Raw genomic sequence first — 56,863 nt, forward strand, 5'->3', positions numbered from 1 at the left:
CCGCGGAGGAGCGCCGCGCCATCGCGGATGCCGTCCACGCCGCCCTCGTCGACAGCATCGGCATTCCGGCGGACGACCGGTTCCAGGTCGTCTCGAGCGGGTTCGACGACGTGATCTACGACCCGGCCTATCTCGGCATCTCCCGCACCGACGACCTAGTGATGGTCCAGGTCCATCTCTCGACCGGGCGAAGCGTCGCGCAGAAGAAGGCGCTGTTCGCCGCCATCGCGACGGATCTCGGCGCGCTGGGCATCCGGCCCGAGGACGTGCTCGTCACCCGGTCGAGATCGCCCGGGAGAACTGGTCGTTCGGTCACGGCCTCGCCACCTACGCCGACGTCCCGCCGCCGCACCTGGCGGGTGCGGCCTGACGGCTGGCCGGGCGGCCCCCGGCGCGGCATATCGTGTCCGCCGGAGGGCCGTTCGGGGCGAGGCGAAGCGCAGGTCTTCCCCCGGACAGCCCCGCCGGCGGCGAGAGACACGAGATGGCACGGCCAGGATCATCGAAGCGCGAGGCGATCGTCGCGGCGGCGAAGGCGCTGCTGTGGGAGCGGGGCTACGAGGCGACGAGCCCGCGCGACGTGCTCGACCGCAGCGGCGCCGGCCAGGGCAGCCTCTACCACCATTTTTCCGGCAAGCGGGAGGTGGCGGCGGCCGCGCTCGCCGAGATGTCCGAGGAGGAGATCGCGGTGATCGACGCTCTGTTCTCGCCCGATACCCCGCCCCTCGACCGCGTCGGGGCCTACCTGACCCGCGAGCGGCAGGCCCTGCGCGGCTGCCGGCTGGCGCGCCTCGCCAACGAGGCGGCGATGGAGGAACCGGCCCTGCGCGAGCCGGTCGCGGCCTATCTCGGCCATATCGAGGCGGCGTTGCGGGCGAGCCTGGAGGAGGCGAAGGCGGGGGCCGACCTCCTGCCCGGGATCGAGCCCGCCCCTGTGGCCGCCGCCCTGCTGGCGATCGTCGAGGGCGGCTACGTGCTCGCCCGCGTGCACTGGGATGCGGCGGCGATGCGCGCGGCCATCGACGGCGGCGTGCAGTTGCTCGCCGCCGTGAGCCGCCCTCAGGCGTGAGCCTGGGCCGCCGCCAGGATGCCGACGCCGACCGCGATGACGCCGATGCCGAGGATCATCAGCGGCGTCACCGGCTCGCCGAACAGGATCGCGCCGCCGAGCGCCGCGCCGACCATGCCGACGCCGGCCCAGATCGCGTAGACGATCCCGATCGGCAGCATGTCCATGCTGCTCGACATCAGCCAGAGCGCGGTGCCGTAGCCCAGCGCCACCAGGACGGTCGGCCCCGGACGGGTGAGCCCGTCGGCGGCCTTGAGGGCGAGGGTCGCGGTGATCTCGGCGCCGATCGCCACCGCGAGGATCAGGAACGGGTTCATGCGCTCGCCGTCAGCGGCAGGTCCGGGGACGGGGCCGGCGCGACGAACATCTCGAGGTCGTCGGCGAACTGCTCGGCGATCTCGGGAGCGTTCTCCAGGCAGACCTTGAGGTAGTCGGTGAAGGCCGGCGGCGGCGCTAGGCCCTCCGCGAGCAGCCGCTCGTTCGAGAAGGTCAGGTCGAGGGAGCAGAAGGCGTAGTAGGCCCGCACCGCCCGCAGCATCGCCTGCTTCATGGCACCGTCGAGGCCGAAGGTCTCGGCGAAGCGCCGGCGCAGCAGCGCCCGGTCGGCGGCGAGGTCGAAGCGGCTGAAGTCGTCGCGCGGGCCGCCCGCCGGATCGGCCGCCGCGAAGGCCTGCATCAGGTCGTCCCAGCGCGAGCGGGCGCCGGCCCCGGCCGAGATGTGGTAGAGGTTGTGGGCGAGCGTCGGCTTGCGCAGGAGCCCGACGAGGCTCTCGGCGACCCAGTCGACCGGGACGATGTCGACGGCGCTCTCGGCCGCGCAAGGCACCAGGCGCAGGCGGTCGGCGGCGCGGATCACCCACAGGATGCTGGAGCTCGGCGCGGCTCCCAGCGTCGAGTGGCCGACGACGATCGAGGGACGAGCCACGATGATCGGCAGGTCGGCGAAGCTGCCGGCGAGCGAGGTCTCGGCCGCGGCCTTCGAGACCGTGTAGGCGACGAGATGACGCGCGTCGCGGGACGGGTAGTCCGCCTCCTCGACCAGGGACGGGGCTTCCGCGCCGCAGATCATCGCGGTGCTGACGTGCAGGAAGCGCACGAGGCCCGGCATGCCCCGCGCCCGGCGGGCGAGCGCCAGGGTGCCGTCGTGGTTGGTGCGGCTGACCCGCTCCTCGCCCCACCACGAGGTGTCGGCGGCCAGGTGCAGGACGTGGGTGCAGGAATCGAGCCGCGGGTCGGCGTCGAGGTCGGCGCGGGTGAAGTCGCCCGGCACCACCTCGACCGCGCGGGCGAGGCGCTGGGCGGTGAACGGGTCGGTGAAGCGCGACAGCCGCGCGGCGATGCGCTGGCGGCCCTGCTCGGCGCTGGCGCAGCGCACGAGGCAGACCCACTCGGTGCCGTCGCGCCGGCTCAGGGCCTGGTGAAGAACGGCACCGCCCAGAAAGCCGGTTGCGCCCGTCAGTAATATCCGTGCCACGCTGGACCTCCCCGCATCCATGGAGAGGTGCCACATGCCAGCGGACAAATAACCCACTTCTGCGGCACCGAACTCGTGTTCATGCAGTATGTTGCCCGGGCGCAACCGTCTATTTCTCCTTGAGCTTAGACCATTCGCTGAAAAGCCGCTCCAGAAATGCAATAGATACAATAAGGCATAGTCCGTTCGGCCTATGAAGCGACATGCACCGCCGGCAATCGACTGCAAGCCGGCAGGGCCGGCCGCGACAGACATCTTTTGGAAACATTTTCGGGACGCGCGGGCGCGCGATTCAGGCGCGGCTGAGCAGATGAGCCAGCAGCGCACGCAGCTGGGCCGGCTTCAGCGGCTTGTGGACCAGCTCGCAGCGCGCCGCCCTGACCCGCGCCTCGACCTCGGCCGAGTGGTCGGCGGTGGTGATGACGGCCGGGATGTCGTGGCCGTGGACGGCGCGCAGCCAGGCCACGGTGTCGAGCCCGCAGGCGCCGCCGTCGAGGTGGAAGTCGGCGACGACGACGTCGGGGCTCCAGGTCGTGCCGAGGAGCCGCACCAGGCTCAGGTGGTCGCGGGCCGCGAAGGCGTTGGCGTCCCAGCCGTGGAAGAGCCGCGCGAGGGCCTCGAGCGCCGGCTTGTCGTTTTCGATCAGCGCGATGCGGGCGCCGGTGAGGCTCGTCGGCGGCACCAGCGAGGGGGCCGGCCGGGGCGGCTCGGCGGCGCAGGGGGTGAGGTGGAGGCTGAAGCGCGAGCCGTGCCCGACCCGCGATTCGAGGCTCAGGCCGTGGCCGAGCGCCTGGGCCGAGCGGCGCACGATCGACAGGCCGAGGCCCAGCGCGATCTCGCCGTCGACGCTCTCGCGCCCGCCGCGGTGGAATTCCTCGAAGATCAGTTCCTGGTCGCTCTCCGGGATGCCGGAGCCCGAATCGACCACGTCGATCCGCACCGTGTCGCCGCGCTTCCTCGCAGCCACCAGCACGCCGCCGGCCGCGGTGTAGCGGATCGCGTTCGAGGCCAGGTTCTGCAGGATGCGCTGGAGCAGCACGAGGTCGCTCTTCACCCAGGTCCGGCCGCCGCGCACCGAGAAGCGCAGGCCCTTGCGGGCGGCGAGCGGGCCGAAGCTCGCCTCCAGGCTCTCCAGCACGTCGGCGACCAGGACCGGGCGCACCACCGGCTGGATCAGGCCGGCATCGAGCTTGGAGATGTCGAGGAGCGTCTTGATCAGGTCCTCGATGGTCTGCAGACCGCGCTCGACCTGGCCGACGATGCCGCGGGCCTCCGGCCCCACCGGCATGTCGGCGAGCGCCGAGAGCGACAGCCGGGCGGCGTTGAGCGGCTGGAGCAGGTCGTGGCTCGCGGCGGTGAGGAAGCGGGTCTTCGAGCTGTTGGCGCGCTCGGCCTCCTCCTTGGCGGCGGTGAGCGCCTGGTTCGAGCGCTCGAGGCTGCGCATCAGCGCGGTCAGCTCCTCGGTGCGGGTGCGGACCTGGCCCTCGAGGGTGATGGCGGTCTGGAACAGCGAGTAGGCGCTGCCGCGCTGGTCCATCCGGCGCTCGACCTGGGACATCAGCGCGGCGTTGATGCGCTCGAGCTTGGCGACGCGGACGCGCAGGGCGGCGGCCTCCGCCTCCGCCTCGGCGGCCGGGCGCGGGGGGGCGTCGTCCCGGGTCACGGGCCCGCCGGCCGGCCGATGGCGATGCCCGTGAAGGTCTGATTCAGGTGCATCGAGCGGTACTGCTCGCCGTAGGTCTCGAAGCCGACGACGTTGTAGTGCCGGTAGAGCTCGGCGATGCTGTGGCGCGCCTGGTGGATCTCGGCGTCGAGGCGGCGCAGCACGCATTCGAAGCCGATCACCAGGTCGACGCCGCCGAGCCGCGCGTCGAGACGGGCCAGCTCCTCGCGGGTCGCCTCGACCAGGTCCTTCTGGCGCGCGAGCGTCAGCACCACGCCGCTCTCGATCGCGCAATGGAAGCTCAGCGACCGGTCGGGGTTGAGGTGGCGGATCGAGCGGCAGAAATAGTCGCCGCCGACCCGCACCACGAGGGGATGCGCGGCAAAGCTCGTCGGCGTCAGGGCGTCGGGGTCGAGGCCGAGCGCGTTGGCGTACTCGACCGCCGCCGGCTCGGCGTTGAGCTCGCGCACGGTGCGCTGCTCCTGGTCGGTCTCGGTGACCACGAACTTGACGCCGGTCGGCTCGAAATTGTCGTTCTTGAAGATCTCGACCGGGAAGTCGGTCTCGATCAGCAGCAGCACCGCGGCGCGGCGATGCACCTGGCCGTCGTGGATCAGCGCGGTCTCGGAGAAGGTCAGCTCGTCCCCGGCCGAGCCGCCGACCAGCGGCACCCCGTCGAGGCCGTAGCCGACCGCGGCGATCACCGATTCCTCGGCGTTGGCGAGCCCGTCGATGAGCGAGATGGCGAAGCGCTGCCCGCCGCGGGCGATCCGGTCGAGGTCGGCGCGCAGGGCGCGGATCGAGGCGGCGGCGCGCTCGGCGTCGAGGTTGTCGACCTTCTCCAGCACCGCGGAGGCGATGCGGAACCCCTCGTGCGGGAAGGCGATCACCACGAGGCCGCGGTCGAGCCCGGCCATCGGGCTGATCTCGCCCGAGGAGGTGCAGCCGGCGATCCGCACGCCCGGGAAGGCGCGGGCGAGCGCGGCGTTGAGCGCGGCCACGCCGTAGACCGGCGAGAAGAAGATCACCAGATGGGCGATGCGGCTGACGTCGAGGGAGGCGGCGATCGCCGCAACGGCAGCCTCGGCCCCGGCCGCGTCGGTCCAGGCGGTCTGGATGCCGCAGCGATGCGACCGGGTGCGCGTATCCTCGCCCGACACTGGCCGCGCAGAACTTCCCCGCGCCAAAAGCCCCCCTCCCGCTCTTGCCGGATCCGGCCCGGCTTGTTCGTTTTTAGAGTATGCGACCAGGGCGGACGGCTGGCAACGGCGGTCACCCGCGGCGTCGGGATTTAACCCTGACGGAAATCGCCTCTAGGGCCCCGCCCCGCGTGCCGCGCCGGGACGAAACCGGGTGCGCAGGCGCGGCCGGTGCGGCGGCCGCGCCTGCGCGTCGGGAGCGGAAGGGCGATCGCCCCCGCGATCGGCGGCCGCGCCGCCCCACGCGACGCTGCCGCCAGATGCCCCGCTCGCCCCCGCCCACTCCGCGGTGAGGATGTCCTTCGGCCGCCGAGGTTGCCGGAGGATAGGACCGGGCCGCCGTCAGCCACCATAGGACCAAGGTGCAGGGATCGCCTGCTGGGGACCGCCTTTTCGCCGAGGCTCCATACCAAAGCACGGTGGCTGCTCCGGTGGGTGGATGGTAACTCTTTCCTCGACTTGCGGATGCGGCGGAATTGCTGCACCGCATCTACGAGTGCGTGCGCCGTGCGGTGGTGCGCTTGCGAGAGGATGATCCGCTGCGATGGTGGGATTGACCGGCCGGGCCCCCGAGGTGTCTCTTCCGCGGCCGGACGGGGCACCGACGCCCGTCGCGGAAGGGTCGGACATGCACCTGATCATCGTGGACGACCACCCGCTGTTTCGCGACGCGCTGAGCAGCGCGGTCCGCCTCGCCTTCCCGGCCGCCGATGTCGAGGAGGCCGACGGCATCGAGAGCGCCTGCGCGGCCCTGTCCCGCGGCCGCTCGATCGACCTGACCCTGCTCGACCTCACCATGCAGGGGGTGAACGGGTTCGACGGGCTGATCGCGATCCGCACCCGCTTCCCGCGCATCCCGGTCCTCGTCGTCTCCGGCCTCGACGACCCCCGCATCGTGCGCGAGGCCCTGTCGCACGGCGCCGCCGGCTTCGTGCCCAAGGCCGCCGGCAAGCCGGTGCTGATCCGGGCCATCACCGACGTGCTCAACGGCGCGGTCTTCGTGCCCGAGGGCCTGTCCGGCCCCGCCGAGGCCCCCGGCCGCAAGGCTGGCAAACCGCCGATCGCCGAGCGCATCGCCGAGCTGACCCCGCAGCAGGTCCGCGTGCTGCTGATGATCCGCCAGGGCAAGCTCAACAAGCAGATCGCCCACGAGCTCGGCGTCGGCGATTCCACCGTCAAGGCCCACGTCTCCGAGATCCTGCGCAAGCTCGGCGTGATCAGCCGGACCCAGATCGTCATCGAGACCGCGAACCTCGACTACGACAACATCATGTCGACGCTGCCGTCGAACTGAGGAGCCGGCGGGCGGGATTTCGCCTGCGGGTCTCCATCCGTCCGGCGGCGCCCGGCCCTGCCGAAAAACCTACGACGAAAGTCTCATTCCGGCGCGGGCGGCCCGCTCCGCGGCCGCATTGGCAGTGCGTAAGGTTTCCTTTACCCGAAAGTCGAAGGACGCCGCCGACGCCCGTTTCAGCCCGGCGGCACAGCCGGGAGGAACACCCCATGACTGCCGTCCGGAAGCACGGACCCTGGGCCCTCGTGGGCGCGCTGGGGGCGGCCGCGCTCGCGGTCGTCGCCACGCAGCGCGGCGAGAGCATCAACGCCCTCTGGATCGTCGTGGCGGCGGTGTCGGTCTACCTGATCGCCTACCGCTACTACTCGCTCTACATCGCCGACCGCATCATGCGGCTCGACCCGACCCGCCAGACCCCGGCGGTCCGGCACAACGACGGGCTCGATTACGTCCCCACCGACAAGTACGTCCTGTTCGGCCACCATTTCGCGGCGATCGCGGGTGCCGGCCCGCTGGTCGGCCCGGTGCTGGCCGCCCAGATGGGCTACCTGCCGGGCCTGCTGTGGATCCTGTCCGGCGTGGTGCTGGCCGGAGCCGTGCAGGACTTCATGGTGCTGTTCGTCTCGATGCGCCGCGACGGCCGCTCGCTCGGCGAGCTGATCCGGGCCGAACTCGGCACGATCCCGGGTGTCGTCGCGCTGTTCGGCGCCTTCCTCATCATGGTCATCATCCTGGCGGTGCTGGCGCTGATCGTCGTCAAGGCGCTGGCCGAGAGCCCCTGGGGCACCTTCACGGTGATGGCGACGATCCCGATCGCGCTCCTGATGGGCGTCTATTCGCGCTGGATCCGCCCGGGCCGCATCGGCGAGGTCTCGATCCTCGGCTTCGTGCTGCTGATGGCCGCGATCATCTTCGGCCAGAACGTCGCCGAGGACCCGGCGCTCGCCGCGATGTTCACCTTCACCGGCACGCAGCTGTGCTGGATGCTGATCGGCTACGGTTTCGTCGCCTCGATCCTGCCGGTGTGGCTGCTGCTCGCCCCGCGCGACTACCTCTCGACCTTCCTCAAGATCGGCACCATCGTGGGCCTGGCGCTCGGCATCCTGGTGCTGGCGCCCCACCTGCAGATGCCCGCGGTGACGAAGTTCGTCGACGGCACCGGGCCGGTCTGGTCGGGCTCGCTGTTCCCGTTCCTGTTCATCACCATCGCCTGCGGCGCGGTCTCGGGCTTCCACAGCCTGATCTCGTCGGGCACCACCCCGAAGCTGATCGACAACGAGGTCAACGCCCGCTTCATCGGCTACGGCGGCATGCTGATGGAGTCGTTCGTCGCCGTGATGGCGCTCGTCGCCGCCACGGTGATCGATCCGGGCGTCTACTTCACCATGAACTCGCCGGCGGCGGTCGTCGGCACCACGCCGGAGAGCGCGTCGGCGGCGGTCACCGCCATGGGCTTCCCGATCTCGGCCGAGACCATCAAGCAGACGGCTTCCGACGTCGGCGAGCACACCGTGATCTCGCGGGCCGGCGGCGCGCCGACGCTCGCGGTCGGCATGGCCCACATCATCTCGAGCGTCGTCGGCGGCAAGGCGATGATGGCGTTCTGGTACCACTTCGCCATCCTGTTCGAGGCCCTGTTCATCCTCACCGCCGTCGACGCGGGCACCAGGGCCGGGCGCTTCATGCTCCAGGACCTGATCGGCGTCGCGGTGCCGGCCTTCAAGGACACCGCCTCCTGGGGTCCGAGCATCGTGGCGACGGGCCTGTGCGTCGCGGCCTGGGGCTTCTTCCTCTACCAGGGCGTGACCGACCCGCTCGGGGGCGTGAACACCCTGTGGCCGCTCTTCGGCATCTCCAACCAGATGCTGGCGGCGATCGCGCTGACGCTCTGCACCGTCGTCATCTTCAAGATGAAGCGGGAGCGCTACGCCCTCGTCACCATCGTGCCGACGCTCTGGCTCGTCGCCTGCACCCTGACGGCTGGCCTCCAGAAGGTTTTTTCCGCCGATCCGCGGGTGGGCTTCCTGGCCCATGCCGAGCGCTACGCGACCGCGCTGGCCGAGGGCAAGGTGCTGGCGCCGGCCAAGACCGCCGACCAGATGCGCCAGATCGTCCTCAACGACCGGATCGACGCCGTGCTGGCGCTGGTCTTCGTCGGGGTCGTGGTGGCGATCATCGCCTTCGGCGTCCAGGCCTGCCTGAAGGCCTACCGCACCGACCGCTGGACCGCCGTCGAGGCGGACCCGCGGGCGATGCCGGCGGCGGCGGAGTGAACCCGATGGGCGCCGAGACCTTACGGGATCGCTGGGCGACCCTGACGCGCTGCGTCTGCGACGGTGCGCGCCTGATGGTCGGACAGGGCAACTACGACACCTACGTCGCCCATATCCGCAAGACCCACCCCGACCAGCAGCCGATGACCGCGACGGAGTTCTTCCGCGAGCGGCAGAACGCCCGCTTCGGCGTCGGCGGCCGCGGCGGCTTCCGCTGCTGCTGACGCCTCTCGCCCGCGCGGGGCAGGTTAACCCTGCGCGGGCGAAACAACACGCAATTGCGGATCGGGTTCCGGCGAAGACGAAACCCGTTCATGTTTCTTTCAGGAGACACCCTTAGGCCTTGCGGCAGGATGATGGCGGCGACCTCGCAAGTCGCCGCCGCCGCGACACGATCGGGTAAAGCACGCCTTAACTAGGGCTGACCCGACAGCATGGCCGTAGCGCGCAATCGGCACGGCTTGGTTCGACGGGGCGGTGGTAATCAGAAGGTCCCTTCCCGACACCGCCGTACACGCCCGTGGCCACCCTCAGCCTTCCCGTCGCCGTCCCCTCCGCCCGCCCGGCCCTGCCGGCCCTGCTCGGCGACCAGCCGCTGCGCGGCATCGTGCTGGTGGTGCTCTCCACCGTCTTCCTGTCGAGCTCCGACGCCACGGCGAAGTACCTCACCGGACAGCTCTCCGGGATCGAGGTGGCGTGGCTGCGCTACGTCGGCTTCCTCGCCGTCATGCTGGCGGCGGCCGTGGTGCGGGCGCACCTCAAGCGCGGCGCCTCGCCGTTCCGCAGCGCCCGGCCGGGCCTGCAGGTGGTGCGCGGCGTCGCCCTCGTCGGCTCGTCGCTGCTGTTCCTCGCCGGCCTGCGCATCCTGCCGGTGGCCGAGACCACCGCCATCGCCTTCGTCTCGCCGATCTTCGTCACCGCCCTGTCGATCCCGGTGCTCGGCGAGAAGGTCGGCGCCCGGCGCTGGGCCGCCGCCTTCGTGGGGCTGCTCGGCGTGCTGATCATCGTGCGGCCGGGCACCAGCGCCTTCCAGGCCGCGGCCCTGCTCCCGATCGTCTCCGCCCTGTTCTGGGCCGCCGCCCTCGTCGTCACCCGCAAGATCAACGGCTACGACGCGCCCCAGACCACCATGACCTGGTCGGCGGTCGTCGGCTTCGTGATCCTGTCGGCGCTCGTGCCCTTCGTCTGGGAGACGCCGAACCTCAACCAGGTCGCGATCGGCGCCGCCATCGGCTTCATCTCGACCGCCGGGCACTGGATCGTCACCATCGCGTACCGCCACGCCCCGGCTTCGACCCTGGTGCCGTTCTCCTACAGCCAGATCATCTGGGCCGGCCTTCTCGGCTTCACGTTCTTCGGCACCGTCCCGACCGCCTGGATGGGCCTCGGCGTCCTGGTGATCTGCGGCAGCGGCCTCTACACCGCCCACCGCGAGCGGATGCGCCGCGTCCCGGCCCCGACCGGGGTGCTGCCGGCGGGCGGGGTGCGCTGACGCCACTCCGTCGAACTCGCTCCAACCTGGAATCCATCAGGCGGCCGATCGCATCGGCCGCCTGAATTTTACCGGGGCTTTCCATCGGCATGCCGCTCCGCTCTCCGATCGACGGGAGGGCAATGCAGCCGGACAATCGCCGGCGGAGAGCGGATCGGCTCTCCTCGGCGGAGGAGCGGCGTGAAGTACGTCATCGCCCTGCCTGCAATGTCCTTCACGTCCGTCGGCCTGTTCGAGACCTTCCGTGCGATGCTGTCCGGCAGTTTGGCTCCCGCCATCGTTCCCCTGGCGGCGGGACCGGCCGCATGGTCGTCGATGGTCATCCCGCTCGTCTTGCCGCCCGTCGAGACGCACGTCGCGGGCGGTCCGCGCTTCGGCTGGCTCGTCTGCGCGCAGGCGGGCCCGTCCCTGGCGATCCGTGACGGTCTCCCGTTCTTGCGCCTGCCGGGCGGCCACGGCGATCTCGTGCTCGTCGTCCTGCTGGCCATTCCGACGGTCGCCGTGACCCTGGTGACGGCCCGCTCCCTCTTTACGCGGGCGGAGATGGACGCCGCAATCAAGCGCGGCAGCCGGAACGGACAGGTCGCCCAGGCGCGAAGGGCTCCACCCGCCTGACCCCTCTCCCAGCCCTTCCCACTCGTCCCCAACCCCCGTAAGGACACGCCTCCCCGTCGCCCCGGAATCGCGGAGTCGCCATGTCCAGCATCACCCAGCGCATCGCCACCGAGCTCGGCGCGCAGGAATGGCAGGTCAAGGCGGCGGTGGAACTCCTGGACGGCGGCTCGACGGTGCCGTTCATCGCCCGCTACCGCAAGGAGGTGACGGGTACCCTCGACGACGCGCAGCTGCGCACCCTGGAGGAGCGCCTGCGCTACCTGCGCGAGCTGGAGGCCCGGCGTGCCGCGATCCTCGAGAGCGTCCAGTCCCAGGGCAAGCTCGACGACGCGCTGAAGGGCCAGCTCCTCGCCGCCGACACCAAGGCGCGGCTGGAGGACCTCTACCTGCCGTTCAAGCCCAAGCGCCGCACCAAGGCGCAGATCGCCCGCGAGGCGGGCCTCGGGCCGCTGGCCGAGGCGTTGCTCGCCCGCCCCGACCAGGTGCCGCTCGCCGCCGCCGCGCCGTTCGTCGACGAAGCGAAGGGCGTGGCGACGCCCGAGGCGGCGCTGGAGGGCGCACGCTCCATCCTGGTCGAGCGCTTCGCCGAGAATGCCGAGCTGGTAGGGCAATTGCGCGAGGCGTTCTGGACCCGCGGGCGCCTCGTCTCCCGGATGCGGGACGGGCAGGCGCAGGCCGGCGCCAAGTTCTCCGACTATTTCGACTTCTCCGAGCCCCTGACCCGCCTGCCCTCCCACCGGGTGCTGGCGCTGTTTCGCGGCGAGAAAGAGGAGGTGCTAGATCTGCGCCTCGACGAGGCACCCGAGGGCGTCGACGCCCAGAGCCTCTACGACGGCCGCATCGCCCTCTCGGCCGGCATCCAGGATCGCGGCCGGCCCGGCGACCGCTGGCTGATGGATGCGGTGCGCTTCGCCTGGCGCACCAAACTGAAGCTCTCGATCGAGCTCGACCTGCGGGCGCGCCTGTGGGACGCCGCCGAGACCGAGGGCGTGCGGGTCTTCGCCGGCAACCTGCGCGACCTCCTGCTCGCCGCGCCGGCCGGCGCCCGGCCGACGCTCGGCCTCGATCCGGGCTACCGCACCGGCGTGAAGGTCGCGGTGGTGGACGCGACCGGCAAGGTGGTGGCGACCGACACGATCTACCCGCACGAGCCGCGCCGGGACTGGACCGGCGCGCTGATGACGCTGGCCAAGCTCTGCCGGACCCACAAGGTCGAGCTTGTGGCGATCGGCAACGGCACCGCCTCGCGGGAGACCGACAAGCTCGCCGCCGAGCTGATCGCAAAGCAGCCTGAGCTGAAGCTCACCAAGGTGATGGTGTCGGAGGCCGGCGCCTCGGTCTACTCGGCCTCCGCCTATGCCAGCGCGGAACTGCCGGGGCTCGACGTGTCGTTGCGCGGCGCGGTCTCGATCGCCCGACGCTTGCAGGACCCGCTCGCCGAACTCGTGAAGATCGAGCCGAAGGCGATCGGCGTCGGCCAGTACCAGCACGACCTCGCCGAGGGGAAGCTGTCGCGCTCCCTCGACGCGGTGGTGGAGGATTGCGTGAACGGCGTCGGGGTCGACGTGAACACCGCCTCCGGGCCGCTGCTGTCGCGGGTCTCGGGCCTCACCGAGCGGGTGGCGCAGAACATCGTCAGCCACCGCGACGCCAACGGGCCGTTCCGCAGCCGCTCGGGGCTGAAGAAGGTCGCGGGACTGGGACCGAAGGCGTTCGAATTGTCGGCGGGCTTCCTGCGCATCCAGGACGGAGACGACCCGCTCGACGCCTCGGGCGTCCACCCGGAGGCCTATCCGGTGGTGCGCCGCATCCTCCAGGCGACGAAGAGCGACATCAAGGCGGTGATCGGCAACGGCGGCGTGCTGAAGGGCCTGAACCCCAAAACCTTCACCGACGAGACTTTCGGGCTGCCGACCGTCACCGACATCATCGCGGAACTCGAGAAGCCCGGCCGCGACCCGCGCCCGACCTTCAAGACCGCGACCTTCCAGGAGGGCGTGGAGAAGATCGGCGACCTCACGCCCGGCATGGTGCTGGAGGGCGTGGTGACCAACGTCGCGGCCTTCGGCGCCTTCGTGGATATCGGCGTGCACCAGGACGGGCTCGTCCACATCTCGGCCCTGTCCAAGACCTTCGTGAAGGACCCCCGCGCGGTGGTGAAGCCCGGCGACGTGGTGCGGGCGAAGGTGCTGGAGGTGGACGTGCCGCGCAAGCGCATCTCGCTCACCCTGCGGCTCGACGACGAGGTCGGCGCCCGTCCGCCCCGCGAGCCCGGAGGCCAGCACCGCGACGGGGCCCGTCGCGACGCCGGACAGGACGCAGCCCGGCCGCAAGGCTCCTCGCGGCCGCAAGGCGGCCGCCGCGAGGAGACGGCGGGCGGCGGCGCGCTGGCCGATGCCCTGCGCAAGGCCGGGCTCGACCGGGGGCCGCGGCGGTAACGGCGATGGGCCGCGAAGGGAGGCCGCCGGGGATCCCGGCGGCGTCTCGGCGCTCTACTGGATGTCCTCGGGCTTCACGACGATCCAGTTCTTGTCGGCGGTGACGGGCAGGCCGTTCGCGGCCTGCGCGGTCGCGCTGGTCTTCTTCATCTCCTCGATCTGAGTGCGGTACTTCGCCTTGCGATCGACCCAGACCCGGACGCCGCCCTTGGCGACGTCGACGTCGTGGAACAGCATCGGCCCGTCGCTCACCGGCGTGTCGCCGGCGACCAGCACCGCCTTCTTCCACGGATCGATGTAGGTCATGATCGCCGCGTACTTGCCGGCGTACCAGGTCGCCGGGGTCCACAGGTACGGCGTGACCTCGAGGGGCAGGTTGGCCTTCTCGTCGTAGCGGCCGGCCGCGACCTGCTTGCGTGTCGTCGTCAGCTCGCCGGTCTTGCGGTCCTTGAGCAGCGTCGTCACGCCGATGACGTTCTCGGGCTTGACGTTGTAGCCGTAGCGCGGATCGGAGGCGACCATGCGCACGATTTCCTCGTGCGCCGCGCTCACCACGTAGACCTCGATGCCGTTCTCGCGCAGCTTGGCGTACAGCTCCTTGATGCCGGTGAAGATCTTGGGCGGCTGGACCTCGATCGTCTTGAGCGTGTCACCCTCGTAGTAGGTCGACGGGATGGTCTTCCCGTAGCTCATCAGCTCGTCGACGTAGCCCTTCAGCTCCTGGACGGTGAGACCGGAGAACGACTGCGCGATCCACGGATAGCACACCATGTCGTCGATCTCGCACAGCCGGTAATAGTAGCTGTTGAGGCTCTCCTTGACGTCGCCCTTGTCCTTGAACGGCATCAGCTTCAAGGATGGATCGAGCTTCTCGCGCGTCAGCACGCCCTTCATCTCGAGGAAGGGCAGCAGCGACTCGGTCAGGTCGTAGCGATAGCTGGTGTTGTCCATGTCGAACACGGCGTACGCGCCCTTGTTCGCGTTCGCGGCGATCATCGCATCGATCTGCTGCGCCGCCTCCTTCGGCCAGTGATCGAGCCCGGCGGCCGAGGCCTGGCTGGCCAGACCGAGCAACAGACAACTCACGAGCCACCTCGATGCGCGCAACATGGGACGCTCCCTGGTTCGGGATTGCAGGTCTTCGGGAAGGTTCGACACGCGCGAGCGGACGGCGACACCGGAGGACGAAACAGATCTCGTGTTCGTGCGTGTCTGGTCCGGTCACGCGGTGTGTCATGCGAATGGCCTGTACGGCCCTTCGTCGAGGAGAGGCGGTGCCGAGATCATCGCCGGGGTTTCAGCCCCACGAATGTCCGGGCAATGAAACCCTTGGTCACGCGTTCAGCAAGCAGTGGGCAATAACTTTATGAGGTGTTGCAATTTAGTTACTTATATACAACAAATCGCATAATTTACAATAATATACAGTAAATTTTTAGCAAAGCTAAAGAAAAATATTAATTTCATGTCGTTATACATCATTCAATATTTATCTGATTATGATCCATTGTTGTATTTTGAGTCGCAACTCCCCGAATAAAAACATCTCAAAGCAAAATAAATACATAAAACGATCTTTTGTGTGCACGCCCAATCTCTAGACAACGTTGTTTCAGGCCAACGCCCTTCGGACCTGGGCTTTAGCGACGAAATGCTTCATTCTGATGACAGATGGAGTTTCAGCGAGCATTCGCGATTTCGATAGATCGAGAGAAATCGTACGGCCGAGACAGCAGGACTGATCTTGCCTTGAGGCAAGGCCTGCGGAGTGCAAGACACGCAGGGCGGTAGATCCGGCTCCGTTACGGCAGCGAGGATCCGAAGACCGACGGTACTGGGCGGCGTCGATCGGACATCGCGGCATGGTCGAGGGCGTGGCTTCGCCGGCCGAGCGCAACGGGCATGCCCTCCGGCCCGGCGATGAATCGGAAGGCGCCGCCCGGCAGCACCGGACAGCTCGGCCCTCGTCGCGGGAACAGGCTTGGCCGAAGCCGGAGCGTCCTACTTCGCCGCCGGCTCCTTCGCACCCGTGTCCTTGGGCGCCGCATCCTTGGGCGCCGCATCCTTGGCAGCCCCGTCGCTCACCGTCGTGAAGGTCCCCTCGAAGCGGCCCCGCTGGGTGTCGGCCGAGCAGGCGACGATCGAGCGGCCGGGCGGGGAAGCGGGGAAGCGGCAGGAGCCGACGGTCATCAGCGTGTCGCGGGTGATGCCGCCGTCGCTGCCCTTCACGGTCAGGATCACGGCGCTGACCGGCTGGAGCGCGTCGACGCCGACTTCCTCCTGCCGGTCCTGCGGCATGCCAGTGCCGCTGAAGCTGATCGTCGTTCCGTCGCTGGAGGTGAAGTCGAACGAGGTGCGCCGGCCCTGGACCAGGTTGGCGAGACCGTCGCCGCAGGTCGGGGTGACGTCCTTCCCGGCGACGACGAGCTTGTCGCAGGTGCCCTTGAGCACGTTGCGGGTCATGGGCTGGGCGTGGACCCCGGCGGCGCAGGACAGGCCGAGGAGCACGAGGACGGTGAGGAGACGGGTCAGCATGGGTGGAATGTAGGGGTCCGCCGCGGGAAACCAACGTGGCTCAATGGCCGAGCGTGGCGGCCATCGCCTCGGCCGCCCGCTCGCCCTCCGCGAAGGCGCCGCCCGCGGTGCCCCATTGCTCGCGCGACAGGGCCTCGCCGGCAAACCAGATCCGCTCGCCCACCGCTTCCTTGAGGAGGTCGCGGGCGCCGGTATGGCCCGGCGGCACCACCGCCCAGGAGCCGCGCGACCAGGGATCGTGACGCCACTCGGTCACCGCCGGCACCGCGAGGTCGCGCAACGACCCGCGGCCAACCTGCTCGGCCAGGGTCTCTCGCACCAGCCGGCGCGCGCCGTCGGCGCCGGACCGGGCCGCGTCGAGGCGCGCGGCCATCGGCACGTCGAGCTCGAAATAGTGGAACGGCGTGCCGTCGACGCGCGTCAGCAGGCCCGGCGGCTGGAGCCGTCCGCCGATCAGGCTCGCCAGCCGGTCGCGGCCGCGGAACGGCGAGGACGGCCAGTGCAGCACGACGTGCTCGTAGATGCCGGTGGCGAACCCGTCGATCGCCGCGCGCACCGGCGCCGGCAGGTCGGGGGCGAACCGCAAGGCCGGGGCCGGCTCCTGCAGCACCATCATGGGCGCGGTGACGAGCGCCGCCCGGGCCCGCAGGGTGCCGCGGGCTCCGAGATCGAGGCTCACCCCCTCCCCGGCCCAGTCGAGGGCGGCCACCGGGGTCCCGAGCGCCACCGGCAGCCCTGCGGCGAGGCGGGCGAGGTAGGCGCCGTAGCCGCCGGCGATGAAGAAGTTGTCGCCGTACTCCATGCTGGGGAAGTCGTGCAGGCTGATCTCGGAGAGCGGCCGGCCCGAGACGAGGCCGTGCACCAGGGAGACCCGCTTGCCCCAGGGCCCGAGGCCCGGCGGCAGGGCGGCGGCGGCCGGACGGTCCGCGCCGGGGAGGCGCGCGCCGTCGGTCATCGCCCGGTCGGCGACCGACCAGGCGCGGCCGAAGGCGGCCTCCTCGGCCGGCCGGCCCGGCCGGCGCCCGACCCAGAGGTGGCTCTCCTGGGCGGCCCGGCGCAGGGGCTCGCCGCGGGCGAGACCCAGGCCCACCAGCGGGTTGATCGGCCCGGCATGGAGCCAGTGCGCGCCGAGATCGACCGGATGGCCCCGCAAGGCGGTGGTAACGGTGCGCCCGCCGAGCCGCGGCCGGGCCTCCAGCACCGCGACCGACAGGCCGAGCGCGCGAAGCCGCCGCGCCGCGCCGATGCCGGCGGCGCCCGCGCCGATCACCGCCACGTCGGGCGAGGCGGGCAGGTCCGCCAGCGGCGGGACGCTGGTCGGCGGCAGGTGCTGGTGGGCGGCGCGCGGCATCCGGGTCATCACCCCTTCGTCGATTCGAGGCCGGCCGCCGCCGCGATCGCGGCGAGCCAGGCGTCGAGCCGGGCGCGGCTCGTCGCCAGGACCGGGCAGCCGGCCTGGCTGCGGATGTAGAGCGCGAGGCTGGCGCGGCCCTCCCCCCGGCCGACGATCTCGACCGCGATCGTGTCGGGGCATCGCAGCCACGCCGTGCGGGCGACGTAGCGGTCCTGCTCGCCCCAGCGATCGGTGAAGACCAGGGCGGTGCGGGGCTGGTCCTCGGCGACCCGCCCGACGATCTCGCGCAGACGCGCGCCCGGGACGGCGAAGTCCGGCGGCACCGCGTCGGCCTGCGCCCGGGGGCAGATGTCGGGCGCGCAGGCGAGCGCGTCGGACCGGGACGGCGTGCGGGCGAGGCGCGCGAACTCGACCGGGCCGAGATCCGGCGGTCCGAGCAGCGCGATCCACACCTCCTCGATGCCGCCGGGCTCCTCGCCGCGGGCGACCGCCAGCCCCCCGGCGGCCAGGACCGCGAGGAGGAGGGCGACGAGGACGAGCGCAGCCGGACGCCAAGCTCCCTTCACGAACGCTCCCTCCACGAAGGTGCCCCGCTCGGGGGCTCCCTCACGGCGCCGGCCGGAGGCGCCAGACCCGCAACGGCGTATCCCGCACCGGGACCGGCTCCAGCCCGGGCGGGGAGACCTCGCCGCGCCCGAGGCGGACCGCGACGCTCGGCGTCTCGCCGGGTTTCTCCGGCGGGGCGCACGCCACGATGTAGTCCGCGCCCGCACGGGCGGCCACGCGCGGCAGGGCCTCGAGATCGCGAAACCCTTCGAGCGAGGCGACGAGGCCGGGCAACGCCCGGTGATACGGCGCCGCCACGACGGAATGGTGGCTGTGCAGCAGGAGGCTGGGGCCGAGGTCGATCTCGGCGAGGATCACCCCCGGCGGCAGGGCGTCGAGGGCGGCGATCGACCGGCGGGCCCCGCATTCCTGCCAGGCGGCGTGCTCGGTCGCGAAAGCCTTCTCGGTGTTGCCGAAGGCCTGCGGCACCGAGGCGACGAGGAGCCAGACCTTGCCGCAGAGCGCGAGCCCGAGCCCGATGGCGGCGAGGCGCCGGCGCGAGGATGCGCGGGAATCGCGCAGCAGCGCCACCGCCCGGTCGAGGACCGGGCCGGCGACCAGCGGCACGAAGGCCCCGGCGACGTAGAGGCCCCGGAACTGCGGCACGCCGAGCGCCACGCCGAGCCAGAGCGCCCCGGCCGCCACCGCCATCAGGCGGCGCGGCGCCGGTGCCCCGTCGCGCCAGGCCCACAGGCTCGCCACGAGCGCGCCGACCAGCACCGGGACGTGGCCGGCGAGCACCGCGTCGGGTGCCAGGACGGCGAGCTGCCAGACCGGCCGCATCTCGCGCACCTTCACCAGCCACTCGTCGTGGACAAGGGCCGGCATGCCGGTGAACGGCCCGGCGGCGCAGGCCGGGAACATGAGGACGAATCCGCCGACCGCTATCGCCCCGCAGGCGGCGAGGAACCCGGCCCGCGCGAGGCGCCCGCCGGGCACGAGAGCGGCCCCGCAGGCCGTGGCGAGCGCCGCCGCCGCGAGCCAGAGCCAGGGCGGGGAGAGAGCGTCGCAGGCGGGGACGGCCCAGGCGGCCGGACCGGTCTGGACGGCGAACAGGACCGGGGCGACGAGCCCGAGGCCGAGGCCGAAGCCGCGGAACGGCGCCAGGGCCGCGCGCCCGTCGCGCCACCACAGGCCGGCGAGCAGCAGCCCGGCGGCGGCGATGAAGGGCAGCGCCTCGAGCCCGACCGCGAGCGAGAACGCCGCGAGCGCCCCCGCCGCCGCGCCGTCCCTCGCCGTCGGGGCCGGCCGGGCGAGGCACAGTGCCAGCGCGAGGACCGCGCAGATCTGGACGTTGTGGTGGTCGATGCGCCCGGGCGCGAACATGCCGGTGACGAACACCGCCTGCCCGGCGGCGAACAGCGCGAAGGCCGCCGCGCGCCAGCCGAAGGCGCGCGCCACCCCGCGATGGAGGATGAGGGCGTAGAGCCCGAGCAGGAGGAGCGGCCAGGCGGCCGCGACGATCCCGTCGGCCGCCGGCCCGGCGAAGGGCCGGACCAGCAGGATCAGGGCGGCGATCGGCGCGTCGACGAGGCGCGACCAGTGCATCGGCGGCGCGCCGGCATGGCGGTGCTGGGACAGATCGAACCAGCCCTGGCCGGCGAGAAGGTCGCGCACCTGCACCAGCCGCATCGCGTCGTCGGTGTCGGGCAGGCGCAGCTCGCGCAGGACCGCCACGAGATCGGGCCAGGACAGGATCCCGGCGACGCTCGCCGCCACGATGAGCCACACCACCGCCGGACGCTCGAAGGGCGAGCGCTCGGCCGCCTCCGGTCCGGGCCGGGCCTGGGTCAGCGGGGCGGCGAGCATGGCGGGATCCTTGACGAGCCTCGGACATCCGGTCGGACCGGGGTCGCATGCCGGCCTTACCCTCCGGTTAGCGGGTGCGGTTGAGCGGTTCTTTACCATCCGGCCGCTAAAGCATGGGGAGAGCGAGACCCGCCTTCACGCGTAGCGGCCGTGCCGGCCCCCGGAGTTGCCCGAGCGATGAGCCTTCACACCGAGACGCTGGTGATCGGCGGAGGACCGGCGGGCCTGACCACCGGCTACATGCTGGCCAAGGCCGGCCGCGACGTCGTGGTTCTGGAACGCGACGCGACCCAGGTCGGCGGCATCAGCCGCACGGTGGAGTACAAGGGCTACCTGTTCGACATCGGCGGCCACCGCTTCTTCTCGAAGGCGAAGGAGGTGGTCGACCTCTGGAACGAGATCCTGCCCGACGACTTCATCGAGCGGCCGCGCCTGTCGCGGATCTACTACAAGGGCAAGACCTACGCCTATCCGCTCAAGGCCTTCGAGGCCCTGCGCAACCTCGGCATCGTCGAGAGCGGCCTTTGCGTCGCCTCCTATCTCTGGGCCCGCGCCCGACCGATCAAGGAGCCGAAGAGCTTCCACGAGTGGGTCCGCAACCAGTTCGGCGAGCGGCTGTTCTCGATCTTCTTCAAGACCTACACCGAGAAGGTGTGGGGCATGTCCTGCGACGACATCTCGGCCGACTGGGCGGCGCAGCGCATCAAGGGGCTCGACCTCGGCGCGGCGATCCGCGACGGGCTCAAGCGCTCGCTCGGCCTGCACCGGCCGGCCGCCTCCGGCGACGGCACCGTCATCAAGACCCTGATCGAGTCGTTCCGCTACCCCCGCCGCGGCCCCGGCATGATGTGGGACGCCGCCGCGGCCGCGATCCGCAAGAACGGCGGCCGGGTCCTGCTCGACCGGCGGGTCGACGGCCTGTCGTACGACGCCGCGACCAAGCTCTGGACCGTGAGCGCCCGGCGCGAGGACGGCAGCCGCGAGACCTTCACGGCCCGCAACGTCGTCTCCTCGGCGCCGATCCGCGAGCTCGTGGGCGCCATCCGCCCGGCCCCGTTGAGCACCTTCCAGGCGCGCAGCCTCCGCTACCGCGACTTCGTCACCGTGGCGCTGATCGCGCGCGCCAAGGACAGCTTCCCGGACAACTGGATCTACGTCCACGACCCGGCGGTGAAGGTCGGCCGGGTGCAGAACTTCCGCTCCTGGTCGCCCGAGATGGTGCCGGACGACGCCTATACCTGCCTCGGCCTCGAATATTTCTGCTTCGAGGGCGACGGGCTGTGGACCGCGCCGGATTCCGAGCTGATCGCGCTCGCCCGCCGCGAGATCGGCCAGATCGGCCTCGTCGATCCGTCGAGCGTCGTCGATGCCTGCGTGGTGCGCCAGCCCAAGGCCTACCCGGTCTACGACGACGCCTACCGGGCCCACGTCGCGACGATCCGCCGGGACCTCGAAGGCAGCTACCCGTCGCTCCACCTCGTCGGCCGCAACGGGATGCACAAGTACAACAACCAGGACCACGCGATGATGACCGCCATGCTGACGGCGCAAAACATCATCCTGGGCGAGCGGCGCTACGACGTGTGGAACGTCAACGAGGATGCCGAGTACGGCGAGGCCGGGCTCTCGGGGGCGCAGGAGGCGCTCAGCAGCGAGCGGATGGTGCCCCGCAAGGTGGCGTGAGCCGGACGGGGGCGCGGGTCCGGGGTGGTCGCGCGCGGCGAACGGGACGCACCCTGGCCGGTTCCGGGCCCCCGCGACGGCGGCGGAGCTTCACAGGACCTCGCCCCTCGACTAAGGAGCCGGCACGAGCCCCCGCACCCTCGGCCCGATGAAGACCCGCGGAAGGACCCCACGACCATGACCGGCTTCGACACCGTCGGCCTCACCCGGCCCGCCTCGCAGCTCGTGACCGTGTTCGGGGGATCGGGTTTCCTCGGCCGTCACGTCGTGCGGGCGCTGGCCAAGCGCGGCTACCGGATCCGGGTGGCGGTGCGCCGGCCCGACCTCGCGCAGTTCCTCCAGCCTCTCGGCCGCGTCGGCCAGATCGTCGGCGTGCAGGCCAACCTGCGCGATCCGGCCTCGATCGTGCGCGCTACCGAGCACGCCGACATCGTGGTCAACCTCGTCGGCATCCTGCAGGAGAGCGGCAGCCAGAGCTTCCAGCGCCTCCAGGCCGACGGCGCCGCCGAGATCGCCCGGGCCGCCGCCGCGGTCGGCGCGCCGATGATCCACGTCTCGGCCCTCGGCGCCGACGAGGCGTCCGCATCCGCCTATGCCCGCTCGAAGGCGATCGGCGAGGCCCGGGTGCTCGAGGCGCGGCCCGACGCCGTGATCTTCCGGCCCTCGATCGTGTTCGGGCCGGGCGACAGCTTCTTCAACCGCTTCGCGGGCCTCGCCCGGATGCTGCCGGTGCTGCCGCTCGCCGGCGCCGAGGCCCGGATGCAGCCGGTCTTCGCCGGCGACGTCGCCGAGGCGATCGCCCGGGCGGTCGAGGGCGGGCTCCGGGGCGGCCGGGTCTACGAGCTCGGCGGGCCGGAGATCCTGACCCTGCAGCAGCTCGTCGAGTACACCCTCAAGGTGACGATGCGCAGCCGCGTGGTGCTGCCGCTGCCGGCCCCCGCCGCCCGCCTCCAGGCCCGGGTGATGGAGCTCGTCGACACCGCGACGCTCGGCCTCCTGCCCGACACCCTGAAGCTCACCCGCGACCAGGTCACCCTGCTCCAGAGCGACAACGTCGTGTCCGAGGCCGCCAAGGCGGACGGCCGCACGATCGAGGGGATCGGCATCGCCCCGACCGCGATCGAGGCGGTGGTGCCGGGCTATCTCTGGCGCTTCCGCAAGGCCGGCCAGTTCGCCACCGGCCGCGGCACCCCCGAGATGGCCGCGACCCCGGACCTGATCGCCCCCGAGCCGATGGGCCCGGGCTCGCAGCACCACCCGGGCGACGCGAGCGGCCCGGCGATCGGCCAGCTGGCCGCGGGCGCCGGGCCGGCGCCGGGCGTGCGCTGGGGCAAGCGGCAGTGAACCGACAACCGGTTCGCAGATGAAGAAAGGGCGGTCCCGAAGGACCGCCCTTTTTCTTGGGTCGCCACCCGTTCCCGCACGACCGGAGCGACGCGCACCGAAGCGAGGCGCGACAGGGTTCGGGGCGGGCGGGACGAACGATCGTCCCGCCGCGGGCGATCCCTCAGATCGACCGCACGGCTCCGCCGTCGACCCGGATCATGCTGCCGGTGACGTAGGACGCGCGCTCCGAGGCCAGGAAGCACGCCACGTCGGCGAATTCCTGGACACGGCCGTAGCGCTTGGCGGGAATCGCCGCGCGGGCGGCCTCGGCGATCTCGTCGCGCGACTTGCCCTGCGCCTTGGCGTTGGCAGTATCCAGTTCGCCGGTGCGGTCGGTCTCGATGCGGCCGGGCAGGATCATGTTGACGGTGACGCCGTCGGCCGCGACCTCGGCCGACAGGGTCTTGGCCCAGCCGGCGATCGAGGCGCGCAGCGCGTTCGACATCACGAGGTTGGGGATCGGCTGCTCGACGCCGCTCGAGGCCACCACGACGATGCGGCCGAAGCCGGACTGGCGCATGCCCGGCAGGACGAGCCCGGCGAGGCGGAAGACCGGGGTCACCATCGCCTCGAATTGCGGCGTCCAGGCCTCGGGCTGCACGGTGAGGGCGGTGCCGGCCGGCGGACCGCCGGTATTGGCGATCAGGATGTCGACCCCGCCGAGATGCTCCTGCGCGGCCGCATGGATCGCCTCGACGTTGTCCTTCAGGGGACCCGCGAAGGCGTGGGCGCGGCCCTGGCCGCGGGCGTTGATCGCCGCCACCGCCTCGTCCAGGCGCTCGGCGGTGCGGGCGGTGAGCAGCACGTCCGCGCCCTCGGCCGCCAGGGCCTCGGCGATGCCGCGGCCGAGGCCGCGGCTGGACGACAGGACGAGGGCGCGCTTGCCCTTGAGGCCGAGATCCATGGTGGGTCCTCCCGTGATGGGTCGAGCTTGTTCGAGGCAGGGACTAACACACGCACCTGTGCCCTCCCACCCACGACCTCATCTTGAGGTGTGCGGATAGGAGAGATGGACGCAACCGCTCAGGCCGTCTCGCCGGCCAGGCGCTTGAGCCAGCCCTCGGCCTGCGCCCGCACGTTGTCCGGCGCGGTGCCGCCGTAGCTGGTGCGGCTCGCGACCGAGTTCTCGACGCCGAGCACCGCGAAGACGGCCTCGGAGATGCGCGGCTCCTCGGCCTGCATCACCGCGAGCGGCAGCGCCTCGAGGCCGATGCCGCGGGACGAGGCCTCGCCGACGAGGCGGCCCGTAACGTGGTGGGCATCGCGGAAGGGAAGCCCGAGCTCGCGCACCAGCCAGTCGGCGAGATCCGTGGCGGTGGCGTAGCCGGAGCCGGCCGCCACCTTCAGGACGTCCGGCACCGGCTCCAGGTCGCGGACCATGCCCGCCATGGCGGCGAGGCACAGCGAGAGGGTCTGGAGCGCGTCGAAGGTGCCCTCCTTGTCCTCCTGCATGTCCTTCGAGTAGGCGAGCGGCAGGCCCTTCATGACGATGAGCAGGCCCGACAGGGCGCCGATGACCCGGCCCGACTTCGCCCGCACCAGCTCGGCGGCGTCGGGGTTGCGCTTCTGCGGCATGATCGAGGAGCCGGTGGTGAACCGGTCCGACAGCTTGACGAAGCCGAACTGGGCCGAGGTCCAGACCACGATCTCCTCGGCGAACCGCGACAGGTGCACCGCCGCGATCGCCGCCGCCGAGAGGGCCTCGAGGGCGAAGTCGCGGTCGGCCACCGAATCGAGCGAGTTCGCCGTCGGCCGGTCGAAGCCGAGGCTCGCCGCCGTGGCGTGACGGTCGATCGGGAACGAGGTGCCGGCGAGCGCGGCCGCGCCGAGTGGGCACTCGTTGAGGCGGGCGCGGGCGTCGCGGAACCGGCCGCGGTCGCGGTTGAGCATCTCGACGTAGGCGAGGAGATGGTGGCCGAAGGTGACGGGCTGGGCCGATTGCAGGTGGGTGAAGCCCGGCATCACCGTGCCGGCGTGCTTGAGCGCCAGCTCGGCCATCGCCTGCTGCAGGTCGGCGGCTTGGCCGTCGAGGGCGTCGAGGGTGTCGCGCACCCACAACTTCATGTCGGTGGCGACCTGGTCGTTGCGCGAGCGCGCGGTGTGGAGGCGCCCGGCCGTCGGGCCGACGATCTCGCGCAACCGGCTCTCCACGCTCATGTGGATGTCCTCGAGCTCGCGGCGGAACTCGAAGGTTCCGGCCTCGATCTCGGACTGGACGGACTTGAGACCGGCCTCGATCTTCGCCACATCCTCGGCCGGCAGGATCCCCGCCTTGCCCAGCATCGCGACGTGGGCGAGCGAGCCCCGGATGTCCTGGGGGGCGAGGCGCTTGTCGAAGCCGATGGAGGCGTTGATCTCCTCCATGATCTCGGCGGGGCCGCTCGCGAAGCGCCCGCCCCACATCCGGTTGCTCATGTCCTCACCTCGTCTCGCATCACCGCGAAAAGCCCGCCTCGCCCTGGTCGCGGGGGGGCTCGCGGCACTCCTCGGCCTCGGGGCTGCCCTATACGGGGTTGCGGGCGGGGGCAACGGCGGCGCCTGCCCGCTCGCCAAGGCCACGGCCGCCCGGGTCGCGCCGCTCGCCCGCGGCGAGGTCGCGGCGCTCCAGGTCGCCGCGAGCCCGAAGGCCGCGCCCGCCCTCGCCTTCACCGGCCCGGACGGGCAACCGAGGACCCTCGCCGACCTGAAGGGCCGCACGGTGCTCCTGAACCTGTGGGCGACCTGGTGCGCGCCCTGCAAGGCGGAGATGCCGGCCCTCGACCGGCTCCAGGGTGAACTCGGGGGCCAGGATTTCGAGGTGGTGGCGCTCAACCTCGACACCCGCAACCCCGAGCGGCCGCCGCTCTGGATGAAGGAGAACGGCATCGCGCGGCTCGCCTACTACTCCGATCCGGGCGGGCGGGCGCTGCCGGTGCTGCAGCAGGGCGGCGACGTGGTGGGCCTGCCCACCACCTTCCTGATCGACCCCGACGGCTGCGAGATCGGCGTGATGAAAGGCCCGGCGGAATGGGCGAGCGCGGACGCCCTAAGGCTGATCCGGGCGGCGCTCGGGCGGGGGTGACGTCCGCCGAGTTGTGTCTTACGCGCGTTGATCCCGGGCGCCTTTCCTGGCACCCGGGCGCCATGCAGCCCTCCCCCTCCCCCCGGCGCCCGCCGCGCCCGCTCTCGGCCCTGCGCGGCCAGCCGGTCAGCGGCGCGGGCGGCGGGCTCGTCCTGATGGCGAGTGCGGTGCTGGCGCTCGTCGTCGCCAACGGGCCCTTTGGCGAGGCCTATGCCCACGCGCTCCACGCGACGATCGGGCCCCTGAGCCTGCTGCACTGGATCAACGACGGCCTGATGGCCGTGTTCTTCCTGCTCGTCGGGCTCGAGATCAAGCGCGAGATCCTCGACGGGGCCCTGCGCACCTGGCCCGACCGGGCCCTGCCGGGCATCGCGGCGCTCGGCGGCATGGCGGTGCCGGCCCTCGTCTATGCCGCGCTCAATGCGTCGTCGCCCGAGACCCTGCGCGGCTGGGCGATCCCCGCGGCGACCGACATCGCCTTCGCGCTCGGCGTGCTGGGCCTGCTCGGCTCCCGGGCCCCGGTCTCGCTCAAGATCTTCCTCACCGCGCTCGCCATCCTGGACGACCTCGGCGCGGTGGTGATCATCGCCCTGTTCTACACCGCCGATGTGTCGGCGCCGATGCTGGCGCTGGCCGGCGCCGTCACGGCGATGCTGTTCTCGCTCAACCGCGTCGGGCTTCGCCGGCTCGGGCCCTACCTGATCCTCGGCGCCGTCCTGTGGCTCTTGGTGCTGCGCTCGGGGCTGCACGCCACCGTGGCGGGCGTCGTCCTGGCGCTGGCGATTCCGCTGCGGGCGAGCCCCGGCCCCGGCCGGACGACCGCGAGTCGCCGCTCCACGCCCTCGAACACGCGCTCCAGCCCTGGGTCGCCTACGCGATCCTGCCGGTCTTCGGTTTCGCCAATGCCGGCGTGTCGCTCGCCGGGCTGACGCCGGGGGCCTTGCTCGCCCCGGTCACCCTGGGGGTCGCGGCGGGACTGTTTGTTGGCAAGCAGGTCGGGGTGCTCGGCGGCGTCTGGCTCGCGGTGCGCACCGGGCTGGCCTCGAGGCCCGCCGGCGCCTCCTGGCGCCACGTCTACGGCGTGGCGCTGCTGTGCGGCATCGGCTTCACCATGAGCCTGTTCATCGGCGGCCTCGCCTTCGCGAATGCGCCGGAATTCGACACCGGGACCAAGCTCGGGGTCATCGTCGGCTCGGTGCTCTCGACTCTGGCCGGTGCGCTGGTGCTGTCGCTCGGGCCGCGGGCGGCGGAGTAGCCGCCACCGCACCCGGGCAGGCCGCCCGGCCCGCCACGGGGGTCCATCCCGGGCTCCGCTCTCGCGGCCCCGGGATCACGTCGAGGCGTCGGGCTAGGGCGAGCGACCCGGGAGCCGCCCTCAATTCCCCGGCTGCGAGGCGGCGACGCGGTTGCGACCGTGGCCTTCGGTACGCTTGCCGGTCTCCGACGCCTTCTCGGCCGGCTTCGCTTCACCCGATTTGACCTCGCCGGATTTGGCCGCCGGCTTGCTCTCGGTCGACTTGCCCTCGGTCGACTTGCCCTCGGCCTTCTTGGCGCCCGCCGGATTGAGGCCCTCGACCTTCACGTCGGCCTTGGCGTTCGCCGCCGCCGGATGGGCGGTCGGAGCGGTGTGGAGGTGGGCGTTCACCTTCCTGGGCAGGGGCGCGGCCGGCGAGATCGCCGCGACCGGCGTGGTCTCCGCCGCCGGCAGGGCGGCCGGCGCGACCGGGGGCGCCGCGGGCGCGCCGCCGAACAGGTTGCCGAGGAGCTTGCGGTAGGCGGCGGGATCGCCGTCGGCGCTCGCCACGGTGATCGGGCCCGCCGGCGCCGATGGAGCCGCCGCGGCCTCGGCCGCCTCGCGGGTCGGGATCGGGGCCGGATTGGTCACCGGGGCCGCGAAGGCGAGCGCGGTCGGCTTCACCGCCCCGGGCTTACCCTTCTCGTGCTTGGCGTCGATCTTGGCGAGCAAGACGGGCTTCACCTTCGGCTCGATCGAGATCTCTTCCGGCGCGGCCGCCAAGGCCTCGGGCCGGCTGATGGTGCCCATGTTGGGCCGCGGCTGCGCCTGCTCGGCGAAGAGCTGGGTGCTCGGCGCGGTCTCGCGGAAATACGGGTGCTGGCCGCCGTCCTGGTAGACGAGGCGGGTCGCCGCCGTGCCCTTGGCGACGAGCTCGGCCACCTCGACCTCGTCCTTCTGGCGCTTGGCGACGACGACCGGATCGACCTTCGGGCTGCAGGCGCCGGCCGCGGCGTCCTGGCCGCCGAAGACGTAGCGGGTGCCGCACACCCCGACCCGCGGCTCCTCGTGCAGGGCCTCGAAGTAGTCCGAGCCCTCCTTCAGGTTCCTCCAGAAGCCGATATTCGGGTCGTTGCGGAACTTGGCGAGGTTCTGCGCCGTCATCCGGAACGGATAGGACTGGAACTGGAACGCCCGCTGCCCGCCCGCGAAGGCCTCGCGGGCGATGGCGTAGATCTCGGCGATCGCCTCGTCGGTCATGGCGAAGCAGCCGGCCGACGAGCAGGTGCCGTGCACCATCAGGTAGCTGCCGGTGCGGCCGTTGGCCCGGTCGAAGGCGTTCGGGTAGCCGGTGTCGAACGACAGGTAGTAGGACGAGTTCGGGTTCATCTGCCCCATGGCGATGGGATAGAACCCTTCCGGCGCCTGGCGGTCGCCCTCCCGCACCTTCGGCCCGAGTTGGCCCGACCAGCGGCAGATCGGGTAGGTCTTGAGGAGCGCGTACTGCCCGTCGGGCCCGCGCTTCCAGACCTCCATCTCCGATTCCTTCTTGAAGGCGCGGATCAGGATCGGGTCGCGGGGCGACATGTTCTTGGCCGTCATCAGGGCGACGGTCTTCTGCGGGATCGGCTCACGGGCGCGGGCGGAGCCTGCGGCGGAGAACCCGGCATCCTGGCACGCCCCGAGGGACAGGGCGACGGCCAACGCGCTCGCCGCCAGTACCGGACGCATCGCCAGACGTCTCGCCAGACGCACCATGGGACAACCCCGCCTTCCCGCTCCAGACCCCGGCACCCTGACGCCGGGGACCGTTCTCCCCAACCCCATAGCTTCGTTAAACTTACCCGCCTCTTACCGCAAGAACGGTTAAGATTGCGCGGATTCGCTCAACAGGCGCGTCGGGCAAGACGCCGGCGCATGACGGCAGGGGTTCACCCGCGAAGACATCGGCCGGGTCTTCGGCAAAACCAAGGCCGGGACGTGTCTGGCACGCGCCGGTTGTGCGGAGCTGTGGATCGCGGGGATACGGGACGAGGGATATGTGGCGAGGGGAGCGCCGGCGCTACAGGCTGCGCCCGATCTCCAGAAACTTCTGGGCCCGCTTGTCCCGCAGGGTGTCGGCGTCGAGGGACGCGAGCGGCTCGAGCGCGCCCGCGATCGCATCGCCGGTCGCCCGGATGGCCGCCTGGCCGTCGCGGTGGGCGCCGCCGGTCGGCTCGGGCACGATCGCGTCGATGACGCCGAGGCGCAGGAGGTCCTGGGCGGTGATCTTCATCGCGGTCGCGGCGTCCTGGGCCCGGCCGGCGTCGCGCCACAGGATCGAGGCGGCGCCCTCCGGCGAGATCACGCTGTAGATCGAGTGCTCGAGCATCAGCACGGTGTTGGCGGTGGCGAGCGCGATGGCCCCGCCCGAGCCGCCCTCGCCGATCACCACGGTGACGTTCGGGGTCGGCAGGCCGAGGCAGGCCTCCGTCGAGCGGGCGATGGCCTCGGCCTGGCCGCGCTCCTCGGCCTCGATGCCCGGATAGGCGCCGGCAGTGTCGACGAAGGTGAGCACCGGCAGGCCGAAGCGGCCGGCGAGCCCCATCAGGCGCACCGCCTTGCGGTAGCCCTCGGGCTTGGCCATGCCGAAATTGTGCCGGATGCGCGCCTCGGTGTTGGCGCCCTTCTCCTGGCCGATGACGCAGACCGGCCGGCCGCGGAAGCGGCCGAAGCCGCCGACCACCGCCTCGTCCTCGCCGAACACCCGGTCGCCGGCCAGCGGCTGGAATTCCTCGATCAGGCCCGCGCAGTAATCGACGAAGTGGGGCCGCTGCGGATGGCGGGCGACCTGCGTCTTCTGCCAGGGGGTGAGACCGGCATAGAGCTCGGCCAGGGCCGCGGCGGCCTTGGCCTCGAGCCGGGTCACGTCCTCGCTGATCGCCACCGCACCGTCGCGGTCGCCCAGCGCCCGCAATTCCTCGAGCTTCGCCTCGAGCTCGGCGACGGGCTTTTCGAAGTCGAGGTAGGAGCGCATCGGGACCTGTGTTGTGTCGGGCCGCATCGCGGTGGCTTTTTGCGCGAGGCGCGGGGTCTTTGGCACGGCGGCCGGCCCGGTCCTGACGTCCGGGCCGGGCGGCGCGGAGGGTTGGCGGAGGGGCCGGCGCATGTCAACCCGCGAGGCCGCGGCCGAGGCAGCGCCCTGCCGCGGCGCGAAAAGGCGGCGGGCGCGCACGGCAAGGCTTGTCTCGAAGCCTTGTCTTGCGGCACTGCACCATCATCTTACGGCCGGGACGGACGCGGCTGCCCCCGTGGCCGAAGGTCCCCCTGCCGAAGGTCCCCTGGAGACGCCATGGACGAGCCGGAGCGGGCGGAACGCGACGAGTGCCGGGTGCTGGTGCTCCAGGGCGGCGGGGCGCTCGGCGCCTACCAGGCCGGCATCGCCGAGGCGATGCAGGAGGCGGCGCTCTCGCCCGAATGGGTCGCCGGCATCTCGATCGGGGCGATCAACGCCGCGCTGATCGCCGGTAACCCGCCGGAGCGGCGCGTCGAGCGGCTGCGGGCGTTCTGGGACAAGGTGTCGTCCGGCATCACCGTCTCGCCGTGGTTTCCCGGCGAGCAGGCCCGGGAGGTGTTCAACGCTTGGAGCGCCGCCTTCGGGGCGGCGGTGGGCGTGCCGGGCTTCTTCGCGCCGCGCTGGCCGCCCGCCGCGCTCTACCCGCCGGGCGCCCCCCAGGCGCTGAGCTACTACGACACCGCCCCCCTGCGGCAGACGCTCGAGGAGCTGATCGACTTCGACCGGATCAACCGGCGCGAGACCCGGCTCAGCGTCGGCGCGGTCAACGTCCGCACCGGCAACTTCGTCTATTTCGACAACCACCGTGACCGGATCGGGCCCGAGCACGTCATGGCCTCGGGCGCGCTGCCGCCGGGCTTCCCGCCGGTCGAGATCGACGGCGAGCCGTACTGGGACGGCGGCATCGTCTCGAACACGCCGCTGCAATACGTGCTCGACGAGGAGCGGGCGCGCGACCTCGCGGTGTTCCAGGTCGACCTGTTCAGCGCCCGCGGGCCGGTGCCCCGCACCCTGGCGGAGACGGCCGAGCGCGAGAAGGACATCCGCTTCTCGAGCCGCACCCGCCTCAACACCGACGACCAGATCGAGATCCACCGCGCCAAGACCGCGTTCCGGCGCCTGTTCGACAAGCTGCCGCCGGAGCTGCGCCAGGATCCGGACGTCGCGTTCCTCGCCGAGGTCAGCCACCAGAACGCGGTGACGATCCTGCAGCTGATCTACCGCGCCAAGAACTACGAGAGCGACGCCAAGGACTACGAGTTCTCGCGCGCCACCATGCTGGAGCACTGGAAGGCCGGGCGCCACGACATGCGCCGCTCGCTGCGCCACCGGCGCTGGATCGAGCGCTGCCGGCCCGACCAGGGCGTGACCGTGTTCGACCTCACCCGCGACGCGCGGGACTGAGCTTTTGGAGGAAGGGACGCCGCATGACCCGCGACGAGATCCTGAAGGCCCCCTCGATGCCGGCCTTCAGCCCGAGCTACCCGCACGGGCCCTATCGGTTCATGCGGCGCGAATACCTCATCATCACCTACGAGACCGACCCTGAGGCTTTGCGCGCCGCGCTCCCCGAGCCGCTGGAACCGGCGCCCGGCAACCTCGCCTTCTACGAGTGGATGAAGATGCCGGATTCCTCCGGCTTCGGCGATTACGAGGAGAGCGGCTCGGCCATCGTCGCGAGCTACAAGGGCGAGCCCTGCAACTACTCGGTCCAGATGTACCTCGACGACGAGCCGCCGATCACCGCCGGCCGCGAGATCTGGGGCTTCCCGAAGAAGTACGGGGTGCCACGGCTCAAGGTGACGAAGGACACGCTGACCGGCACCCTGCACTACGACGACGAGCGGGTGGCGATGGGCACGATGACCTACAAGCACCGCAGCCTGGAGGACCAGCTCGACAAGGTCCGCGAGGGCATCGGCCAGCTCAACGTCAACCTGAAGCTGATCCCGGACGTCGATGGCGGGGTGAAGGTGGCCCAGCTCGTCGGCTACCGGCTGCAGGACATCCGGGTCCACGGTGCCTGGGAGGGCGACGCGCGGCTGCACCTCATCCCCCACGTCAATTGCCGCGTCGCCGACCTGCCGGTGCGCCGGATCGTGCGGGCGCGCCACCAGATCGTCGACTTCACCCTGCCGTACGGCCACGTGCTGCAAGATTACCTGGCCTGATACGAGATCCGGAAGATGACTTCCGGATCTCGTATCACCAGCCAGCGCGGCGCCTGAGCGAAGCCGCTTTCCGCATCGCGAAGCGATCAATCGGAAAGCGTATGAGACCGTTCACCCCGAAAGCCCCCGATCCCCGGAGAGTGTCCCATGTCGCTGCAATCCAAGACCGCCCTCGTCACCGGCTCGACCAGCGGCATCGGCCTCGCCATCGCGAAGGCGCTGGCCGGGGCCGGCGCCAACGTGGTGCTCAACGGCTTCGGCAAGCCGGACGCCATCGAGGCGGCGCGCTCGGGCATCGAATCCGAGTTCGGCGTGAAGGCGCATTACTCGGGCGCCGACATGACCAAGCCCGAGGAGATCGCCGCGATGGTGGCGCAGGCCGAGCAGGCCTTCGGCGCGGTCGACATCCTGGTCAACAATGCCGGCATCCAGTTCGTCTCGGCGATCGACGAGTTCCCGCTCGAGAAGTGGGACCAGATCATCGCGATCAACCTGTCCTCGGCCTTCCACACCATGCGGGCGGCGATCCCCGGCATGAAGAAGAAGGGCTGGGGCCGGATCATCAACACCGCGTCGGCGCATTCCCTCGTCGCCTCGCCCTACAAGTCGGCCTACGTGGCGGCCAAGCACGGCATCGCCGGCCTGACCAAGACCGCGGCGCTGGAGCTCGCCACCCACAAGATCACCGTCAACTGCATCTCCCCCGGCTACGTCTGGACGCCGCTGGTCGAGGCCCAGATCCCCGACACCATGAAGGCCCGCGGCCTGACCAAGGACCAGGTCATCGACGAGGTGCTGCTGAAGGCCCAGCCGACCAAGGAATTCGTCACCGTCGAGCAGGTCGGGGCGCTGGCCGCCTTCCTGTGCACCGATGCCGCGAGCCAGATCACCGGCGCCAACCTGCCGGTGGACGGCGGCTGGACGGCGCAGTAGCGGGACGGCAGTTCGGGCCGGATCGGGGCATCCCGTCCGGCCGGGATCGCGCCGGCATGCCCCAGGAACCCACAGCCGTCGTCTTGCCGCCTGACGGTGATCGGAGCGAGCGTTCTCCGACGCGGCGGATCCCGCTTCGTCGGAGAACGCCGTAAAATCATAGACTTGGAACAGATCCCAGCCGTAACGCCAAGGTACACGATGCAGGCGCGACGGCCGGGAGCGCCCCCCTCCCCCCTCTGCGGGGGAGGGTGCCCCACGGAGTGGGGCGGGAGAGGGGCAGCGCGACGCTGATCCAGATGGCGACCGTCATCATGGTCGCGACCTCTCCGGAAGCGGCGTCCCCTCTCCCGGCCTGCTCCGCAGGCCAACCTCCCCCGCGGAGGGGGGAGGGGTTCCCCTCTCGGCCGTCGCGCCTGCACCGCATAACCTGCTGCGTCGTGTGCCGTGCGGCCACTTGATCGGGCACCGCCGTCGCGTAGAGATCCCTGAGCCGTCCCTCTCTGTCAGTCCGTCATTGACGAACCGGCGCCTCAGAATGAGATCGATGGTCAGACATAAGAATCAACGTAATATTTTATCTATCGATTTATAGAATATACGCTCCCGCGCCACCGTCGAATTTCTCTGCGCAATGCGGGCAGGCCGGCTCCGCCGACCCGACCGTCACGTCATGGGCCAGCTCGCCCTATCCGCCGGCCTGTGCGCCGCGCCCCTGTTCATCGCTCGCGCCGCCCCCGGGCAATCGGGTGCACGACGGCCCCCTCCCCTTCACGCCTCGACCGCAAGTCGCCCGTCGCGCGAGTGGCGTTCTTCCGTTGCGTTACGGACTCTTAATGTTCCGGACAGGCAACCCAGATCCTGAGAGCGTATTATCACGATGTAGACGATGCGTTGATGTCGCAAACACAGATCGACATCAGCTCAAGAGGAGGCACCATCATGTTCTATCGCAAGTCTCTCGCCGCCGCCCTCGTCGCCACCACGGTCCTCGGCGGAGCCGCCTATGCGGCCGAGCAGGCGACCAAGCCCGCGGTGGTGCAGGAGACCGCGGCCCAGAAGGCGGTCGACAAGGATGTCGGCAAGCTGTCGAAGGACGGGGCCCAGGCCTTCCGTGACATGCACCTTGCCCGCATCGCCATCTTCGACGCCGATCCCGCCCAGGCCAAGAGCCTGATCGGCAAGGCGCAGGCCGCCCTGGCCAAGGCGAAGACCGACGACGCCGTGTTCACCAAGGCGGAGGCCGAGTTGAAGACGCCGGCCGAGATGGCGGTCGCGAAGGACAAGACCGCGACCGACAAGACGGCGGCCGCGGATACGACCGCCAAGGATGCGACCGTCAAGGATGCGACCACCAAGGACGCGGCCGCCAAGAGCGAGGACAAGGTGGCGTGGGTGCCGGTCGACGCCCAGATGACGCTGGGCGAGGACTTCGTGGCGACGCCCGAGAAGGCCGCGGCGGTGACCGAGGCTAACAAGAGCCTCACCAAGGGCGACCAGAAGTCGGCGATCGAGAAGCTGAAGCTCGCCCATGTCGACGTGAACTTCGTCATGGCGGTGATGCCCCTCGACAAGACCGCCGCCGATGTGAACCAGGCCGCCACGCTGATCGGCCAGGGCAAGTACTACGAGGCGAACGCGGCCCTGAAGACCGCCGAGGACGGGATGCGCTTCGACGTGATCGACGCCGTCGGCCTGCCGCAGAAGGCCGCCGCCACCGGCAGCACCAAGACCGCCGCGCCGGCTCCCGCCCACGCCGACGGCAAGGCTGCCAAGTAAGCGAGCGGAGGTAAGGGAGGGCAAGTAAGGGAGTGATGGACGAGGGCGCCCGGGACCGGGCGCCCTCCCCTGACTCAGTCGCGGTCGAGGACGTCCTTCGTCTCGACGGTGGTGTCGTCCTTGAGCCGGTAGACCAGCGGCACGCCGGTATGCAGCTCGAGGCCCGGGATCGTCTCGGTGGTGAGCCCGTCGAGCACCATCACCAGGGCGCGCAGCGAGTTGCCGTGGGCGGCGACCAGCACGCGCTCGCCGCGCATCACCCGGGGCAGGATCTCCCGCATGGTGTAGGGCAGCACCCGGGCCACGGTGTCCTTCAGGCTCTCGCCGCCGGGCGGGGGCACGTCGTAGGAGCGGCGCCACACGTGGACCTGCTCCTCGCCCCACTTGGCGCGGGCGTCGTCCTTGTTGAGGCCCGACAGGTCGCCGTAGTCGCGCTCGTTGAGGGCGGCGTCGGAATGGGTCGTCAGGCCGGGCTGGCCGAGCTCCTCCAGGATCAGCGCGCAGGTGCGCTGGGCCCGGCCGAGGTCCGAGGTGAAGGCGACGTCGAACTGCACGCCCTTCGCCTTCAGCCGCCGCCCGGCCGCCCGCGCCTCCTCGACGCCGAGCTCGGTGAGCCCCGGGTCCTTCCAGCCGGTGAACAGGTTCTTCAGGTTCCACTCGCTCTGGCCGTGGCGCGCGAGGACGAGAAGACGCTCCATGATGCGATTCGCTCCGTTTCGAGGAAAAAGGGGTCAGAGGCCCAGCACGTCGTCCATGCCGTAGAAGCCGGGCTCGCGGGACTGGGCCCACAGGGCGGCCTTGACGGCGCCGGCTGCGAACAGCCCGCGGTCGCTCGCCAGGTGGGTGAGCTCGATACGCTCGCCGGCCCCGGCGAAGATCACGCTGTGCTCGCCGACCACGCTGCCGCCGCGCAGGGTGGCAAAGCCGATCGTGCCGGGCTCGCGGGCGCCGGTATGGCCGTCGCGCACCGCGACCTTGCGGTCGGCGAGCGCGACGTTGCGGCCCTGCGCCGCCGCCTCGCCGAGGAGCAGCGCCGTGCCGGAGGGCGCGTCCACCTTGTGGCGGTGGTGCATCTCCAGGATCTCGATGTCGTACTCGTCGCCGAGCGTCGCCGCGACCTTGCGCACGAGGCCCGCCAGCAGGTTGACCCCGAGCGACATGTTGCCCGACTGCACGATGCGGGCGTGGAACGACGCCGCCTTGAGCTTGGCGAAATCATCCGGCGAAAGGCCGGTGGTGCCGACGACGTGGACGATGCGGGCCTGGGCAGCGAGTTCGGCGTAGAACACGGTCGCGGCCGGCGCGGTGAAATCGAGAACGCCGTCGGCCTCGGCGAAGGCGGGCAGCGGGTCGTCGGTGACCGGCACGCCGAGCGGCGGCAGGCCGGCGAGCGCGCCCGCATCCTGGCCGAGCGCCGGCGAGCCCTCGCGCTCGATCGCGCCCGAGAGCGTGCAGCCCTCGGCCTCGGCGACGGCCTGGATCAGCATCCGGCCCATCCGCCCGGAGGCGCCGACGACGACGAGACGCATGGGTCACGCTCCTGATGCGGCGGCTCCCGGCCGCCCCTTCCGGGGCCTCGTACAGGGGCGGGCCGGTGCTGCCAAGGCGCCCGGGGAATATCGCGCGGCGGAAGGGATATGCGTGGGACGGCGGATGCCCCATCTTCTCCCGCACTGCAGCATCGCGCCGGAGATCCCATGGCCTTTCGGTTCGTTCCCGGGCGTGCCTCTCGCCGTGCAGCCAGCGGCGCCGTGCGGATCCTGCGCGCCACCGCCAAGGCGAACGCCGCCGCCGCGCGCCAGACCGGCGCCCTGATGCGGCGGGGCTCGGAGGCCATGAAGCCCGACGAGCCGGCGCACAAGCCGCCCGGGCGCATCGTCGAGGTCGACGGGGTGCGGGTGCACTGCATCGTCAAGGGCCGGGGCCGGCCGGTGGTGCTGATCCACGGCAACGGCACGATGGCGGAGGACTTCGTCATCTGCGGGCTGGTGGAGCAGCTGGCCAAGTCCTACCGGGTCATCGCGATCGACCGGCCGGGCTTCGGCCATACCGAGCGGCCGCGGCACTGGGTCTGGAGCGCGGCCGCGCAGGCGCGGCTGATCGCCCACACGCTCGCGGCGCTCAAGGCCGAGCGGCCGGTGGTGGTCGGCCATTCCTGGGGCACCATCGTGGCGCTGGCGCTCGCTATAACAGAACGCCTCGACCTGCGCGGGCTGGTGCTGCTCTCCGGCTACTACTATCCAGGCCGGCGGGCCGACGTGGCGATGATCGCGCCCTTGGCGGTGCCGGGCCTCGGCGACGCCGCCCGCGCCCTGGTGCCGGGGGCGGTCGGTCGGGCGCTGGCGCCCCAGGTCTTCCGCCACGTCTTCAGGCCGCAACCCGTGCCGGATCGCTTCACCGCGCGCTTTCCCGTCGCGCTCTCCCTCTCGGCGACGCAGGCGCGGGCGAGCGCCGAGGACACCGCCGGCATGAACGGCGCGGTCGCCCTGCTGCAGCCGCGCTACGCGTCCCTGCGCCTGCCGGTCGCGATCCTGTCGGGGGATGCCGACGCGATCGTCGAGGCGGGCGAGCAGTCGTGCCGGCTGCACGCCGAGGTCGCGGGCAGCACCCTGACCCTGCTGCCGGGCCAGGGCCACATGATCCATTACTCCGCCAAGGCCCGGATCGTGCGCGCCGTCGACGCCCAGATGGCCCTTACGGGACGGACCCTGGCCTGGCGTTCGCGATGAGCGGCCCCAGGACGTCGGTGACGCCGGTCAGCGTGATCTGGGTGCCGACGCACAGCAGCAGGAAGGCGGCGAGCCGCCCGAGCACCCGGGCCCGGGCGTGGCCGAGCCGTTCCACCAGCCGGTCGGCGGAGGCGTAGGCGAGCAGCACCATCAGGGCGATGACCAGGGAGGCGGCGGACGCTCCGGCGAGATAGGCAATCCGGTCGACACCGCCATCCGGCCGGCCGGCGCCGAGCGCGATCGCCACCGCGATGGTGCCGGGCCCGGTGGTGAAGGGCAGCGTCAGGGGGAAGAACGCCACCTCGGCCAAAGCGGCGGGCTCGGGATGCGCCTCGCTGCCCTGGACCGGCTCGGCCTGGGCGGTCTTGCGCGCCTCGCGCTGCTCGGGCGCGGCGAGGAGGGTCCAGGCCTGGGCCGCCACCACGAGGCCGCCGGCGATGCGCAGCGCCGAGAGCGAGATGCCGAAGAAGCTCAGCACCGAGGCCCCGGCCCAAAGCGAGACCAGCATCACGGCGGCGGCGTAGACGCCGATGCGGCGCGACAGCCAGGTGCGGTCGGCGTGGCTGCGCCCGGCCGTCACCTGCGCGAAGATCAGCGCCGCGCCCGGCGGGTTGACGATCGAGAACAAGGCCGAGAAGGCGAGGAGGAAGCTCTGCAGCGCGGCATCCGCGCCCGGGAAAGGCATCGGTCAGGCCCCTCCCGGCACGGGGGCGGGCACCGGCACCAGGACCCGGGCGCCGAGCCGTGCGGTCTTGCGGGCCTGGACCGCCACCGGGCGGTGGAGCTGCTTGCAGGCCTCGACGACGTGCAGGCCCGCGAAGGGCAGCGACAGGCCGGTGCCGAGCCGCTCCCAGGCGCTGGCGGTGCGCAGCGTCAGCCAGCCCTCCACTGGGGGCACGTAGAGGGTCTCGGCCCAGTCCTCGGGGGAGAACAGGGTCTCGCGCATCAGCCGGCCGAGCTGCGAGCGGCTGTAGGGCTGGCCGTGGCCGAAGGGCGTGGCGTCGCGGCGCGCCCACAGGCCGCGGCGGTTGGGCACCGCCATGATCAGCCGGCCGCCGGGCGTGAGGACACGCCAGACCTCCTGCATCAGCTCGGCCGGGCTCTCCACCGCCTCGACGGCGTGGATCAGGAGCACCCGGTCGACGGCGGAATCGGGCAGCGGCATCATGGTCGGGTCGACGAGGCACGAGGCCGAGCGGCCGGCGACCGGCCAGTTCGTCACCCCCTGCGTCGCAGGCATGAAGGCGAGCGTGCGCTCGGCGGCGTGGCGCACCGGGCCGAGATACGGCACCGCGTAGCCGAGGCCCATCACCCGCAGGCCCGAGACCGAGCCGAGCATGCGGTGGACCGTGCGGCCGACGAGCCGCTGCGCCACCTCCCCGAGGGGGCTGGCATAGAAGGCGCGCAGTTCGGTGACGTCGAGGCTCATCGGTTCTCGCGACGTGCGGCGGGGGGCGCCGTCGGGGCCATGAATGGGGAGTGGCCCAGGCCGCGGCAAGGCGTCAACCCGCCGGCCGCCCTCACGCTCCCCGCTATTCGCCGGAACCGGCTCACCCCGCGGCGTCCCGCGCCCTATCTCCCGCTTCGAGAGACGCCGCGAAGCCGTCGCCATGGGAACCGCCGCCATGCCCGAGACCCGACCCCAGATCCGCACCTTCCCGTGCCGGAGCGACAATATCGGCGTGCTGATGCGCGATCCCGCGACCGGCGCCTGCGCGGCGATCGACGTGCCCGAGGCCGCCGCCGTTCTGCGCGCCCTCGACGAGACCGGCTGGACGCTGACCGACATCCTGGTCACCCACCGGCACGGCGACCACGTCGAGGGCATCCCGGAGGTCAAGGCGCGGACCAAGGCCCGGGTGACGGCCCCGGCCAAAGCCGGCAGCGCCGTGCCGCAGGTCGACGCCACGGTGCGGGAGGGCGACGTGGTGACGGTGGGCTCGCTCGCGGCCGCCGTCTGGGAGACGCCCGGGCATTGCGACGACCACGTCACCTACTGGTTCGAGGAGGCGGGGATCGCGTTCGCGGGCGACACCCTGTTCACCCTCGGCTGCGGCCGGGTGCTGGAAGGCCCGCCCCAGGTGCTGTGGCGCTCGCTGTCGCGCTTCCTGTCGCTGCCCGACGAGACCGTGATCTATTCCGGCCACGACTACGTCCTGTCGAACGCCCGCTTCGGGCTCGCGGCCGAGCCGGAGAACCGCAACCTGAAGGACCGGGCGGCGCTTGCGGAGAAAGCCAAGGCGGAAGGCCGCTTCCTGGTGCCGACGACGCTCGGCGAGGAGAAGGCCACCAACCCGTTCCTGCGCGCCGCCGAGCCGGCGCTCGCCCGCGCGGTCGGCATGGAGCCCGGCGCCGACCCAGCCGCGGTGTTCACGGCGCTTCGCGAGTGGAAGAACCGGTTCTGACGACGATGCAAAACCTGACGGCATCGGAGGTCGTGCGCCTCCTCGACCTCAAGCCCCATCCGGAGGGCGGGCATTACCGCGAGACCTTCCGGGACCCGCGCGAGATCGACGGCCGCCCGGCCTCGACCGCGATCTACTACCTCCTCGACATCGGCGAGACCTCGGAATGGCACCGGGTCGACGCCGCGGAGGTCTGGCTCTGGCATGCCGGGGCGCCGATGGTGATCACCACGAGCCCCAACGGCCACGACGCCGAGGCGCGCCACCTCGGCCCCGACCTCGCCCGGGGCCACCGGCCGCAGATCGTCGTGCCGGCCGGCCACTGGCAGACCGCCACCAGCCTCGGCGCCTGGACCCTGGTGAGCTGCACCGTGGCGCCGGGCTTCCGGTTCGAGGGCTTCGAGATGGCGCCGCCGGACTGGCGGCCGATGCCGCGGGGGTAGCGGCCGCGTGGACCCCGGACGGCGCCGCTCCGAGACAGGGATCGTACCCCAGTCGAACTCGCCCCCGGCCCGATCCACGTCCCGGGCTGCCTCGATGCCGATGCCCAGGCCGCGTTCCCCATTGAACATCTCAAGTTGAGGTCCCGAGCGGGAAGCAATCTTTCACTCGCGTCAAATTCGCATCGGAACCGAAGGGACCCTCAAAGTCACACGGTCAGCAATCCTCAGCTCAAAGCTGCGGATCCTCCGCCGCCTCCAGCCGCCCCGACGCGATGGCGTCGAGGAAGAGCCGGTGGTCCTCGGCGTTCCGGTCGCCGTAGGCCAGCGCCCAGTCGGCCAGGGCCTCGCGGAGGTCGTCGTGGCGGTCGCGGCCGCAATAGCCGGCGATGGCGGCGGCGTCGCCGGTGCGGGCATGCGCCCGGGCGAGCAGGGCACCGTAGGCCCAGGAGAAGTAGACGAGCGGCTGCCCGCACATGCAGCTGATCGGGATCTCGCCCTTCATGTTCTTCATCTGGCGGACGTAGAACGGACGGTCGTCGATCGTGGTCCAGCCCAGGAGCGGGTCCCCGACCGCCTGGAGCAGGCGCTGGCCGTAGATCACCCGCTCGCCCTCGTGCGAGGCATAGGGCTCGGGCATCCCGGCGACGTAGGGCGCGTGGGCGGGACGCACCGCCTCCTTCACCTGGAGGAAGAGCACGTCCTGGTCCGAGTTGCCGCATAGCAGCGCGACGTAGGCCCGGGTGCCGACGCTGCCGACGCCGACCACCCGGTGGGCGACGTCGACGACGTGGTAGCGGTTCAGCATGAACCGGCGCTCCGGCGGCAGGGTCTCGGCGTAGCGCTCGAGCCCGGCGGTCACCGCCTCGCGGGTGTCGTCGTCGACCCAGGTCAGGATCGGCGGCTCGTCGCGGAAGCGCCAGCCGCCATCGACCCGGCGCTCGCCGAGCTGGCCGAGCAGGCTCTTGTTGTGGCGCTTGCGCGCCTTCTCGACCGCCCGGTGCACCACCTCGCGCGATTCCTGGTCGATCGCGATGCCGCTGAAATCGAGTTCCTCCGCCTTGGCGGCCCGATGCCAGACGTCGAGGGAGCCCTGCGGGGTGAGGTCGGTCATGGTGTGCTGGTAGCCGTAGGCCGCCGCGATCACCGCCTGGCGCCGCTCCTGCACCGGCACGTCGAGGTCGCGGGCGGCGACCTCGATGCTGGCGCAGAGCCGCTTCAGGTCCCATTCCCAGGGGCCGATCGTGACCTCGTCGAAGTCGTTGAGGTCGAGCACGATGTCGCGCTGCGGCGTGCCGAACAGGCCGAAATTCGAGATGTGGGCGTCGCCGTTCATCACCACGTCGATGCCGCTCGTCGGGGTCCGGGCGAGGTCCCAGGCCATCACGGTGGCGGCCCCGCGCAGGAACGCGAAGGGCGAGCTCGCCATGCGGGCGACCCGCAGGGGAATCAGGTGGGCCTGTCGTCCGGCTTGCGCCTCCTCGATCAGCCGCACCGGGTCGGGGCGGTCCTCCGGCAGCGGGCCAGCGCCGTGGCTGTCGTGCGGGACCTTCGCGCGCAGGCACTTGCCGGCGGCGCGGCGGGTCTCCCACGGCTCGCCGGGGGTGCGCAGGTCGATATGCGGGAAATCGGCGAGCGGCGCGAGCACGACGTCCTCGGCCTGTCCCGGCACGCGCTCGCAGGTTTCCGCCACGCTCTCGTTCGCCAGAGCCTCCGGCAGCTCGGACGAAGGCAGGGTCGACGAGGAGATGTCGTGCTGTCTGTCCATCGGCGCGGCTCCTCGGTCCCGGGGTTCGGGGAGTCAACCTTGGCCGTTTGCAATCGTTCCGGCCTCGGGATGAAACCCCGAGGCCGAACGTATCATCGTCAGCCCTGATGGTCGCGGGCCTCCTGGATCTGGTGCAGGAAATCTGCCGCCTGCTCGGCGCGCCGGTCGGGATCGTCGCAGGGGCGGCGCAGGATCAGCCGGCCCTCGCGGGCGGTCATCGCCTCAGTAAGCGATATCGCCGCCGGCGCGCAGCCGGGCCGGAAATCGACCGCCAGCCCCTGCGGCCCGCCGGTGAGCCGGGCGATGCCGAGCCGCAGGCAGGCGACGCGCAGGTGCGCCAGCGCGAACAGCGCCCGCACGCCGGCGGGCGGCGGCCCGAACCGGTCCTCGACCTCGCCGCGCAGGGCCTCGACCTCCTCGGGCACACCGAGGCGCAGGAGCCGGGTGTAGAGGCCGAGGCGCACCTCCGGCTCGGGCACGTAATCCTCGGGCACGTCGCCCGCGAGGCCGAGATGGATCTCGGGCGCCCAGTCCTCCGCCGGCTCGCCCTTGGCGGCGCGCAGCGCCAGGTGCAGCAGGTGCTGGTAGAGGCCGAGCCCGATCAGCTTGACGTGGCCGGCCTGGTTCTCGCCGACAAGGTCGCCGGCGCCGCGCAGGTCGAGGTCGCGGGCGCTGATGGCGAAGCCCGCGCCGAGCCGGTCGAGGGCCTCGAGCGTCCGCAGGCGCTTCTCGGCGGCCGCGGGCAGCTCCCGGTCGGGCCGGGTCAGCAGGTAGGTGACGCCCCGGCGCTGGCCGCGCCCGACCCGGCCGCGCAGCTGGTGCAGCTGGGCGAGGCCGAAGCGCTCGGCGTCGTGGACCAGCATGGTGTTGGCCCGCGGCACGTCGAGGCCGCTCTCGATGATCGAGGTGGCGAGGAGCACGTCGCCCTCCCCGTCGGCGAAGCGAACCATGATCTCGTCGAGCTCGGCCGGCTTCATCTCGCCGTGGGCCACGACGGTGGCGAGTTCCGGCACCAGCGCCTTGAGCCGCTCGGCCATCGGGCCGATCTCCTCGATCCGCGGGCAGACGACGAAGCTCTGTCCGCCCCGTCCCTTCTCGCGCATCAGCGCCGCCCGGACGGTGTCGTCGTGGAGCGGGGTCAGGATCGTGCGGATCGGCTGGCGCACCGCCGGGGGCGTCGCGATGACGCTGAGCGACTTCAGGCCGACCAGCGCCGATTGCAGGGTGCGGGGGATCGGCGTCGCGGTCAGCGTCAGCACGTGGGCGTCGCCCGCCATGCCGCGCAGGCGCTCCTTGAGGGCGGCGCCGAAGCGCTGCTCCTCGTCGATCACCACGAGGCCGAGATCGGCGAAGGACACGCCGCGCCCGGCGAGCGCCTGGGTGCCGATCACGAGGCGGATCGACCCGTCGGCGAGACCATGGCGGACCTTCTTCGCCTCGGCCGGCGGAACGAGGCGCGAGAGCTGCGCCACCTCGATCCCGAACCGGGCGAAGCGCCGCGCGAAGGTGCGCAGGTGCTGGCGCACCAGCACGGTGGTGGGCGCCACGACCGCGACCTGCTTGCCGGCCAGCAGCGCGGCGGCGGCGGCGCGCAGCGCCACCTCGGTCTTGCCGAAGCCGACATCGCCGCAGACCAGCCGGTCCATCGGCCGCTCGGAGGCGAGGTCGGCCAGCGCCCCGTCGACGGCCTTCGCCTGGTCCGGGGTGAGCGGGAAGCCGAAGCCGGCACCGAAGCGCTCCATCTCGCGCTCGGGCGGCGTCAGGGCCGGGGCCTTCGCCTTCGCGCGGATGCCGGCCGCCTCCAGCATGGCCCGGGCGGCCCGGGCGAGGCCGGCCTCCGTGGTCAGCCGGCGCCTCGCCCAGGTGCCGCCCTCGAGCGTGTCGAGGGCGACCGCCTCCTCCTCCGAGCCGTAGCGCCAGATCCGGTCGGCCTGGGCCACCGGCACCATCAGGATCGCGTCGTGGGCGAAGCGCAGGCGCAGGGCCTCGGTGGCGCCGCCGTCGCCGGTGGCGATGCGCTCCAGCCCCTCGAACACGCACAGGCCGTGGTCGCGGTCGACCGCGACGTCGCCGACCCGCAGATCGACCTCGCCCATCGGCAGGATCACCGGCTGCCCGGCGAGCGGCTTGGCTGAGGCCCCGCCATGGACGTCGGGGGCCGCGATCACCGTCGCGGCCATCTCCGGCACCCGGAACCCGGCATCGAGGGGGGCGGCGAGCGCCACGATCTCGCCGGGCTTGGCGGCCATCGCCTGCGACCAGTCGCAGACCGGTCGAACGCCGCGCTCCGCCGCCCGGGCCGCCTGGCGCGACAGCCGCTTGAGCGCCGCCGCGTCGCCGGCCAGCACCACCCGCTCGCCGGCCTTCAGGCGCTCGCGCAGATAGGCCGAGAAGGCCGGGCCCGGCCGGCGCTCGCGCAGGAAGACCGGCACCGCGACCGCGTCGGCCTCCTCCTTGGTCGCCACCGCGACCTCGCGGGCGGCCCGGGTCTCCCGCCACTCCGCGGGGCTCAGATAGAGCGGCGCCGCCTTGCCGCGGGCGCTCGTCGCGCCGCCCTGCCCCTCGGCGATCTGCTCGAAGAAGGCGTCGGCGCGAGCCTCCGCCCCGGCCTCGACCACGAGGCGGGCCTCGGGCACGTAGTCGAGCACGGTGGCGAGCCGGCCGTAGAGAGTCGGCAACTGGTGCTCCTGGCCGCTGAACGGCTTGAGGCGCACCGGCGCGTCGGGGGCCAGCACGATCTCGGTCGCCGGATCAACCACCAGGGTTCCGACCTCGTCGAGGGAGCGCTGCGACACCGGATCGTAGCTGCGGATCGCCGTCACCTTGCCGCCGGCATGCTCGATGCGGCAGGGCCGGGGCGCGGCGGCCGGAAACACGTCGACGGTGCGGCCCCGCACCGCGACCTCGCCGGGCTCGTCGACCCGGTCGTCGAGGATGTAGCCGAGGCGCTGCAGCTCCGCGGTCAGCCGCCCGGGATCGAGGGGATCGCCGGCCGTCAGCTCGACCCGGGCCCCGGCCCAGGTCCCGGGCGGCGGCACCCGCTGGATCAGCGCCGGGGCGGTGGTGAGCAGGATGTCGGGCAGGTTGTCCGTGTCGGTGAGCCAGCGCAGAACCCCGGCCCGCGCCCCCATCGTGCCGCGCGACGGCGAGGCGCGGTCGAAGGGCAGGCAGTCCCATTCCGGATAGACCGCGACGCCGATCCCCGGCGCCAGCGCCCGCAGCAGGGCGGCGATCTCCTCCAGCCGTCTCGTGTCGCGGGCGACGTGGACGAGCGGACGGCCTCGGTCGCGCAGGCCCAGCAGCGCCACCGCGAGGGCGCCGGGCGGCACCAGCGGCGCCACGCTCTCCTCGGTTCCCGCCTGTGCGCGCCGTCCCACCTTGCGCTTCGCCATCTGGCCCCGCTCCTCGTTCGCAGCGGGAAACGCCCGGAGGCGTGAGCGGGTCCGGTGCGGGCTGTCGCATGCACAGGAATACCGTGGGGATGTTCTTGGGGACACGGCCGGGACCCGGCCGTGTCGCCGTCCCGGGGCCTTTGTCGCGGCTCCCGGGACGATGCGGGCGTCGGTCCGGTCCGCGGTCGCGGACCGTCGCCTACTTCGCCGGGTCGATCAGCGTCAGCTTGCCGGTGAACGGCTTGTCCTGCTTCGAGGTGGCGGTGCAGCCGTAGGTGTACTCGCCGGCCGCGATGGTGCGCAGGCGGATCTCGCCCTTGCCGTTGGCCTTGACCAGGTAGGCGTCGTTGCTCGCGACGTGGACGACGTCGCCGTCGTGGTGCAGCACGTTCTTGTTCTGGAAGATCTGCGGCGCGGTGAGCGAGACCTGAAGGTTCGACTGGTTGACGACGTGGAGATCGACGTTGCTCTGGGCCGGCAAGCGCAGCTCGGCCGGCGCGCAGGACGGCGCGCCGTTCTCGGCGGTGATCGTCACCTCGACCGGGGGCATCGCGTCGGTCTTGGGCGGCGGCAGGTCGTTGGCGGCGAAGGCGCCGCCCGTCATGAGGACGAGGGCGGCGGCAGCCAGGGGCGCGCGGGTCGAAAGCGGCATCGGGGGTTCCTCTCGGCGGGGTTGAAGGGGGTCGAGCCCAGAACGCCAGGTGGTGCCCGATGTTTCACCCCGGCGCCCGCCTGCGACCCGATGCCGGCCCGGCGGCCGGGGGCGCCGCACGCCCTCGCGGCGAACCTCCCGCCGATACCGACCTCTTGCCGAAACCGACCTCTTGCCGAAACCCTTGCCGAAACCCCGACCGCGGCCAAGTGACGACACGAATTCTCCGGATCGCGCCGCCGGAAGACGAATTCGCTCCGGATGCGCCGGAAATTGCCACGCTTCGTCCATTGCGCCGACGCTGCGTTGCAGCAAGGATGGCGCCCGAACGACGACGAGGACCACGCATGATCATCGACCGCCGCGACGCCCTCAAGCGGGCCGGCCTCCTCGCGCTCGGCACCGCGGCCTGGAGCCCGGCGGCCCTGACGCGGGCGCTGGCGCAAGGGACGTCGCCCCAGGGGACCGCTCCCCGGCGCGGCGGCGTGCTGACGGTGCAGCTCAACGGCGAGCAGCGGGTGCTCAACCCGGCGATCCGCGCCTCGACCGGCGTCTACGTCATCACCTCGAAGATCGTCGAGCCGCTGGTCGATCTCGACCAGGACGGCAAGCCGGCCGGCGTGCTCGCCACCGCCTGGGAGGCCGCCCCCGACGGCAAGACCGTGACCTTCACGTTGCGCCAGGGCGTGACCTGGCACGACGGCAAGCCCTTCACCTCCGCGGACGTCCAGTACACCGCGATGGAGATGTGGAAGAAGTACCTGAACTACGGCACCCAGCTTCAGCTCTACCTGGAGGCCGTCGACACGCCCGATCCGCACACGGCCGTCTTCCGCTATGTCCGGCCGATGCCGCTCGACCTCCTGCTGCGGGCGCTCTGCGACCTCGGCTACGTCGCGCCCCGGCACGTCTTCGAGGGCACCAACGTGCTCGAGAATCCGGCCAACACCGCGCCGATCGGCACCGGGCCGTTCAAGTTCGTCTCCTACGAGCGCGGTCAGCACGTCATCGCAGAGCGCAACCCGACCTACTGGCGCGAGGGCTTCCCCTACCTCGACCGGATCGTCTGGCGCTTCATCACCGACAAGGCGGCGGCCTCGGCCGCGCTCGAGACCGGTCAGGTCCAGCTCTCGACCTACAACGCGCTGGCGCTCGCCGACCTCGACCGGCTGAAGTCGGACAAGCGATTCACCGTGTCGAGCAAGGGGCTGGAGGCCAACGCCTTCAACAACACCCTCGAGTTCAACACCCGCCGCAAGGAACTGGCGGATGTCAGGGTGCGCCGGGCGATCGCGCACGCGATCGACGTGCCGTTCTTCATCGAGAACTTCATCTACGGGCTCGGCAAGCCGGCGACCGGGCCGATCCCGTCCTCCTCGACGGCGTTCTATCCCGACACCCCGGTCCCCTACCCGTTCGACCCCAAGAAGTCGGCGGCGCTCCTCGACGAGGCGGGCTTCAAGCGCGGGGCGGGCGGCACCCGCTTCTCGTTGAAGCTCGTGCCGATCATGAACGGCGAGGACGTGCCGCTTCTCGCCACCTTCATCCAGCAATCGCTCCAGGCGGTCGGGATCAAGGTCGAGATCGTCAACCTCGACACCGCCGGCGCCCTCTCGACCGTCTACCGCGACTGGAACTTCGACCTCGCCACCGGCTGGCACCAGTACCGGGGCGATCCGGCGGTCTCGACGACGGTGTGGTACCGCTCCGGCTCGCCGAAGGGTGCGCCCTGGACCAACCAGTACGGCTGGCAATCCGACCTCGTCGACCGCCTCACCGACGAGGCGGCGAGCGAGCTCGATCCGGGCAAGCGCAAGGCGCTCTACGCGCAGTGGGTGGGTGCCGTGAACGACGCGCTCCCGGTCTGGATGATGACCGAGCGCACCTTCCTGTCGGCGACGAGCAAGCGCGTGCACGGCGACCACAACACTCCGCGCTGGGGCTCGGCGGACTGGCACGACGCGTGGATCGAGGCGTGACGACCCCGTTAGCGAGGCACGCCGCCCCGAGCCAGGCCAGCCGATGACCATCCTCCTCCTGGCGCTGCGCCGCCTCGCCGCCAGCCTGCCGACGCTCTTCGTCATCCTGGCGGGGCTCTTCCTGCTGCTTCAGCTCGCCCCCGGCGACACCGTGGATGCCCTGATGGCCCAGATGGGCGGCGGCGACCCGGCGACCGCGGACGAGCTGCGCCGCTATTACGGCCTCGACCTGCCGGCGGCGGCCCAGCTCGGCCGCTACCTGTGGCGGCTGGTGCAGCTCGACCTCGGCCAGTCGGCGATCTACGGCAAGCCGGTCGCCACCGTGATCGCCGAGCGGCTGCCGGTGACGCTCCTGCTGATGGGCGCCTCCCTGACCCTCGCGTTCCTCGGCGGCACGTTCCTCGGCGTGCTGGCGGCGAGGCGGATCGGGCAATGGCCCGACACCCTGATCTCGACGCTGGGGCTGATGTTCTACGCCACGCCCTCGTTCTGGTTCGGCCTGATGGGGATCGTGCTGTTCGCGATCCATCTCGGCTGGCTGCCGGCCGGCGGGTTCGAGGAGGTCGGCGCCGGCTATACCGGGCTCGCCCACGTCCTCGACGTCGCCCGCCACCTCGTGCTGCCGACCCTGACGCTCGCGCTCGTCTTCCTCGCCACCTACCTGCGGATCATGCGCGCCTCGATGCTGGAGGTGATGAGCCTCGACTACGTCCGCACCGCCCGCGCCAAGGGGCTGGGCGAGACCGGGGTCATCGTGCGCCACGCCCTGCGCAACGCGCTCCTGCCCATGGTGACCCTGGTGGGCCTTCAGGCCGGCACGATGCTGGGCGGCTCGGTGGTGGTCGAGAGCGTGTTCGCGCTCCCCGGCCTCGGGCGGCTCGCCTACGAATCGGTGGTGCAGCGCGACCTCAACACCCTGCTGGGCATCGTGTTCGTGTCGGCGCTCCTCGTCATCACGGTGAACTTCTTGGTCGATCTGATCTACGGCCGGCTCGATCCGCGCATCGCGGCGGGGCGCTGACGCGATGGCGGCTCTCCGGCGCTACGCGCGCAACCCGGCGGCCCTCCTGGGCGCGGCGCTCCTCCTCCTCGTGATCGCGGTGGCGCTGACCGCGCCCCTGCTGTTTCCCAAGGACCCGCTCGGCCTGGCCGGCCGGCCGCTGCAATGGCCCTTCGCCAACCCGAAGGTCTGGCTCGGCACCGACGCGAGCGGGCGCGACATCGCCGCCCAGGTCTTCCACGGCGCCCGGGTCTCGCTGCTGATCGGCCTCGTCGCGACCGTGATCGCCATCGCGATCGGCATCGCGGTCGGCGCGGTGGCGGGCTTCTACGGCGGGATCGTCGACGACGTCCTGATGCGGATCACGGAGGCGTTCCAGACCCTGCCGAACTTCCTGCTGCTCCTCGTGCTCGTCGCGGTGTTCGGCTCGGACATCACCACCGTCACGGTGGCGATCGGCCTCGTCTCCTGGCCGGCCCCGGCCCGGCTCACCCGGGCGGAGTTCCTGACCCTGCGCAACCGCGAGTTCGTCCAGGCCTGCCGGGTGCTGGGCATGGGCGACGCCCGCATCATCGCCCGTGAGATCCTGCCCAACGCCCTGCCGCCGGTGATCGTCTATGCCAGCGTGGTGATGGCGGTGGCGATCCTGCTCGAGAGCGCGCTCGCCTTCCTCAACCTCTCGGACCCCAACGTCGCCTCCTGGGGCAACCTGATCGGCGCCGGGCGCGGCGTGCTGCGCACGCAATGGTACGTCTCGGCGATTCCGGGCGTCGCCATCCTGGTGACGGTGCTCGCCGTCTCGCTGGTCGGCCAGGGCCTCAACGACGCCCTCAACCCGCGCCTGCGCGGCCCCGCGCCGGTGAAGGCTGCATCGGGGGCCGCGGCATGAGCGATCTCCTCGCGATCGAGCACCTCTCGGTCCGCCTGCCGCCGGGGGCCGACCGCAGCCACGCGCTCAGCGACGTCTCGCTGACCCTCGCCGCCAACGAGATCCTGTGCGTCGTCGGCGAATCGGGCTCGGGCAAGTCGGTGCTCGCCAACACGGTGATGCGGCTGCTGCCGCCCGGCGTGCGGCCCGACGGCGGCGCGGTGCTGTTCCGGGGCCGCGACCTCGTCGGCGCCTCGGAGGCCGAGATGCGGCGCCTGCGGGGCGCGAAGATCGGCATGATCTTCCAGGAGCCGATGACGGCCCTGAACCCGCTGCGCCGGGCCGGCGACCAGATCGCCGAGACCTTCCGCATCCACACGAAGCTCGGGGCCCGGGCGATCCGGGACAAGACCCTGGCGCTCCTCGACGAGGTGCGGATGCCCGATCCCGCCGCGGCGCTCCGGGCCTACCCGCACGAGCTCTCGGGCGGCCAGCGCCAGCGGGTGATGATCGCCATGGCGCTGGCGCTCGAGCCGGCCCTCCTCATCGCCGACGAGCCGACCACCGCCCTCGACGTGACGACGCAGGGGCGCATCCTGGCGCTGATCCGCGAGATCCAGGCGCGGCGCGGCATGGGCGTCCTGTTCATCACCCACGATTTCGGGGTGGTGGCGGAGATCGCCGACCGGGTCGCGGTGATGCAGGCCGGACGCCTCGTCGAGGAGGGCCCGGCCGAGGCCGTGCTCGACCGGCCGCAGGCGCCCTACACCCGGGCGCTGATCGGCGCGGTGCCGCCGCTCCTGCCCCGCGCCCCGCGCCCCGGCACCGAGGCCGCGCCGATCCTGACGATTGCGGGCGTCTCGAAGACCTACCGCAAGGGCGGCGGCCTTCTCGCAGGTCTGTTGCCGGGCCGCGCCCGGCTCACCCACGCCGTGCGGGACGTGAGCCTGTCGCTGCCCCGGGGCACGACGCTCGGCATCGTCGGCGAATCGGGCTCCGGCAAGTCGACGCTCGCCCGCTGCATCGTGCGCCTGCTCGATCCCGAAACCGGCACGATCCGGCTCGGCGACACCGATCTCGCCTCGCTCTCGCGCCGGGCGATGCGGGCCGAGGCCCGGCGGGTGCAGATGGTCTTCCAGGACCCCTTCGCCTCGCTCAACCCGCGCCGCCGGGCCGGCGAGCTGGTGGCGCAGGGGCCGATGCTGCACGGCGTCTCCCGCGCCGATGCCATGGCGAAGGCCCGCGAGCTGTTCGGGCTCGTCGGGCTCGATCCCGCGGCGATGGACCGCCTGCCGCACGAGTTCTCCGGCGGGCAGCGCCAGCGGATCGGGCTCGCCCGGGCGCTGGCGCTCGAACCCGAGCTCCTGGTCGCCGACGAGCCGGTCTCGGCCCTCGACGTGTCGGTCCAGGCCCAGGTGCTGGCGCTGCTCGATCGCCTGCGCGACCGTCTCGGCCTGTCGATGCTGTTCATCACCCACGATTTGCGGGTGGCCGGCCAGATCTGCGACCGGATCGCCGTGATGAAGGACGGACAGGTCGTCGAGGCCGGCCCGACCGCGGAGGTCTTCTCAGCCCCGCAGGCCGCCTATACCCGCGCCCTCCTGGACGCGGTGCCCGGCCGCGCCTGGATCCCCGGCCGGCCCGAAATGCCGGTCGTCTGAATGCCGGCTGCCCGAAGAGGAAACCTCATGTCCCTCACCCTCGACCACCTGGTGATCGCAGTCGCCGACCTCGACGCGGCCTTCGCGGACTACTCCCGTCTCGGCTTCACGGTGATCCGCGGCGGCGAGCACCAGAACGGCGTCACCCACAACGTGCTGGTGGTGCTGGAGGACGGCGCCTACCTGGAGCTGATCGCGTTCAAGAAGCCCGAGCCGGGCAACCGCTGGTCCGACGTCTACCACCGCGCCGGCGAGGGCTTCCTCGACCACGCGCTCCTGCCGGGCGACATCGACGCCGACGTGAAGGCCGCGCAGGCCCGGGGGCTCGACATCGCCGATCCCGTGGCCGGCGGCCGCTTCCGGCCGGACGGCGCCCGGCTCGACTGGAAGACCGCCCGCGCCCCCGGCTCCGACGTGCCGTTCCTGTGCGGCGACGTCACGCCCCGGTCCTTGCGCGTGCAGGAGGGCGACGTGCGCCGGCACGACAACGGGATCACCGGGGTCGCTTCCGTCACCGTGGCGGTGCGCGACGTCGAGGCGTCCCGTGCCCGCTACGCCGCGCTGCTCGGCGCCGGTGCCGACGCGCCGGTGGTCGAGGCTGAGATCCTGGGAAGTCCGGCCCGCGCCGCGACCCTGCCGCTCGGCCCGCGCACCACCGTGACTCTCGCGAGCCCGGCCGGGACGGACGGCGCCCTGGCCGAGGCACTGGCACGCCGGGGCGAGGGCCCGGTGGCCGCCGTGTTCCGGGGGCCGACGGCCGGCGACCTCGACCCGAGCCTGACCCACGGGGCGCATCTCTCCGTCACGGCGGGCTGAGGGCGCCCCGCGCCGGCCGGTCGCCGCTTCCGCGGCGCCGGCACGGCTCGTCCGAGCGCGGGCACGCGTCAGTTCGTCCAGCGGTTCTCCGGGGACTGCTCCGCGCCGCCCGCCGCGAGGTGGCGGCCGATCTCCATCAGCAGCATGTCGGCAAGGCGGCGCAGGAACGGATCGTGCCAGTCGTCGACCGCGCGGCGGACGGCGAGGCCGTGCTCGGCGGCGCGCTCCAGGGGATGCGTCTCGGCGCCGGTGAGGTCGATCAGAACGCCCCGCCCCTCCGTCGGCCGGCCCGCCGCGTCGTGGGCGCAGCGGCCGCACGACAGGACCCAGCGGATCTGCCCCCCGGGCGCGAGCAGGCGATAGGGCACGACGTAGGACCCGCCCTCCTCCGCCGCCCGGCGAATGCGGGTCACCACCGTTCCGCGGTCGTCGGGGTGGATGCGGTCGAGGAGGAGCGGGACCGGCGCGCCGCCGCGCAGGTGGGCGGGATCGACCCCGTAGAGGGCCGCCATGCGGGCGTCGCCGCACAGGATGTCGGCGCCGATGTCCCACTGCCAGGTCGCCACCGCGTCCGGCGCCGCGCAGGCCGCCGCCAGCGCTCCCGGCGGGGGCCCGTCCCGTCCCGTCCCTCGTTCCCGCACCCAGACCTCCGCCGCCGCCGAGATTGTGGACTGTCGTTGTCCGCAACGAGTGATGCAATCACTGCGGGCGGAACTATGGTTCTGCCAGTCCAGCGTCAAGGTATGTCCCTGTGGCAAAACAATATATCTCGAAAAATTGTAGTGCCTGGGGCAATTCGGTAAGATATCGGACAAATCGCATCCCGCCGCGGGTCTTCCGGACTGTCGTCGTGCCGCCGCGACATGCCGGAACCGGACGCTCCCCGATCGCTTCCGCTCGAAGGCTTCACCCGTTCCCCTCGCCGTGCGATCCAGGCCGGCCGCAGCCCCTTCCCCGGACCTGCATGATTCCCTCCGCCGATCCGTCCCAGGTCGATTCGACCGCCCACATCATCCAGGTCGCCCTGACGCCGGTCTTCCTGCTGTCGGGCATCGCGACGCTGCTCAACGTCTTCTCGACCCGGCACGCCCGCATCGCCGACCAGGTCGAGAAGCTGTCCGACCGCGTCGCCGAGCGGCCCGGCGACCAGGCGCGGTTGCGCGACCTGCGCCGGCGCAGCCTCGCCCTCGACGTGGCGGTGGTGGTCGCTGCCCTCGGCGGGGTGGCGATCTGCGGCGCGGTGCTGACCCTGTTTCTCGGCACGTTGCGGGACGCCGCGGTGGCGAGCCTGCTGTTCAGCCTGTTCGGGGCCGCCATCGTCTGCACCCTGGCCTCGCTCACCGCCTTCGCGGTCGAGATGATGCTGGCGAGCCGCACGGTGCGCACCGAGGTGGCCGAGCGACAGGAGGAGGACGGCGAGCGATCCCGCTGAGCGCGGAACCCTCCCCGGACCGGACGGTTCCCCAAAGGATAGTTCCCGCCTGCGTCACGGAGCCCGCCATGCCGACCGATCTTCCGAACGAGCGCGCCCTGCGCGAGCCCGGCACGATGGAGCTCGACCCGTCCGGCGACGGCCTCGCCCTCGACGAGACCCGCCGGCTGATCGCCTCGAACAAGGTCGAGGGCACGGCGGTCTACGACCGCAAGGGCGAGCATCTCGGCAGCGTCTACAACTTCATGGTCGACAAGGTGACGGGCCAGGTCGCCTACGCGGTCCTGTCGTTCGGCGGCTTCCTGGGCTTCGGCGAGCACCACCACCCGGTGCCCTGGAAGGCCCTGACCTACGACGTGCGCCTGGGCGGCTACGTCATCGACATCGATCCCGGTACCCTGGCCGAGGCGCCGCGCCACGGCCCGGACGAGGACCCGTTCGCCGACCCGTCCTATGGCGGGCGCCTCGACGATTACTACGGCGGCCGCGCGCCGACGATCTGAGGTCGCTCATGTCCGAGGGCGGGCGGGACGAGGAGGGCGGCCCCGAGGGCGAGGTCGCCCGCGGGGCGGGCTTCGCGGTGGCGCCGGGCACGGTCAAGCGTCCCGGCGTGCTGGTGGCGATGCCGTTCGACCGGGCGCTCCTCGCCCGCTTCAAGGAGAGCTTCCCGACCGCCCGCTGGCGGCGCAAGCTGCGGCGCTGGTTCGTGCCCGGCACCACCGCCGAGCAGCGGGCCGATGCCTGGATCGCCCGGGAGATCTCGGCCCTCGATGCCTACGGCGACGACAAGGGCCGGGACGCCTACGCGTTCGAACCGCTGGAGAGCCGCTACCTCGAGGCCGCCCCCGAGGCGCTGGTGGTCCGCACGCCCTATTCCCGCACGGTGGTGGACACCCTGCGCACCATCCCGTTCGCCGCCTGGGCGCCGGAGATCCGGGCCTGGCGGGTGCCCTGGCGTTCCTACGAGGCGCTGAAGGAGGTCTGGGGCGCGATCGAGGAGGCGGCCGCCGCGAACGAGCCCGAGGCACGCCGCGCCCAGCGCGAGGCCGCCCGCGACCCTGCCGCCGCGGCGGAACGCCGGCGCCGCCGCCACCCGGTGCCGCGCGCCGACCCCCCGCCCCTCGGCGCGGCCGTCGAGACGGCGAGCGCCGGCGTGGTGGTGTTCGAGGCGCTGGACGACGCTGTCGTCGAGGATACCGCGGCGCTCGCCCATTATCCCGCCATCACCGTGCCGGGGCCGCTGGTCTGGGCCTGGTGGCGGATGCCGACCTTCGTCGAACTCGTCGAGACGGTGCCGGCGGCCGCGGCCGACGCGCCCGGCCGCGGCTGGTGGCCCGCCACCCGCGCCGGCCTGGAGGAACGCCGACGCCGCCTGCGCGAGACCGCCCGCGCCCAGGAAACCCGGGCGCGGAAGGATACCCGGGGGAAGGCGAGCGCAACCGTGCAAGTGGGGGCGGATCGCGGCGACTCGTGACGCAGCCAGTTCTGGCTATCGGGCGCGCGGCCGTGCACGCACCCGAGGTTGGAGCGGAGCCTGTTTGGCCTGATATGCCGATCTCACCTCGCCTCCACGTTTGTCAGGAGATGCCAAGCGATCGAAAACACATGATCTTCAGAGCCTGTTTGACCGATGGATATTCTATCCCATCAGAAACCTCATCCTGAGGTGTTGGCGATCGGAAATCGCACGCGATCTCTGATCGCCAGCACCTCAGGATGAAGTGGAGGGTAGGATACCCCCTCGCGATCGTGTCGTCGTAACTCAAACAGTCTCTGAATAATTTGCCCATCAACCGCATGAATAATTTGATGTTTTATTTGAGATAATTTCGTAAAATTTAGAGACACGTCTTGATTTCGGGTTAAAAAAATCGCACGCAAGTATCAGGTGAAACTACCTTTATCCGGATCGAGAAGCTACCGATCGCCCTTGACCCCGTCGCAGCTGGTTTCCTGGGCGGCGCAGATGCCGCGTACCCACATCCGCCTTTCCTCCTGCGGCGTGCCGTAGGCGATCTCGGCCCATTTGCCGCGGCAGTCGGTGACGGCCAGCCAGTCCCTCGGATGGGTGAGTTCGCCGAACCGGTAGACGACCTCGGAGGCGGGATCGGGTCTCGAGAAGCCCTTGGCGGTCTGAAGCTGGAAATAGATGGCCCGGCCCGGGATCCAGCCCGTCACCGCCAGGGGCACGTCCTCGACGTCGTCGTCCTTGACGGTCGGGACGTAGACGGCGTCGATCCGGAACCAGCCGCCCTCGGCCTCGACGATGGCGAATTCCAGCCCGCGCCCGGAGTACAGGCCGCCCTCGTACGCCACCGCGGGCGGCAGCCGGCCGACGATCGGAGCCTCGGGCGACGGGCCGGCCCGCACCGGCACCCCGCCCGCCTCCGTGACGATCGACCATCCGCCGATCGTGCACGTGTTGGAGCCCGCCTGCGCGGAATCGGACATCGCCCCGATTGCCAGGAGCAGGATCGCAGCCAGAGATCGCGTCATCGCGCGCCGTCCGAGGAATATCGCAGCCATCGGACCGGAAGGCTACGGGACGCGCCCCGGATGACGCAAGGTCGAGGCCCGACGGAGGTCGTCGTCCCTCGT

Annotated in this window: 47 protein-coding genes and 2 pseudogenes (1 of these 49 only partly in view); 27 read left to right on the forward strand and 22 right to left on the reverse strand. The window is 71.7% G+C overall.

Annotated features, from left to right (window positions below):
• A pseudogene (locus V3T34_RS28635) lies at positions 1-278 on the forward strand (tautomerase family protein); its annotated part reaches 37 nt to the left of the window's first position; the annotation flags it as partial.
• A gap of 206 nt (positions 279-484) precedes the next feature.
• The gene (locus tag V3T34_RS27210) at positions 485-1,069 is read left to right on the forward strand and encodes a TetR/AcrR family transcriptional regulator (RefSeq protein WP_305077308.1); all 585 of its coding nucleotides are present in this window, start codon (positions 485-487) and stop codon (positions 1,067-1,069) included.
• Here the strand turns inward: V3T34_RS27210 and V3T34_RS27215 are convergent.
• From V3T34_RS27215 to V3T34_RS27230, 4 genes are all read right to left on the reverse strand, one after another.
• Positions 1,060-1,386 carry a DMT family transporter gene (locus V3T34_RS27215; RefSeq protein ID WP_091745585.1) on the reverse strand — a complete coding sequence of 109 codons (327 nt, stop codon included), beginning with the start codon at positions 1,384-1,386 and terminating at the stop codon, positions 1,060-1,062. The two genes, V3T34_RS27210 and V3T34_RS27215, sit on opposite strands and share 10 nt — an antisense overlap.
• Entirely contained in the window at positions 1,383-2,543 is a 1,161-nt protein-coding gene (locus V3T34_RS27220; protein WP_305077309.1) for an SDR family oxidoreductase, read from the reverse strand. The genes V3T34_RS27215 and V3T34_RS27220 overlap by 4 nt, the downstream gene beginning before the upstream one ends.
• 292 nt (positions 2,544-2,835) lie before the next feature.
• On the reverse strand, positions 2,836-4,206 hold the full coding sequence (locus tag V3T34_RS27225; protein WP_407942786.1) for an ATP-binding response regulator: 1,371 nt from the start codon (positions 4,204-4,206) through the stop codon (positions 2,836-2,838).
• Positions 4,203-5,366: an FIST N-terminal domain-containing protein gene (locus V3T34_RS27230; protein WP_060848693.1), complete on the reverse strand. Its 1,164-nt coding sequence runs from the start codon at positions 5,364-5,366 to the stop codon at positions 4,203-4,205. The genes V3T34_RS27225 and V3T34_RS27230 overlap by 4 nt, the downstream gene beginning before the upstream one ends.
• A gap of 667 nt (positions 5,367-6,033) precedes the next feature.
• Here V3T34_RS27230 and V3T34_RS27235 point away from each other — a divergent pair.
• From V3T34_RS27235 to V3T34_RS27260, 6 genes are all read left to right on the forward strand, one after another.
• Positions 6,034-6,699 carry a response regulator gene (locus V3T34_RS27235; RefSeq protein WP_091745579.1) on the forward strand — a complete coding sequence of 222 codons (666 nt, stop codon included), beginning with the start codon at positions 6,034-6,036 and terminating at the stop codon, positions 6,697-6,699.
• A 209-nt stretch (positions 6,700-6,908) separates the two neighbouring features.
• Complete coding sequence (locus tag V3T34_RS27240) at positions 6,909-8,972, forward strand: carbon starvation CstA family protein (protein ID WP_305077310.1); 2,064 nt, start codon at positions 6,909-6,911, stop codon at positions 8,970-8,972.
• A 5-nt stretch (positions 8,973-8,977) separates the two neighbouring features.
• Positions 8,978-9,196, forward strand: a complete 219-nt coding sequence (locus V3T34_RS27245; RefSeq protein ID WP_060848690.1) for a YbdD/YjiX family protein — start codon at positions 8,978-8,980, stop codon at positions 9,194-9,196.
• Positions 9,197-9,492: 296 nt separating this feature from the next.
• Positions 9,493-10,464 carry a DMT family transporter gene (locus V3T34_RS27250; protein WP_060848689.1) on the forward strand — a complete coding sequence of 324 codons (972 nt, stop codon included), beginning with the start codon at positions 9,493-9,495 and terminating at the stop codon, positions 10,462-10,464.
• Between the two features lie 180 nt (positions 10,465-10,644).
• Positions 10,645-11,079: a hypothetical protein gene (locus tag V3T34_RS27255; protein WP_305077311.1), complete on the forward strand. Its 435-nt coding sequence runs from the start codon at positions 10,645-10,647 to the stop codon at positions 11,077-11,079.
• 80 nt (positions 11,080-11,159) lie between these two features.
• Positions 11,160-13,517 (forward strand): Tex family protein, encoded by a 2,358-nt coding sequence (locus V3T34_RS27260; RefSeq protein WP_305077312.1) that lies wholly within the window; start codon positions 11,160-11,162, stop codon positions 13,515-13,517.
• A 54-nt stretch (positions 13,518-13,571) separates the two neighbouring features.
• Here the strand turns inward: V3T34_RS27260 and V3T34_RS27265 are convergent, their stop codons facing one another.
• The 5 genes from V3T34_RS27265 to V3T34_RS27285 form a co-directional block, all read right to left on the reverse strand.
• Positions 13,572-14,603 (reverse strand): HAD family hydrolase, encoded by a 1,032-nt coding sequence (locus V3T34_RS27265; protein ID WP_244533367.1) that lies wholly within the window; start codon positions 14,601-14,603, stop codon positions 13,572-13,574.
• Positions 14,604-15,518: 915 nt separating this feature from the next.
• Positions 15,519-16,052 (reverse strand): hypothetical protein, encoded by a 534-nt coding sequence (locus V3T34_RS27270; protein WP_305077313.1) that lies wholly within the window; start codon positions 16,050-16,052, stop codon positions 15,519-15,521.
• A gap of 40 nt (positions 16,053-16,092) precedes the next feature.
• Positions 16,093-17,403, reverse strand: coding sequence for a flavin monoamine oxidase family protein (locus tag V3T34_RS27275; protein WP_407942789.1), 1,311 nt, complete (start codon positions 17,401-17,403; stop codon positions 16,093-16,095).
• 8 nt (positions 17,404-17,411) lie between these two features.
• Positions 17,412-17,972 (reverse strand): hypothetical protein, encoded by a 561-nt coding sequence (locus V3T34_RS27280; protein ID WP_305077315.1) that lies wholly within the window; start codon positions 17,970-17,972, stop codon positions 17,412-17,414.
• 40 nt (positions 17,973-18,012) lie between these two features.
• Positions 18,013-19,821 carry a hypothetical protein gene (locus V3T34_RS27285; RefSeq protein WP_305077316.1) on the reverse strand — a complete coding sequence of 603 codons (1,809 nt, stop codon included), beginning with the start codon at positions 19,819-19,821 and terminating at the stop codon, positions 18,013-18,015.
• Positions 19,822-19,998: 177 nt separating this feature from the next.
• Between V3T34_RS27285 and V3T34_RS27290 the strand changes: the two genes are divergently transcribed.
• Positions 19,999-21,504, forward strand: a complete 1,506-nt coding sequence (locus V3T34_RS27290) for an NAD(P)/FAD-dependent oxidoreductase (protein ID WP_305077317.1) — start codon at positions 19,999-20,001, stop codon at positions 21,502-21,504.
• 177 nt (positions 21,505-21,681) lie between these two features.
• On the forward strand, positions 21,682-22,848 hold the full coding sequence (locus V3T34_RS27295) for a complex I NDUFA9 subunit family protein (RefSeq protein ID WP_305077318.1): 1,167 nt from the start codon (positions 21,682-21,684) through the stop codon (positions 22,846-22,848).
• Positions 22,849-23,011: 163 nt separating this feature from the next.
• Here V3T34_RS27295 and V3T34_RS27300 read toward each other — a convergent pair whose 3' ends face one another.
• A complete protein-coding gene (locus tag V3T34_RS27300) occupies positions 23,012-23,794 on the reverse strand; it encodes an SDR family oxidoreductase (protein WP_305077319.1) in 783 nt (260 codons plus the stop codon).
• Between the two features lie 119 nt (positions 23,795-23,913).
• Positions 23,914-25,305: an argininosuccinate lyase gene (argH, locus tag V3T34_RS27305; RefSeq protein ID WP_305077320.1), complete on the reverse strand. Its 1,392-nt coding sequence runs from the start codon at positions 25,303-25,305 to the stop codon at positions 23,914-23,916.
• Between argH and tlpA the strand changes: the two genes are divergently transcribed.
• Complete coding sequence (tlpA, locus tag V3T34_RS27310; protein ID WP_305077321.1) at positions 25,304-25,951, forward strand: thiol:disulfide interchange protein TlpA; 648 nt, start codon at positions 25,304-25,306, stop codon at positions 25,949-25,951. The genes argH and tlpA overlap by 2 nt on opposite strands.
• Before the next feature lie 62 nt (positions 25,952-26,013).
• Positions 26,014-27,206: pseudogene (nhaA, locus tag V3T34_RS27315) on the forward strand (Na+/H+ antiporter NhaA).
• Positions 27,207-27,326: 120 nt separating this feature from the next.
• On the opposite strand, the gene V3T34_RS27320 reads toward nhaA, so the two are convergent.
• Complete coding sequence (locus tag V3T34_RS27320) at positions 27,327-28,943, reverse strand: L,D-transpeptidase family protein (protein WP_407942787.1); 1,617 nt, start codon at positions 28,941-28,943, stop codon at positions 27,327-27,329.
• Between the two features lie 304 nt (positions 28,944-29,247).
• Positions 29,248-30,201, reverse strand: coding sequence for an acetyl-CoA carboxylase carboxyltransferase subunit alpha (locus V3T34_RS27325; RefSeq protein WP_060848678.1), 954 nt, complete (start codon positions 30,199-30,201; stop codon positions 29,248-29,250).
• Positions 30,202-30,516: 315 nt separating this feature from the next.
• On the opposite strand from V3T34_RS27325, the gene V3T34_RS27330 reads away from it, so the two are divergent.
• The 4 genes from V3T34_RS27330 to V3T34_RS27345 all read left to right on the forward strand — a co-directional run bounded on the left by V3T34_RS27330 (position 30,517) and on the right by V3T34_RS27345 (position 35,123).
• On the forward strand, positions 30,517-31,644 hold the full coding sequence (locus tag V3T34_RS27330) for a patatin-like phospholipase family protein (RefSeq protein ID WP_305077323.1): 1,128 nt from the start codon (positions 30,517-30,519) through the stop codon (positions 31,642-31,644).
• A 23-nt stretch (positions 31,645-31,667) separates the two neighbouring features.
• Positions 31,668-32,411, forward strand: a complete 744-nt coding sequence (locus V3T34_RS27335) for an acetoacetate decarboxylase (protein ID WP_305077324.1) — start codon at positions 31,668-31,670, stop codon at positions 32,409-32,411.
• Positions 32,412-32,558: 147 nt separating this feature from the next.
• Complete coding sequence (locus V3T34_RS27340) at positions 32,559-33,344, forward strand: 3-hydroxybutyrate dehydrogenase (protein ID WP_305077325.1); 786 nt, start codon at positions 32,559-32,561, stop codon at positions 33,342-33,344.
• Positions 33,345-34,286: 942 nt separating this feature from the next.
• Positions 34,287-35,123 carry a YfdX family protein gene (locus tag V3T34_RS27345; protein ID WP_305077326.1) on the forward strand — a complete coding sequence of 279 codons (837 nt, stop codon included), beginning with the start codon at positions 34,287-34,289 and terminating at the stop codon, positions 35,121-35,123.
• A gap of 74 nt (positions 35,124-35,197) precedes the next feature.
• Here V3T34_RS27345 and V3T34_RS27350 read toward each other — a convergent pair whose 3' ends face one another.
• Together V3T34_RS27350 and dapB are read right to left on the reverse strand one after the other, a co-directional pair.
• Positions 35,198-35,821 carry a 2,3-bisphosphoglycerate-dependent phosphoglycerate mutase gene (locus tag V3T34_RS27350; protein ID WP_305077327.1) on the reverse strand — a complete coding sequence of 208 codons (624 nt, stop codon included), beginning with the start codon at positions 35,819-35,821 and terminating at the stop codon, positions 35,198-35,200.
• A gap of 33 nt (positions 35,822-35,854) precedes the next feature.
• Positions 35,855-36,652 (reverse strand): 4-hydroxy-tetrahydrodipicolinate reductase, encoded by a 798-nt coding sequence (gene dapB, locus V3T34_RS27355; RefSeq protein WP_305077328.1) that lies wholly within the window; start codon positions 36,650-36,652, stop codon positions 35,855-35,857.
• Between the two features lie 168 nt (positions 36,653-36,820).
• Here dapB and V3T34_RS27360 point away from each other — a divergent pair, with 168 nt between their 5' ends.
• Positions 36,821-37,852: an alpha/beta fold hydrolase gene (locus V3T34_RS27360; protein WP_305077329.1), complete on the forward strand. Its 1,032-nt coding sequence runs from the start codon at positions 36,821-36,823 to the stop codon at positions 37,850-37,852.
• On the opposite strand, the gene V3T34_RS27365 is transcribed toward V3T34_RS27360, so the two are convergent.
• Together V3T34_RS27365 and V3T34_RS27370 are read right to left on the reverse strand one after the other, a co-directional pair.
• Complete coding sequence (locus V3T34_RS27365) at positions 37,818-38,537, reverse strand: MarC family protein (RefSeq protein WP_060848671.1); 720 nt, start codon at positions 38,535-38,537, stop codon at positions 37,818-37,820. The two genes, V3T34_RS27360 and V3T34_RS27365, sit on opposite strands and share 35 nt — an antisense overlap.
• A 3-nt stretch (positions 38,538-38,540) precedes the next feature.
• Positions 38,541-39,281, reverse strand: a complete 741-nt coding sequence (locus V3T34_RS27370; protein WP_060848670.1) for a class I SAM-dependent methyltransferase — start codon at positions 39,279-39,281, stop codon at positions 38,541-38,543.
• Positions 39,282-39,477: 196 nt separating this feature from the next.
• On the opposite strand from V3T34_RS27370, the gene gloB reads away from it, so the two are divergent.
• Both gloB and V3T34_RS27380 read left to right on the forward strand, forming a co-directional pair.
• Positions 39,478-40,257 (forward strand): hydroxyacylglutathione hydrolase, encoded by a 780-nt coding sequence (gloB, locus tag V3T34_RS27375; protein WP_305077330.1) that lies wholly within the window; start codon positions 39,478-39,480, stop codon positions 40,255-40,257.
• A gap of 5 nt (positions 40,258-40,262) precedes the next feature.
• The gene (locus V3T34_RS27380) at positions 40,263-40,700 is read left to right on the forward strand and encodes a cupin domain-containing protein (RefSeq protein ID WP_060848669.1); all 438 of its coding nucleotides are present in this window, start codon (positions 40,263-40,265) and stop codon (positions 40,698-40,700) included.
• A 229-nt stretch (positions 40,701-40,929) separates the two neighbouring features.
• On the opposite strand, the gene V3T34_RS27385 is transcribed toward V3T34_RS27380, so the two are convergent.
• The 3 genes from V3T34_RS27385 to V3T34_RS27395 form a co-directional block, all read right to left on the reverse strand.
• The gene (locus tag V3T34_RS27385; protein ID WP_305077331.1) at positions 40,930-42,465 is read right to left on the reverse strand and encodes a DUF2252 domain-containing protein; all 1,536 of its coding nucleotides are present in this window, start codon (positions 42,463-42,465) and stop codon (positions 40,930-40,932) included.
• Positions 42,466-42,563: 98 nt separating this feature from the next.
• Positions 42,564-45,857, reverse strand: a complete 3,294-nt coding sequence (locus V3T34_RS27390; RefSeq protein WP_331369326.1) for a helicase-related protein — start codon at positions 45,855-45,857, stop codon at positions 42,564-42,566.
• A gap of 199 nt (positions 45,858-46,056) precedes the next feature.
• Entirely contained in the window at positions 46,057-46,509 is a 453-nt protein-coding gene (locus V3T34_RS27395; protein WP_060848667.1) for a cupredoxin domain-containing protein, read from the reverse strand.
• A 347-nt stretch (positions 46,510-46,856) separates the two neighbouring features.
• Between V3T34_RS27395 and V3T34_RS27400 the strand changes: the two genes are divergently transcribed.
• From V3T34_RS27400 to V3T34_RS27420, 5 genes are read left to right on the forward strand one after another with little or no spacing between them, the layout of a single operon-like run.
• On the forward strand, positions 46,857-48,488 hold the full coding sequence (locus V3T34_RS27400) for an ABC transporter substrate-binding protein (RefSeq protein ID WP_305077333.1): 1,632 nt from the start codon (positions 46,857-46,859) through the stop codon (positions 48,486-48,488).
• A 43-nt stretch (positions 48,489-48,531) separates the two neighbouring features.
• Positions 48,532-49,509: an ABC transporter permease gene (locus V3T34_RS27405; RefSeq protein WP_091884632.1), complete on the forward strand. Its 978-nt coding sequence runs from the start codon at positions 48,532-48,534 to the stop codon at positions 49,507-49,509.
• 4 nt (positions 49,510-49,513) lie between these two features.
• Positions 49,514-50,377: an ABC transporter permease gene (locus V3T34_RS27410; RefSeq protein WP_060848664.1), complete on the forward strand. Its 864-nt coding sequence runs from the start codon at positions 49,514-49,516 to the stop codon at positions 50,375-50,377.
• The gene (locus V3T34_RS27415; RefSeq protein WP_305077334.1) at positions 50,374-52,017 is read left to right on the forward strand and encodes an ABC transporter ATP-binding protein; all 1,644 of its coding nucleotides are present in this window, start codon (positions 50,374-50,376) and stop codon (positions 52,015-52,017) included. The genes V3T34_RS27410 and V3T34_RS27415 overlap by 4 nt, the downstream gene beginning before the upstream one ends.
• A 27-nt stretch (positions 52,018-52,044) precedes the next feature.
• Positions 52,045-52,833: a VOC family protein gene (locus V3T34_RS27420; protein WP_060848662.1), complete on the forward strand. Its 789-nt coding sequence runs from the start codon at positions 52,045-52,047 to the stop codon at positions 52,831-52,833.
• Positions 52,834-52,901: 68 nt separating this feature from the next.
• Here the strand turns inward: V3T34_RS27420 and V3T34_RS27425 are convergent, their stop codons facing one another.
• Positions 52,902-53,474 carry a PAS domain-containing protein gene (locus V3T34_RS27425; RefSeq protein ID WP_139234918.1) on the reverse strand — a complete coding sequence of 191 codons (573 nt, stop codon included), beginning with the start codon at positions 53,472-53,474 and terminating at the stop codon, positions 52,902-52,904.
• A 323-nt stretch (positions 53,475-53,797) separates the two neighbouring features.
• Here V3T34_RS27425 and V3T34_RS27430 point away from each other — a divergent pair, with 323 nt between their 5' ends.
• The 3 genes from V3T34_RS27430 (at position 53,798) to V3T34_RS27440 (ending at position 55,739) form a co-directional block, all read left to right on the forward strand.
• Positions 53,798-54,265 carry a DUF2721 domain-containing protein gene (locus V3T34_RS27430; RefSeq protein ID WP_060848660.1) on the forward strand — a complete coding sequence of 156 codons (468 nt, stop codon included), beginning with the start codon at positions 53,798-53,800 and terminating at the stop codon, positions 54,263-54,265.
• Between the two features lie 68 nt (positions 54,266-54,333).
• A complete protein-coding gene (locus V3T34_RS27435; RefSeq protein WP_060848659.1) occupies positions 54,334-54,768 on the forward strand; it encodes a PRC-barrel domain-containing protein in 435 nt (144 codons plus the stop codon).
• A gap of 8 nt (positions 54,769-54,776) precedes the next feature.
• Entirely contained in the window at positions 54,777-55,739 is a 963-nt protein-coding gene (locus tag V3T34_RS27440) for a hypothetical protein (protein WP_305077335.1), read from the forward strand.
• Positions 55,740-56,182: 443 nt separating this feature from the next.
• Here the strand turns inward: V3T34_RS27440 and V3T34_RS27445 are convergent, their stop codons facing one another.
• Positions 56,183-56,761 (reverse strand): hypothetical protein, encoded by a 579-nt coding sequence (locus V3T34_RS27445; RefSeq protein ID WP_305077336.1) that lies wholly within the window; start codon positions 56,759-56,761, stop codon positions 56,183-56,185.
• Positions 56,762-56,863 lie beyond the last annotated feature (102 nt).

It is taken from the genome of Methylobacterium ajmalii, from assembly GCF_036448855.1.
Lineage (GTDB): Bacteria > Pseudomonadota > Alphaproteobacteria > Rhizobiales > Beijerinckiaceae > Methylobacterium > Methylobacterium ajmalii.

Coding starts and splice junctions, on each gene's coding strand:
- dapB (WP_305077328.1), bottom strand. CDS start 36,652: ATGCGTCTCGTCGTCGTCGGCGCCTCCGGGCGGATGGGCCGGATGCTG.
- V3T34_RS27215 (WP_091745585.1), bottom strand. CDS start 1,386: ATGAACCCGTTCCTGATCCTCGCGGTGGCGATCGGCGCCGAGATCACC.
- V3T34_RS27445 (WP_305077336.1), bottom strand. CDS start 56,761: ATGACGCGATCTCTGGCTGCGATCCTGCTCCTGGCAATCGGGGCGATG.
- V3T34_RS27245 (WP_060848690.1), top strand. CDS start 8,978: ATGGGCGCCGAGACCTTACGGGATCGCTGGGCGACCCTGACGCGCTGC.
- V3T34_RS27370 (WP_060848670.1), bottom strand. CDS start 39,281: ATGAGCCTCGACGTCACCGAACTGCGCGCCTTCTATGCCAGCCCCCTC.
- V3T34_RS27235 (WP_091745579.1), top strand. CDS start 6,034: ATGCACCTGATCATCGTGGACGACCACCCGCTGTTTCGCGACGCGCTG.
- V3T34_RS27405 (WP_091884632.1), top strand. CDS start 48,532: ATGACCATCCTCCTCCTGGCGCTGCGCCGCCTCGCCGCCAGCCTGCCG.
- V3T34_RS27360 (WP_305077329.1), top strand. CDS start 36,821: ATGGCCTTTCGGTTCGTTCCCGGGCGTGCCTCTCGCCGTGCAGCCAGC.
- V3T34_RS27390 (WP_331369326.1), bottom strand. CDS start 45,857: ATGGCGAAGCGCAAGGTGGGACGGCGCGCACAGGCGGGAACCGAGGAG.
- V3T34_RS27395 (WP_060848667.1), bottom strand. CDS start 46,509: ATGCCGCTTTCGACCCGCGCGCCCCTGGCTGCCGCCGCCCTCGTCCTC.
- V3T34_RS27210 (WP_305077308.1), top strand. CDS start 485: ATGGCACGGCCAGGATCATCGAAGCGCGAGGCGATCGTCGCGGCGGCG.
- V3T34_RS27415 (WP_305077334.1), top strand. CDS start 50,374: ATGAGCGATCTCCTCGCGATCGAGCACCTCTCGGTCCGCCTGCCGCCG.
- V3T34_RS27420 (WP_060848662.1), top strand. CDS start 52,045: ATGTCCCTCACCCTCGACCACCTGGTGATCGCAGTCGCCGACCTCGAC.
- V3T34_RS27435 (WP_060848659.1), top strand. CDS start 54,334: ATGCCGACCGATCTTCCGAACGAGCGCGCCCTGCGCGAGCCCGGCACG.
- V3T34_RS27240 (WP_305077310.1), top strand. CDS start 6,909: ATGACTGCCGTCCGGAAGCACGGACCCTGGGCCCTCGTGGGCGCGCTG.
- V3T34_RS27410 (WP_060848664.1), top strand. CDS start 49,514: ATGGCGGCTCTCCGGCGCTACGCGCGCAACCCGGCGGCCCTCCTGGGC.
- V3T34_RS27345 (WP_305077326.1), top strand. CDS start 34,287: ATGTTCTATCGCAAGTCTCTCGCCGCCGCCCTCGTCGCCACCACGGTC.
- V3T34_RS27325 (WP_060848678.1), bottom strand. CDS start 30,201: ATGCGCTCCTACCTCGACTTCGAAAAGCCCGTCGCCGAGCTCGAGGCG.
- V3T34_RS27400 (WP_305077333.1), top strand. CDS start 46,857: ATGATCATCGACCGCCGCGACGCCCTCAAGCGGGCCGGCCTCCTCGCG.
- V3T34_RS27335 (WP_305077324.1), top strand. CDS start 31,668: ATGACCCGCGACGAGATCCTGAAGGCCCCCTCGATGCCGGCCTTCAGC.
- V3T34_RS27340 (WP_305077325.1), top strand. CDS start 32,559: ATGTCGCTGCAATCCAAGACCGCCCTCGTCACCGGCTCGACCAGCGGC.
- V3T34_RS27285 (WP_305077316.1), bottom strand. CDS start 19,821: ATGCTCGCCGCCCCGCTGACCCAGGCCCGGCCCGGACCGGAGGCGGCC.
- V3T34_RS27320 (WP_407942787.1), bottom strand. CDS start 28,943: ATGGTGCGTCTGGCGAGACGTCTGGCGATGCGTCCGGTACTGGCGGCG.
- V3T34_RS27300 (WP_305077319.1), bottom strand. CDS start 23,794: ATGGATCTCGGCCTCAAGGGCAAGCGCGCCCTCGTCCTGTCGTCCAGC.
- V3T34_RS27430 (WP_060848660.1), top strand. CDS start 53,798: ATGATTCCCTCCGCCGATCCGTCCCAGGTCGATTCGACCGCCCACATC.
- V3T34_RS27275 (WP_407942789.1), bottom strand. CDS start 17,403: ATGCCGCGCGCCGCCCACCAGCACCTGCCGCCGACCAGCGTCCCGCCG.
- V3T34_RS27350 (WP_305077327.1), bottom strand. CDS start 35,821: ATGGAGCGTCTTCTCGTCCTCGCGCGCCACGGCCAGAGCGAGTGGAAC.
- tlpA (WP_305077321.1), top strand. CDS start 25,304: ATGTCCTCACCTCGTCTCGCATCACCGCGAAAAGCCCGCCTCGCCCTG.
- argH (WP_305077320.1), bottom strand. CDS start 25,305: ATGAGCAACCGGATGTGGGGCGGGCGCTTCGCGAGCGGCCCCGCCGAG.
- V3T34_RS27385 (WP_305077331.1), bottom strand. CDS start 42,465: ATGGACAGACAGCACGACATCTCCTCGTCGACCCTGCCTTCGTCCGAG.
- gloB (WP_305077330.1), top strand. CDS start 39,478: ATGCCCGAGACCCGACCCCAGATCCGCACCTTCCCGTGCCGGAGCGAC.
- V3T34_RS27270 (WP_305077313.1), bottom strand. CDS start 16,052: ATGCTGACCCGTCTCCTCACCGTCCTCGTGCTCCTCGGCCTGTCCTGC.
- V3T34_RS27440 (WP_305077335.1), top strand. CDS start 54,777: ATGTCCGAGGGCGGGCGGGACGAGGAGGGCGGCCCCGAGGGCGAGGTC.
- V3T34_RS27260 (WP_305077312.1), top strand. CDS start 11,160: ATGTCCAGCATCACCCAGCGCATCGCCACCGAGCTCGGCGCGCAGGAA.
- V3T34_RS27295 (WP_305077318.1), top strand. CDS start 21,682: ATGACCGGCTTCGACACCGTCGGCCTCACCCGGCCCGCCTCGCAGCTC.
- V3T34_RS27365 (WP_060848671.1), bottom strand. CDS start 38,537: ATGCCTTTCCCGGGCGCGGATGCCGCGCTGCAGAGCTTCCTCCTCGCC.
- V3T34_RS27330 (WP_305077323.1), top strand. CDS start 30,517: ATGGACGAGCCGGAGCGGGCGGAACGCGACGAGTGCCGGGTGCTGGTG.
- V3T34_RS27380 (WP_060848669.1), top strand. CDS start 40,263: ATGCAAAACCTGACGGCATCGGAGGTCGTGCGCCTCCTCGACCTCAAG.
- V3T34_RS27290 (WP_305077317.1), top strand. CDS start 19,999: ATGAGCCTTCACACCGAGACGCTGGTGATCGGCGGAGGACCGGCGGGC.